Here is a 57209-nt window from a genome sequence, read left to right on the forward strand (position 1 = left end):
AGGCCTGGCGTTAGCATGTCGCGATTCAATCTCGAAAACAGCATTGCCCAGTTGACAAAACTATAGGAACACCCCCCTGCAACGACCGAGTGTTCCAAGCGATCTCCATGAGCTCCGAGACACGCTATCCGTTCATCATTAACCTCGACACCGGCGAATCGCAATGGTCGGTTAATGCCGTGCGCGATTTTGACCTACCCTCCCAGCATCCCTACAACTCGCTCGATATATGGCTTGCCCGTGTTCACCCCGAAGACCGCGACAACGTACGTGCCGAGCTCGATATGGTGGTAAACGGCACGTGGCACTTCCACTGCATGCAGTATCGCGTCATGAATACCGCCGGAAAATACGCGCTTTGCGACTGCACGGGTTACCGCCTGGACGGCACCGATACCGAGCCCAACATGTATGTGGGCATTGTCACCAACCGAAGCTTGGCAGATACGACCGATTCCGTGACCGGTCTGGGCGATATCCACGCCCTGGTCAACGCCATTGGCGAGATGCGTCGCGTGGCACGAAACGCGGGCTTGATCGCCATTAAAATCGACGAAATCGCACAGGTCAATGCCCGCTTTGGCTTTGATGCAGGCGACCGCGTTTTGGCAGAAAGCGCCGCCTGCCTCATGGATTGCTCGCGCGGCAAGGGTCGTCTGTTCCGCTCGACCGGACCGATGTTCGTGGCGCTCTTTGACGAACTTGATCCCGAAGAGACCGACGCGGTTGCAGACGAAATCGAACGGTTCTTGGGATCGCCCGTGCTCCTTGGCTCATTTGAATATCAGCCGCCCCTTCGCGTGGCGACGCTTCATCTGGACGCCGTCGACCGACAGCCCGTTTCCATTTTGAACGAACTCAATGCGCTGATTAAAGAGGCGCCGCAGGTACCGGGCACCAAGCTGGACTAGCGTTATGGGGCGCATGATGGTTAATTTCCGATCTCAACCGACCACATTGGGCAAATAGGTCGTACCCGCAGTTAGCCGAACGTCCCCGCAGTCCCTCCCGGGGCCCGGGGGCACCGTTTCGATACTCTTGGTTTACTTTGCCTGATGCAAATAAGTGCTCAACAAGATAGAACCTATCCCCCGCCACGGATATGCCCTCGAGTAAATCTGTTAAGCCAAGCCTACCAAATTCTATTGACAATTGGCTGCATTGGTCCATTTTGTCGTCCAGCCACTTCCGCTGGCTATCGCCTCATAAACACAAACCTAACGAGCCGCACGAACGACAAAGAGGCCAAGCTGAACAGAAGTAGAACCAAAACTTCAAAAACGCTGGTATTCCAATCGCGTACCCAGCCCTCTACCGCCCACAAGAAAAACAGCAGCCCCATCCATAACGTCACAGAAGAAATCAGCTTTGCGTAAGGGCGTATATCTATCTCGCTCTCCCTTTTTGTGACATCATATCCAGCAATTGAGCAGAGCCATCTTCCTCTTCGGTATTGGATTGAAAGGACAATCAAGGCAATCGAAGTCATCAAGCAAACAGCATCCTCTGTTTCCATAGAGTTTCCTTTGCTTTCCATCCTAGTTACGCATTCACAATCGAATCAAACCAAGTATGAATTACTCGATAGCAACCGCCTTAGTATAAACCATAGCCGCCGCAGCAGCAGCCCGCCTTCCAAGACCTCAAAGCTCGCCATCGAGGGCGACCCGCCCAGACCCCTTACAATCTGCTCGCACGAGGCCCCGCACTCCAACATCCTCTGGACCGTATCCCGCTCGTACCTGGTGAGCGAGCCTGCCGTGGGCCCTCGGGGCCGGCATCGCGCCCCACGCTATCTGCCCGCTCGTGAGATAATCCTCTGCAGAAGTCACCAACAGCAGAGGGAGTTTGTGATGAAGGTTCTTTTGGTCAACGGCAGTCCCAAGGCAAACGGCAATACCGCCCGCGCACTCGCCGAGGTCGCCGAGCAACTTAACGCCGAGGGCATCGATACCAAGGTGTTCCAGCTGGGCGCCAAGCCCATTCGCGACTGCATTGGCTGTGGTCAGTGCGGCAAGCTCGATTGCCGCTGCACCTTTGACGACGACGTGGTGAACGAGCTGATCGCCGCCGCCGAGCAGGCAGATGGCTTTGTCTTTGGCTCCCCCGTCTACTATGCGCATCCCAGTGGACGCATCCTCTCGGCCCTCGACCGCGCATTCTATGCTGGCAGCAAGGCCTTTGCGCACAAGCCGGGCGCCGCGGTCGCCGTCGCCCGCCGTGGCGGCACGTCGACCACCTTCGATGTACTCAACAAGTACTTCACTATCAACCAGATGCCCGTGGTGGCCTCCACGTACTGGAACAACGTCTTTGGTGCCATGCCGGGCGAGGCCGCCCAGGACGCCGAGGGCCTGGCCACCATGCGAAACATCGGCAAAAACATGGCCTGGCTCCTGCGCTGCATCGAGGCAGGCAAGGCTGCCGGCATCGAAGCCCCCGAGGCCGATCGCGAGCGCACCAACTTTATTCGATAAGTCCGGCGGCGGTCACCTCGATGTACCGTCAATGTCAGCGAAAAGCCAGCTGATGAGACAAGGTGCCTTGAAAGAGGAGGGCGCTGGGCTTTTGCCCGCGCCCGACGATTGAAAGGCAGATTGCCCATCAGATGGCTTTGCAGCGTCGAGGTGACCGCCGTTCGTTAGAACGGCGGAACATTATATGAACGTGCAAATTTTTGGCACCAAGAAGTCCTTCGATACCAAGAAGGCCCAGCGTTATTTTAAGGAGCGCCGCATTAAGGTGCAGTTTATTGACCTGAAGGAAAAGGAGATGAGCAAGGGCGAGCTCACGAGCGTGATACAGGCGGTTGGCGGCATCGACAAGCTGCTCAACCCCAAAGCCAAGGACGAGGAGACGCTCGCACTCATCCAGCACCTCACCCCCAGCCAGCGTTTCGATAAGCTGCTCGAGAACCAGCAGGTTCTGGCCGAGCCCATCGTGCGCAACGGCAAAAAGGCCACCGTCGGCTATTGTCCCGACGTGTGGGGAGCCTGGGAGTAGCCTGTGTTATTTGTCGGCACGTGGGTATAAGAGCAGACGTTTGACATAAGATTCAACTGTAAGCCATGTCTAACAAAGGAGGGCACATGCCCAACAAACCCGTGAAGATCATCATGCTTACCGGATACCTCGGTGCCGGCAAGACCACGCTGCTCAACCACATCCTCGCTAACGACGGCGGCATCCGCGCCGCCGTGATCGTCAACGATATCGGCGAGATCAACGTCGACGCCAGCCTCATCGCCGACGGCGGCCTTTCCGAGACCGACGACCTCATCCCGCTCACCAACGGCTGCATCTGCTGCACGCTTTCGGACGACCTGGCCAACCAGCTGCAAGGCATCGCCGATTCGGGCAAGTTCGACTACATCATCATCGAGGCCTCGGGTATTTGCGAGCCTATCCCCATCGCCTACACCATCTCGAGCTTCTGCGACGAGGCCAAGGTGGGCGGCGAGCCCAAGCTCGCGCTCGACAACATCGTGGCCGTGGTCGACTGCGCCCGCATGTACGACGAGTTCAACGGCGGTCGCGACCTGCTGGCCGAGGATATCGACGAGGACGACATCGAAAGCCTGCTCATCCAGCAGATCGAGTTTTGCTCCACGCTGATCCTCAACAAGACCGATACCGTGAGCCCTGAGCAGATCGCCGAGCTCAAGGCCATCGTGCGCAGCCTGCAGAAGGACGCCGTAATTGTCGAGGCCCAAAACGGCGAGGTCCCCATGGAGGAGCTGCTCGACACCGACCGCTTCGACTTTATGCGCGCCTACAACTCCGCTGCCTGGATCGAGGCCATGGAGCATCCCGAGGAGCACGACGACCCCGAGGTGCTCGAGTACGACATCGAGACCTTTGTGTACTCGCGCCGCAAGCCGTTCGACCTGCAGAAGTTCACCGATTTTGTTGAGCAGGAGTGGCCCGACGAGGTTATTCGCGTCAAAGGCCCGCTGTGGCAGAACGGTAATCCGGACATGTGCTACATGTTTGAGCAGGCCGGCCACCAGATGCGCCTGATGGAGAACGGTCTGTTTGTCGATTCTGCGCCCGAGGGCGAGAAGCAGAAGATTATCGACGAGAACCCCGAGATCATGCAGATTTGGGACGACGAGACGGGCGACCGCATGACGAGCCTGTGCATCATCGGCCGTCACATGGACAAGGACGCGCTCATCGCCGCCCTCGATGCCTGCCTGACCGACTGGCACCGCGCCTAGGTTTATCCAAGCGGGCATTTTTCCGCCTACGTAACCGCCAAACCACCACGAAGGTACCCTTCGTGGTGGTTTTTCGTTCTGAGCCAAGGAGATTCATGTTCAACATTGTGCTGTATGCGCCCGAGATTCCGGCCAATACGGGCAATATCGGCCGCACCTGCGTGGTTACCGGCGCCCGTCTGCATCTGGTGGAGCCGCTGGGGTTTTCGCTCGACGACAAGACGGTGCGTCGCGCCGGTCTGGGCTACTGGCAAAACTTGGACGTGACGACCTATGCCGGCTGGGAGGATTTCCTTGCGCGCAACGGCCTCTCCCCCGCCGACGAACGCCTGCACCTGCTGACCAAAAAGGCGCGCCGTACCTATGCGCAAAGTACCTACCGCGACGGCGACTTTTTGGTCTTTGGCAGCGAGGGCTCGGGGATTCCCGAGCCACTGCTTGCCGCGGCGTCCGAACGCTGCGAGCGCATCCCCATGCTACGCGATTGCGACTCACTCGATAACGCCGATGCCTGGGAGGCTCATGAGGAGTCGCTCGGGCATACCGAGGACAGCCACGAAGCCATCCTGCAGCAGGACATCTGCGGCAACTTCGTCAACCCGGATGACTACCGCATCAGCGCACTCAACCTCTCCAACAGCGCCGCCATCGTCCTCTACGAGGCCCTGCGCCAGGCAGGCTTTCCGGAAATGTGATAAAGGAACTGCCCCTTTGTCACATTCAAGCGCCACGTCGATGACACACATGCCTGATTGATGCTCTAAATAACGAACCATCACTTTTAATCAGAATTAACTAAAATAAAATGAAGTTAAACGGCGACGCGAAAGGATGGCATTGTGGAATACCTCGAAAACCCGTTTACCCCTAGCTTTGGCGAGGTTCCTGCCCATCTCGCTGGCAGACAACAGATTATTCGGGATTTGGACCGCGCCTTCTTGAGCCAGCGCAGGCGCCCGGAATTGACCTCGATCTTCTCAGGCGCGCGTGGAACCGGTAAAACCGCTCTCATGTCGTCGCTTGCGACAAGGGCGGAATCCCACGGCTGGATTGCCGTAAAGACGACCGCGCTCTCGGGAATGCTTGAGGAAATCGAGTTCGGGGCGAAACGTGCTGCAGGCCATCTTATCGACTCGTCCAGCCGCTTCGAAGTCACCGGTCTCGAAATTGCACCGCTCGGCAGCATCGAGGTCAATCGCGTCCACGATGCCTCAACCTGGCGTTATCGCATGAGTGACATCATCGACCAGCTCAACGAGGCGGGCGCCGGTTTGCTCATTACGGTTGACGAGGTGGACCCGACGCTCGACGAGATGATTCAGCTCGCAGCGACGTATCAGCACTTTGTGACCGATGGGAAACGCGTCGCGCTGCTCATGGCGGGACTTCCCAACAACGTCTCGACGTTGCTGAACCACAAGACGGTCTCGTTCCTTAGCCGCGCCCAACAATATCATCTGGGTCGCATCGCAGACCATGACGTACGCGAGGCCTTGATTCGCACAATCCAGGAAAACGATCGCCTGGCAGATGCTGGGGGAATCGATAGAGCCGTTCGCTCGATCTCTGGTTTTCCCTTCCTATTGCAACTCGTAGGCTACCGTGCCTGGGATCTCACAAGCGATTCGAAGGAAATCTCGTCACGCGACTTTGACCTGGGAATCAAAATCGCGCGCGACGAGATGGATGACCGAATCCTCGCGGCAACCTATCGGGAACTCACTGCAGAGGACAAGCGATTCCTCATCGCCATGCTCGATGACGAGGAAGAGTCCACCACCGCCGACCTTATCGAGCGCCTTAAGCGTTCGCCGCAACAGGTCTCCCGCTATCGACGTCGCATGATAGATGCCGGCATCATTGGAGAACGCGGGCGCGGAATCGTCGCTTTTGAATTGCCATTCTTCCGCGACTATCTCGCCGCTCAATGCGTGAAATAGAAGTCAATGTGACAAAGGGACTGCCCCTTTGTCACATTGACTATAGGTAGCGGCCGGTAATGCTCTTAGGGCAGGCCGCGATGTCGTCTGGCGTGCCGACGCAGACGATTTGCCCGCCCGCATCACCGCCGCCCGGGCCCATGTCGATCACGTAATCGGCGTTACGGATGAGGTCGAGATCGTGTTCGATCACGATAACCGTGGCGCCCTTGGCAACGAGTCCGTCAAACACGCTCAGCAGTACCTGAACATCGAGCGGATGCAGGCCGATGGTGGGCTCGTCGAACACGAATACGGCATCGTCCTGCACGCGGCCCATCTCGCTCGCAAGCTTAAGGCGCTGCGCCTCGCCGCCCGAGAGCGCCGGCGTGGGCTCGCCGAGAGTCAGATAGCCCAGCCCCAGGTCGTGAAGTGTCCGCAGGCGCGCCTGGACTTTCTTGAGTCCCACCGTGGCGTCGAGGGCCTCGTCCACACTCATGTCCATGAGCTGCGGCAACGTGAGCAGGCTCCCGTCCTTGCCCTCGCGATGAATATGCGAGGCCGCGTCTGCATAACGCGAGCCACGACATGCAGGACAGACAATCTCGACATCGGGCAAAAACTGCACGTCGAGCGATATCGAACCCGTGCCATCGCACGTAGGGCAACGCAAGGTGCCGGTGTTGTAGCTAAAGGCACCCGCCTTATACCCTGCCGCCTTGGCCTCGGGCGTACGGGCGAAGGCGCGGCGCAGCTCATCATGGATGTCGGCATAGGTCGCCACCGTCGAGCGCACGTTGGCGCCGATAGGCGTAGCGTCAATCAGATTTGCACGGGCAATGCCCTCGGCATCGACCCAACGCACGTGCCCCGGCAGGCGCTCGCCGGCTGCCTGCGCCTTGAGTGCCGGGATGAGCGTCTCGAGCACCAATGTCGTCTTGCCCGAACCCGAAACGCCCGTCACCGCGACAAAGCGGCCGCGCGGGATATCGACTTCGAGCGGTTTGACGGTATGGATGGTACCGGTCGCCATGCAGATATGGCCTTGGTCGAACATTTCGTCGTCAGCCACCTGCGGGCGCAAGCGCTTGGGGTCCGAGCGCAAGAACGGCGCGATGCGGCTACCCTGCGATTGTTCGACCTCGTCCACCGTACCGGCAGCGATTACATGACCGCCGCCTGCTCCGGCAACGGGACCCATCTCGACCAGATAGTCGGCTTCTGCCAGCACGCGCGTGTCATGGTCGACCACAACCACCGTGTTGCCGTCTGCAACCAGATCGCGCATCACGCCCACCAGGCCGTCGACATTGGCAGGATGCAAGCCGATCGAAGGCTCGTCCAGCACATACAGCACGCCCGTCGATCGGTTGCGCACCACGCGGGCGAGCTGCACACGCTGGCGCTCACCCGTGGAGAGCGTAGCACCGGCGCGGTCGAGCGAGAGGTAATCGAGCCCCAGGTCGACCAGGCGACGAGCCGTGCTCAAAAACGAATCGCAGATATCCACTGCCATGGGCTGCATCTCGGCCGGCAAGGATGCGGGCACCCCGCGCACCCACTCAATCGCCTCACCCAACGTCATGGCCGCGGCCTGCGCCAGATTGATACCGCGCACCTGGGGCTGGCGCGCAACCTCGGAGAGACGCGTGCCGCCGCAGTCACGGCACGGGCCCTCGCGCAAAAAGCGAGCCACGCGCTTTAGTCCCTTATCGTCCTTAACCTTGGCGAGCGCATTCTCGACCGTATAGACGGCGTTGTAATAGGTAAAGTCGAGCGGCGTGGCGCCCTCGCCGTTTTTGGGAACGTAGAGAATATGCTTCTTAACCGCCGGACCATGGAACACGATGTCGCGCTCTTGAGGTGTGAGCTGGTTAAACGGCACATCGGTACGCACACCCATCTCGCCGGCTACCTGCTTCATCAAGTCCCACATGAGCGTGCCCCAGGGAAGCACCGCGCCTTCGTTGATGGTCTTGGACTCGTCGGGCACCAGGCTCGCTTCGTCCACCTCGCGCATGACACCGGTACCGCCACAGGTGGGGCATGCACCGCCGCTATTGAAAGCCAAATCCTCGGCACTCGGCGCGTAGAACTCGCGGCCGCATGTCGAACACGTGAGCGACAGGCCTGCGGCCACGTTAAGGCTCGGCTCCACACGCGCCCCGCAATGTGGGCACACGTGATGGGCACAGCGGCTAAAGAGCAAACGCAGACTGTTGTTGAGCTCGGTCATGGTGCCAAAGGTCGAGCGTACGCCTGGCACACTAGGGCGCTGATGCAACGCGAGCGCCGCCGGCACGTGCAGCACTTCATCCACCTGAGCGTGCTCGGCCTGCGTCAGACGACGACGGGTATAGGTGCTGAGCGCCTCCAGGTAACGGCGCGAGCCCTCGGCATAAAGAACCCCCAGCGCCAGCGAACTCTTGCCCGACCCCGACACGCCGGCAATGCCCACGAGCCTTCCCAGCGGGATATCGATATCGATGTCCTTAAGGTTATGGACGCGCGCACCGCGCACCTCGATAGCTTGCGGGCTCATCTTCTGTTCCGTCACCTTTATCACCCTACTCATGCCATAAAACGCGGTCGCGGATATACTCGCCCAGCATGGGCACGGTAAACCGCACAAGGCCGTATCCGGCGGCCTCGATGACGCGCTCGCGAATCAGGCTTGCGCGATATTTACTCGCCCAGCTCTGAGTGCGATCGCAGCGCTCAATGATATCCGCCATGCGCGTCGGCTTACCCTCGTCAGTAGCCATGGCCTCGATAAAGAGGCGCTGTGGGGTACGCAGCCCGTAATACAGAGGCGCGTCGACCGCTTCGTAGAACTCGGAGACGGCATCCGCATGGCCATCCTCGACATCACAGCTTTCGATGATCTGCGAGCCACGCCGGACAGCAGAGCGCCACATGTAATATCCCACCAGCTGGACCATGTAGGGATGCCCCATACTCTTGCGCGCCGCAAGGTCCGCCGTCTCCGCATCAACGTAAAGACCGGCGTCCTTGACCGTCTGGACATATGAATCGCGCACCTTGGGCAAAGAAATCGCCCCCAGCGTACGCTGCTGAGCACGGCGCAAAAACGTCACGCTCGGCTCTTCGAGCAGGTCGTCAACCATACTGGGCAAGCCGGCAAATACCAGCGCAAGACCGCGCTGGTCGCTATCGGGCAGGCCCGTAGCATCCTGATCTCCGAGCACCTGCTGATAGAGAACGGCAAGGGCCGCCAGTTCCTCGATTGACGCAGATTGCGCCTCGTCAATCGCAAACAGGATGCCCTTGCCTGGACCGAGCTTCTTGAGGCGCTCGTTGACCAGCCCCCGTAGCGTCTCGCCCTTTGCCCGAGCCGCCTCGACCGACATCCGACCAAACGACGGCCCAAACTCCATTGACGTCACAACGGGTTTATTCGAGCGAAGCGCGTCGGCCAGGCGATCGCACAAGCCAAGCGAAGCAGAATCGGAGATAACCGCCCATCCGCGCTCGCTGGCTAGACGTTGCAGCTCTCGCAGGAGAACCGTTTTGCCGCAGCCGCGGTTTCCCGTAATGAGCATGAGCCTGCCCGGCGCCCCGGCGCCGTTATCAAGCCCTTCCTCAAAATCTTCGATGACCGACTCGCGACCGATGAGTATCGGAGGTCGTTTACCAGCCGTTGGCTTAAAGGGATTTGGGTTCATGTCGGCCTCCTCGGATTAGCAAACGCTGGTAATAGTTATACCAACTTATACCGAGTTATACCAACTCAATGTGACAAAGGGACTGTCCCTTTGTCACATGTGGCCGAAAAATTCCGCGTCGGCGGAGCGATAGGGGCGGAAAGTGGCGGGATCGACCTTTACGTGCGCCGCGGCGGGTACGTCGTACCATTTGACCGTGTAGCCGGCGCCGTGGGCGCAAAAGACCGAGTCGGGCGTGTTGGGCAGATCGGCCTCGGGCTCATAGGCGGCCGTCTCGATTACGCGCTCGGCATCATGGCAAGCCGCATAGCCGGCGAACTCCAGGTACAGATGACCGCGACCGCTCGTGTAGGCAGCCACCTCCAGCGCATAATCCTGCACCTCGGATGCCGGCGCGCGACCCACAAGCTTCGCCCGGTCTCCCGCCATCGTCGGCGGCTTGTACTCGGCGCCCATGCGCGTGGCATCCGAGAGCGCCCGGCCCACGCACTCCCCCGGCACCTCGAGCTCAAAGTGATACCACGGCTCCAGCAGCACGGCTGCGCCGACCTCACGCGCCTGCATCAAACCCTGGCGAATCGCGCGGTACGTGGCCTGGCGAAAATCGCCGCCCTCGGTGTGTTTGGCATGCGCGCGGCCGCCCGTAAGCGTAATGCGCACATCGGTGATGGGCGAGCCGGTCAGTGCGCCCAGGTGATCGCGCTCCATGGCGTTGGTGAGTGCCAAACGCTGCCAGTTAAGATCGAGCTTGTCGGTCGAGGTCACGGTGCCAAACTGCACGCCCGAACCCGCTGGCAACGGCTCCAGGCGCAAATGCACCTCGGCATAGTGGCGCAGCGGCTCAAAGTGGCCCACGCCCTCGACCGGCTGCGAAATAGTCTCCTTATAGAGAATGCCGCCAGACTCAAACTCAACCGAAAGGCCAAAGCGATCGACCAACACCCGCTGTACGACCTCGAGTTGCACGGCGCCCATCAACTGCAAATGAATCTGCTCAAGATGCGTATTCCAGCTTACGCCGAGCATAGGATCTTCATCCGCCAACTCAGTCAATGCTTTGAACACCGTGTGGACGTCGTGTTCGCCCGGAAGCACCGTATAGGTGAGAACTGGCGCAATGACGGGCGCATCGCACGCGGGTTCCGCGCCCAAGGCGTCCCCTGGGCGAACGTGCGCAAGACCCGTCACGGCACAAATACCGCCAGCGGCAACTTCTTGGGCAAGCTCATACTTCTCGCCGTTATAGATGCGCACCTGATCGACCTTTTGCTCCCATGCCTCGGCACCGGAGCGCCCCTCGATCATCTGCTTTGCATGCAGCGTGCCGCCGGTCACTTTTACCCAAGCCAAGCGCTCGCCGCGATCGCCGCGGCTGACGCGATAGACGCGCGCGGCGAACTCCGGCGGCCACGCCCTCTCACGCATCAGCGCGCACATGCCATCCAGCAGCTCGCCCACGCCCTGGTCCTTAAGCGCCGAGCCGGCAAAGCAAGGAAAGAGCCTGCGCTCGGCAACCATGCGCGAAAGCGTTGCGACGGAAAGCTCGCCTGTCTCAAGAAACTCCTCGAGGGCTGCCTCGTCCAACGCGGCAGCGTCCTCCCAAGCGGCACCGCCCGTCAGCAGTTCGTTGGCATCCAGACAGCCCTCGGAAAGACGCTGCCCAAGTTGCGTCAGTAAAACATCGCGGCCGGGATTCTCCAAATCGATTTTGTTGATATAGATGAACGTCGGGATGTCATAGCGTGCAAGCAGGCGCCACAGGGTTTCGGTGTGTCCCTGCACGCCGTCGTTGGCACCTACCACCAAAATCGCGTAGTCGAGCGCGCGTAACGTGCGCTCTGCCTCGGCTGAAAAATCCACGTGACCGGGGGCGTCCACGAGCATAACGTGGGTTTCGTCGTGATCGAGCACAGCCTGCGACGAGAAAATCGTGATGCCGCGCTCGCGTTCGATAGCGTTGGTATCCAGGTGCGAGTCGCCGTCGTCCACACGGCCGCGCTTGCGAATGCGACCTGCGCAGAACAGCATGGCCTCGGCCAGCGTAGTCTTGCCGGCATCGACATGCGCCAAGATTCCAACGACAGCTTGCTTCGACATGACTCTCCTCTTATTGCAAGCCCACCGCACGCGGCAACGGGCATTCTCGTTCCACACTGGATGATACAATTTACGGGCCGGCGGGCGAAGCGGGCCCTATCCCCCGACCGAGCTCATCGCCCTGCGTTGCCGCGCGGCGATTTTCGTAGGTTCGCGCCTTGCGAAAGCCGGCACCTCCCCTTTTTGTCCGCCCGGACTCATCTGGGCGGTAACAACGCGAGCCCCACAACGACGCGTTTTACCAAAAATGGCCCCACTCGAGGCCATTTTTTATTTGAGCTGGGTGACGATACGTGCCTTGGCTCCTACGCCTCGCGCAGCCAATCAAACGCGACACGCGGCGTACCGTCCGACACATATACGATACCGGCGCGCTTAAACCCGGCCTTGGCGATGGCACCCTGCATGGGCAAGTTGTCCTTGTGCGTGTCGATACGCAGATGGTCGGCGCGTTCCTTGGCAAAGGCAAACATCGCAACCGCGATACCGTGCACGGTATCGTCGGATGCCACGCGATGCAGCACATGGTATGGAGCGTCGCTGCGCCAGGCGCCGTCCTCAATGACGTCATAGCACTCGTCCGGCCCCGGCAAAAGGGCAAACGTCGCCACCACGCGACCGTCGACTTCGCACACGTAACTGCCATCAGCGGCAATATCGGCAGCCAGCTGCTCGGCCGAAGGCGTGCCCTCGGGCCACTGCGTGGCGTTGCCATGTGCGCGCATAAAGGCGCGGGCCGCGTCATAGATAGCCATGACGACGGGAATGTCGGTATCGAGGGTTTTTCTGATCATCACGCGGCGACCTCACGTTTATTGGTATCACTTTGATTGAGCAATGATACCAACGTTTGGAGAGGGTGCGAAGCAGATGGGGAGCAAGAAGCGAGCCGCCTGGTCAAAGGCCAAAAGCGAGTTTTTGGGCGCTGCCACCGGCGGCGATATGAGCGACCTGTTTGCGCGCGAGGGCGAGCGCCGCGACGCCCTGGGCGCCGAGCGCGATGAGGCCTGGCGCTACAAGTCGTGCGAGCGCAAAAACCGTTACGACACACGCGCCGAGGCCGAAGCAGTTATGGCCGACTGCGAAAACCGCGGGCGGCGTGGTTTGGCCTGCTACAAATGCGAATACTGCGGCGGATGGCATTTGACGTCGCATCCCTGGAAATAGGGCCTGCGTCGGCGCGGCGCTGACGCAGCGGCACGGCACCGGCGCAGCGCCGGCCATCGCACACAAGCTACGGGCGCGGCGGCACCAAAACATCGTAACGAACGGCTTTGCCCGCAAGCTGATAGCTCGGCTTAACGCCGGCAAGCAGCGGCCCCTTCACCGGCCGCTTGATAACGACCTTGCGCGGCCGCACCGCAAGCGCAGCTTCGACCAGTGTCTCTTCATCGGCGCACGGCTGCTCCAAATGGTGCAGGAGTTGGAACTTCTTTTTGACCGCCGCGCTCTTGGTGCGCTCGGGAAACATGGGGTCCAGGTACACCACGTCGGGAGCCGTAAGCTCACCCTGCTCGATTAGCTCAGCCGTATGGCGAAGGCCGGCAATGCTGTCCTCGCCCGCATGCAAGTGCATGCGCGCCACGGCATCCGCAAGTGCCGGATCATCTGCCGCTCGATCCAAAGCATCCTGCAGCAGCGCCGCGATCACGCAATCCTGCTCATACAGATCGACGGTAAAGCCCGCGGCCGCTAGCAGCAGCGAGTCCTCGCCAAAGCCTGCCGTAGCGTCAATCGCCCAGGGGCTCTCAATGCCTTTTGTGCGCGCGGCCTTCACCAACAGCTCTTGCTGCAGACGGCCCTGCTTGAGCCGTGGGCGCATGCGGGCAAAATCGGCACGCAGCTCCATCGTGCCGTCGGTGAGCGTGAGCCCCTCGGGCTTCTCGGTCAGCTCTAGCCCTGCGGCCCGAGCAACAGAAAAGGGATCGACGACGCCCATGGGCACTCCTTCACAAGCAAAACGGATACGCAGGCGCCGTGTCCGTCGGCACCCAGCCGTTCGTTATTGTCCCACATGCGACATGGCCCACAGCATCCCAATGCAAAGCACCGCCATCAATCCCGTGCACACGGCAGCGATCACAGAATCGCTCATGCGCCTTCCCAACGACCGCGACTCGCGCACTTGCTCTGTTCCGTACATCATGGCTCCTCCTTAGACCAGCTCCTTGTTACGATTCCATCATCGCAGCGCTGCGCATGAGCTGCCATCGATTTGGCTTACGCCCGGCTTTCCTTTTTGAAAGGTTGAGGTGCGCAGGCCCCAAGCGCTTTCAGGCCGTGCTTACCCTTCCCGCTCTCGGCGGCAGCGTCGTTAACATCGGTGCCTTTGCCATCGTGGTGTACGACCTGCTCTTTGTTCAGCAGGCTCACGCCGTTACGGCCGAGAACAAGGATCGCCTGTAGGTACCCGTCTGCCACAGCCCCCTGCAATCAAGCAGCCAACATGGGCCGATCGCACCACAATGCGATCAGCCCTTTACGTTTGCCCAGATAAAACCTGCCAAAACAAACCTGTCCCTTTTTGGCAGGTTGTTAGCTGTGGCGGTACTCGGCGATGATGAAGTCGGTATCGGTCTGAAGGGCGTCCAGGACCTAACGCCCATCGCAGAATGCGAGCATCTATTTAGCGGTAAAGCACCAAATCCCGTCAGGTATTGTCCTCCACCTCAACCCTCCGTTTACCCGCCGCTTCGCGACTATTCCATACTTGCCCGTCCATATCATTAAAGGACTGAACATTCGTCGTGAGGAATGCAAATGGACCATTCAGTCACACGCCGAAAGGCCTGCCGGTTGGCAATCTCGGCAGCCGGAGCCACACTGGCAGCCGTGGTACTGTCAGCCTGCTCGAACAGCGCTTCCGGCATGTCCGGCAAGGCCAGGCTGAACGTAGGCGTCCGCTCGGATATCGTCGGGTTTAGCGAACGTAATCCCAACAACGGCAAGTACTACGGATTCGAAATCGACCTCGCCAACGAGTTGGCAAACCGTCTTGGCTATGGAGGCTGTTCGTTTACATCCGTAACGCCCGAGACGCGCGAAGAAATGCTCTCGTCGGGAAAAGTCGATTGCCTGATCGCGTGCTACTCGATAAGCGACGAACGCAAAAAGCTGTTTGACTTCTCTGCCGCCTATTACACCGACTCGGTAATTCTTGTTGTCGAAAATACATCGCTCATTCAATCCTTCTCCCAGCTTAAGGGCGGAACAATTGGCACGGTATCCGGAACAAACGCTGCACCTCAACTTGCCGCGAAGTTTTTGGAGCTGGGGCTTTCGGACGGCATCCCCCGGCAGCAGGATGCCAAGAGCGGCAACATTGACTACGACACATGGCATCTGAGCCAATATGCAAGCTACGCCGAGCTTTCCCACGCATTGGAATCCGGCGACGTCGACGCCATGGCGACCGATGGCGCAATTGCCAAAACCTATCTCGATGGCGAGCGCACCGTCCTGCCCGATTTTGGCATCAACCCACAGCGCTACGCTGTCGCAACGCAGAAGGGCTCCGAGCTTTCACCCAAGATTGCCGCCGAAGTACGCTCAATGCTCAAAGACAAAACAATCGATACGCTCATCCAGAAATGGAACTAAGGAAGTCCACCCATGTCCAAGCGACTAAAACAGAAGTCCGTGGCGCTTGCCATTGCCGTAGCCGTCTGCACGTTAGCGATGGGACTCCTACTCGCCTCGATGCAAACGCGTCTATCGCAAGAGGAATACGCTTTGGAATTCGATCGCGTTGCCGCTGAACTCCCCGATCTCGTTAAAACGGCTCAGTCGGAAACGAAAGACAACACCCAAGCATTTGATGACTTGTATCGTACGCGTGCCGCAAGCATCGCATTTATGGCGGCCAACAATGCCGGTTATGAAGCGACCGATGCCAAAATGGCCGAGTTCAAGGACCTGCTCAAGGTCGATAACGTTCTCATTACCCGACGTGACGGCTCCATCATCGCCAAAGCGGCTGACACCAAAGCCGATTTCAGCCGCGCCCGCTTTAACCAGCTACGTCAGTGCTTCGAGACCGGCAAGCCCTCCGATCCAGTTGAGATCGATCTTCCCGATCAAGACTGGGTCATGCGATACTATGCCGCCAAAATCGATGACGACACCATGGTCATCGTAGAGCAAAATCCCCAAGAGCTGCACGCCCTTGTCAAGGACACCGGCTCGACCGAGAGCATGCTCAAGAACATCTCGCTCGGCAGCCACGGATATGTCCTCGCCGTATCGGCAAAAACGCACCTGATCACCTACCATCCCGATCAGAACATGATAGGTACCGATGCGCTCGACAACGGCATCGACATGGGCAATCTTGAGGACGGCAAGACATTCATCACTTCCGTCAAAAACACAAGCCTGTATTGTCGCGTCAAGTTGGTCGATGACACCTATTACATTCTCGCCATTCCCGAAAGCGATACCGCCTCCGCGCGCAACATCACCGTGGGTGTCATCCTCTTTGCCTTCATCACAATCGTCGCCGCCGTGGCACTCTATGACCTGTTTGTCCTAGCGGATGACGAACATGACGACCACGGGCATCGCGAATACGTCAAGATCGGTCGCGGCCTTCGGTTTAGCCCCTCCGTGGGCAGGCGCGCAACAGCCTTGTCCATTGCAGGACTCGTCTTACTTTTGGCAGTAACCTTCTATATGCAAACGCTCTTTGCCCTTTCGAGCCAGGTGACGGTCAATCGAGAGCGCTTAGAGCAGATCGATCAAACGCTCAAAAATAATGCGCTGCGCGAGGATGAACTTACGAGCCAATATAGCGAGCACTATGCCACTGCCTGCCACATTATCGCCTACATCATTGAGCACAATCCAGAGCTCGCCACGCGAGCCGACCTGCACAGCTTGGCAAAAACGTTCAACATCGAGTCAATTTATCTCTACGACGGCGACGGCAATATGACGATCTCGAGCACGTCGCAGCGATCCTACAGCCTTTCGACCAAGTACGGTGACTCCTCCTACGAGTTCCGCTCGCTTTTGGGCGGCAAGGATGAATATATACAGCCCCTCTCTATCAACAGAACCACCGGCGAGACATATCAGTACATCGGAGTCGCACTCTACGATCAGGATGGCATTGCAGACGGAATCGTGCAGATTGCCGTGCGCCCCATGCGCTTAGAAGAAATGCTCAAGAGCACCAAGATCGACGCGGTGCTCGATGGCATCAAGGCGGGCGCCGGAGGCTTCGCCTTTGCAATCGAGAAAAAAGACGGTACCGTCGCATATCATCCCAACGACCTTCTTTTGGGGAAAAAGGCATCCGAAATAGGACTGACTGACGAGCAGCTTGCAGACGGCTTTAGCGACTTCGTCTACATCGACAACCAAAAACTCTACGCCTCCCGCTTGGAGACTGGTGACTATTACGTTTACGTCGCAGCACCCGAAGACTCTTTTATGCACCAGCGCGTTCCGCTCACCATCGCAACCGGAGTTATCGCCGCCATTTGCTTTGCCCTTATCTACCCGTTGCTGACACTCGACACCATAAAAGTCGAAGAAAAGCGTTCGAAGCGCGAAGACGATTTCGCGACAAGGCGGCACAACATCACCGTCACGACGCCCGACGGCCGTGTCAAACACAGCGAAAGCGCCATTGGCCGATGGCTCAACATCTCCTTTAAATGGGAGGACAAAACCCCCGAGCAAAAACTCGGCACAGTCCTTAGATGGTTTACCGGCATCGCGGTGTTTATCGTCTTTTTGGCCGTCTTGCTTAAAGACGCTCTGTTTGGCCCGAATTCGGTATTTACCTATATCCTAGGTAACGACTGGCAGCACGGTCTCAACATATTCGCGCTCACCGCTTCAATCATGTACGCCTGTGTGGCTCTCACAGTGTGCGCTATCGCGCAGGCGCTTCTTCGCATGTTGTCCAATGTGCTTGGAGCGCGCGGCGAGACGATATGCCGACTTCTCTCGAGCCTGACAAAATACGGGACTCTCATCGCTATGCTCTATTGGTGCCTCGGTGTTTTGGGTGTCGATACCGCAACGCTTTTAGCCTCGGCAGGCATCATCACGCTCGCCGTCTCCTTTGGAGCCAAAGACCTCATCACGGATATCTTATGCGGGCTCTTTATTATCTTTGAAGGCGAGTTCCGCGTTGGAGACGTCATCTCGGTTGGCGGCAATACCGGCACCGTTATGGAGATTGGCGTGCGAACCACAAAGATCAATGACGGCAACGGCAATGTTCTGCTCCTGCGCAACAGCTCGATTTCGAATGTCACCAACATGACCAAACTTAATTCTTACGCCAGTATAGATATCACCATCCCGGTGGGAGAATCTCTACCCTATGTCGAAAAGGTGCTTAAAGACGAGCTCAAAAGCGTGCATGACCGCGTTCCCGCCATTATCGATGGCCCCTTCTACAAGGGCGTGGTCGACCTTAGCAGCGCCGCTATGACCATTCGCGTCGTCGCCACCTGCAAGGAGACCGATCGCGGCGGCGTCATGCGTTCTTTGCGCCGTGAGGTAAAGCTCATGCTTTCCCGCCGCGACATCGCCCCCTATCAACTCGTTTTCGATCATTGCGATGCCGACGAGTCCGCCTCAAGGGAAGCTACCGCTGAAGAACTCGCCGAAGCGGACGAGTTTAGCGAAGAGCAGAAACTCGCCTCGCAAGACCTGGGTAATGAACCTACCAATCAGTAATTCATGGCACCGGGCAACACCCGCACGGCGCCATTAAGGCTCAAGGGAAAGGAACTGAACATGAGCAACAATCGTAAAGTCCTAAAGGTCATGTCCATCATCTATGTAGTGGGAGGTATTTTTAGCATCGCCGCGGGCGCGTTGGCGCTCACTGCAGCTTCGGGCGACGCCAGCGGCGATCTCTCGGTCTACAGCGTTGTCGTCATCGTGATGGGCATCGTCGAAATCATCGCTGCCGCGTTGGGCATCCGCGCCTCAAATAACCCCAGCAAGATTGGTGTCGTTTGGGTCTGGGCTATCATTTGCCTGGTATGCGCCGTTGTGAGCCTGCTGCTTTCCGAGCCCTTCTTGGGCGGAGTCGGCACCAGCGCCACCGATGTTACCGCCGTGGTCGTAAGTGCCGTGTACTTCGTTTTCGCCAACCGCGTTAAAAAGGAAAGCCAGGAGCACCTGAGCTAGGGTATCTGACCTGCCTGCGCAGAGCGCCGTATATGAAAACCGCCCTCCGTTTCTCGAGCAGACAAGAAACGGAGGGCGGTTTGCTGTGGATAGTCTTTGCATTCATTCGGTTGCCACGGCACGGCACAATCGACAGCATAATGCCAGACACGACCGGGCCGACAGCGGCAAGCGCGTCAACAAATGTGCTAGCGAGCAGCAGACCCGTTGGCACAGCCCACCATGCGAATCAAGTAGTTCTCTACGACGTGATAAGCTTGGGACTTTTCATCTTTAAGGGAAACTAAGCACACCGGAACCGTCAGGGCCCCTTCGCCCACAATGGGAACAATCTCAAACCCACTTGCAACCTGACCGGGAACGGGAAGAATGGCATTTAAGAAATAGCCGCGCTCGGCCGTCAAAAACGCCCCAACTTGAGCGGGGCTATCGATAACGCGCGTCTCACCTAGGACATCGTGGCTATTGTACTGCCAAAAAATCGAGTTGTTAAAGCTATCGAACGCAGTCGACTGTCCCACCGGATAGGAGCTCAGATCAGCCACAGTCACAAAGGGCCTCTTGCCGAGCGGATGGTCGGCAGCGACGAAAATACCCGTGGGCAGAGTTCCCAGCTGTTCGCAGTCATCATTGGTATTGTCATATGTACCCACCGTAAGCAAGGCATCAAGGCCGCCCTGCTCGAGCTCCTGCTGGGCAACTCCGGGATGCACAGTGCAAAACTTCACCCGCACGCGCACACCACGCATGATAAGCGCAGATAGCCCCTTATATAGCTTATCCTCGTTATCGAATGCGGGAGCGCACAGGCCAATCGAGAGTTCCGGCATCGCTTGCGGACCAGAGGCCGACGAGACGGTCAGGTCGCATCCAGACGGGTCAAAGTTTTCAACCTCGCGATATGCTTCGACGGCGGGGCGAGCCTTGGCATAAAAGCTGCGGCCGGCCTGAGTCGGCCTGACACCGCTACTTCCACGCTCAAAAAACTGAACGTTAAAAAACTGCTCGAGCTCGCTAATTGACTTGGAAATGGCCTGAACGGTCACGTTGCGCTGTTGCGCCGCAGCAGTAAAACTCTTCGTCTCGAATACGGCGACAAAATAGCCAACCTGCTTGATATTCACCATTCACCTCTAAAAAATGCACAGTTTAATCCAGTTAAACAAAAACCTAGCACAGCGCAAGTGCCATCCCTGTCATGAGCGGAGCATTCAACTATTGGATGAACGTACACAGCACCTGGTTGAATTACAATATGCTTCGCGACATGCGTCATGCGTGCGCATCAAATACGTCATGTCCACTTCGAAAGGACCAGCTATGAGCTACACTCGCAAGACACTCAAAATACTTGCCCTCATTTACTTTGTTTTGGGCATCGCCAGCCTCGTCATCGCCGGCGTCGGCATCGCCAACGGCAGCCTCGATTCCAAGTATGGGTCGAACGCCATGCTCGCCGCGGCCGTACTTGTCATCAAAGGTCTTGTCGATCTTGCAGCAGGCGTCGCCGGCATCAAGGGCGCCAACAAGCCCTCGCAGGTGGATGGCGCGTTTAAGCTCGGCATCGTTGCCGCAATCGCCACGATTGCGCAGGCCGTGCTCACGCTTCCCGCACTCGGCGGCAGCGCCGTCAATATCGGCGCCTTTGTCATCGTGGTCTACGACCTGTTCTTTGTTCAGCAGGCGCACGCCGTCAAGGCCGAGAACAAGGACCGCCTGTAAGCGCTCGCTTCTCTTAGCCTCTGCAGCCAAGCAACTAAAAAGGGCCGATCGCGCAGCAACGCGGTCGGCCCTTTACGTTTGCCCAGATAAAACCTGCCAAAATAAACCTGTCCCTTTTTGGCAGGTTGTTAGCTGTGGCGGTACTCGGCGATGATGAAGTCGATACCGGTCTGAAGGGTGTCCAGGTTTGCCAGGCGCTCTTTGTCGGCAGGGCGCGTGCGGTAGTAGTACGGCGTCATCTGGAACACCGCCTCGATGTCGGCCTGCGTCTGGAGCGTAATGTTCGCAGATACCCGTTGCGTTCCCACCAACTCGAGCTCGGTCGTCTTCGGCAGCTTCTCGTCGTTGAGATATGGCGTGTCGTAGAGCACCTCCTTGAGCCCAAAGAGATGACGGGCACCCGGTATAACGGTATAGAGCGAGCCCTCGGGTGCCAGCACGCGGGCAAACTCACGCTCGTTAAAGGGAGCAAAGAGCTCGGACACCATATCGAAGGTGCCATCGGCCACGGGGATGTCCTTCATGTTGGCCACGAAGTAGGTCGCATCGCCGCGCTTGGCGGCCAGACGTACCATCTCTTTGCCCAGGTCGAACCCATAAGCATCCACGCCCGGCACCGCACCCATGGCGCTGGTGTAGTAGCCCTCGCCACAGCAAATATCGAGCAAGGTCAGCTGCTTGTCCGTAGACACCCCGTGCTCTGCCGCCCGCGCGCGCACCAGCTCGACCATCGCATCGCGCAACGGCGCATAGTAACCGCGGTTCAGAAAGTCACGACGGCTGCGCGCCTGCGACTTGGGATCGCCCATGGAGTCGCCGCTCTTGGACGAGCGCAGCAGATACAGATAGCCCTCGCGCGCACGGTCAAACCGGTGTCCGCCCGCGCACACAGCACCGCGCTCGTCGTCCACCAAAGGCTCATGGCAAACGGGACACAACAACATGGCAACTCCTTAGCGCGAACAACACAACGCCCACCATTGTCGCACGCCTCCCCCGCCTCGTCATTGGGGACGTTCTTGTTCGACTAGTCATTTAAGAACGTCCCCAATGACTAGTCTGAAGGAGTGTCCCCAGCTGCCGGCAGAAAAGGAACGTCCCTAAGTGCCGACTGGATGCATTAGGAGTATCATCGTCTGCGCAAATAAGGAGCGAATCGCATATTAGAGATTGAGAGCGTATGACTGATACCGCGTCCAAGCACATTGACATGACCACCGGCTCGCTGTGGCGCAATATTCCCCTGTTCGCCTTTCCCGTCGCCGCCACGAGCATCCTTGAGCAGCTGTCGAACCTCATCGCCACGGTCATCATCGGTAACTTCTCGGGCGACCAGGGAACCCTCGCCATGGCGGCGGTCGGCTCCAATGTTCCGCTTACCAGTCTTATGATCAACCTGTTTATTGGGCTGTCGCTTGGCTCCAACGTGGTCATCGCCAACGCCATCGGCCGCAACGATCAGAACATGGTCAAGCGCGCCGTCCATACCTCGATTCTGATGGCACTCGTGGGCTTTGTCGTCATCGCACTGGGCGAGATCTTTGCCGAGCCCATGCTCGCCGCGCTCAACGTCCCTGACGAAACCATGCCGCTCGCATCGCTCTACCTGCGCGTCTTTTTGCTCAGCATGCCCTCGATCTTGCTCTACAACTTTGAGGCCGCAATCTTCCGCTCCGTCGGCATCACCCGCATGCCGCTGCAGGCGCTTGCCGTGTCCACCGTCCTCAACATTGGCCTGGACCTCATCTTTGTCCCCGTGCTCCACTGGGGCGTCGCGGGTGTCGCCATCGCCACCGCCATCGCCTATACCGTCAGCGCAGTCACGCTCTTTATCCGTCTGCTCAAGACCGATTCCGTCGTCCGCGTCACCCTGCGCGATCTGGCTATCGACCCCGTCGCCCTCAAGCGCATCGTTAAGATCGGCCTGCCCGCCGGCATCCAAAGCGCCGTCTTTGCCGTCGCTAACATCATCATCCAGTCCGCCATCAACAGCTTGGGCACCGAGGTCATGGCGGCATCCAGCGCTGCCATGAGTCTGGAGTATGTGTGCTACAACCTGCTCAACAGCTTTAGCCAGGCTTGCACCACCTTTGTGGGACAAAACCACGGTGCCCGCCAGATCGACCGCTGCACCAAAACGCTCAAGGTCTGCCTGGTCGAAGGCGGTATCGTCGCACTCACCACCATCGTCATCATCGTCGGTCTGGGGCGCGAGATCCTGGCGCTCTTTAACAGCGATCCCAACATCGTCTCGATCGGCTATATCCGTGTGTGCTCGATCTTCCCGGCATACGCCTTTAGCATGTTCTACGAGAATATGTCCGGCTACCTGCGCGGCTTTGGCATCTCGCTCATGCCCGCCCTCATCACCATGATCTGTGTCTGCGGCATCCGCTTCTACTGGGTATTCTGCGTGTTCCCGCACTTCCGCACCTTTGCGAACATCATGATGGTCTACCCCATCAGCCTGGGCACCACAGCGTTCTTTATGGTCGTGGCGGTATTGCTCTGCCATCCGGCACGCACCTATCGTCTGGCGCAAGCCAAGACTGGGGCGCGCTAGACACATCCAACAAGGTGGCGCATCGGCAACTAGCTCACGATATGTGAGCTCATGTAGTCGATAAAGCGCCTCGTGGCGATCGGCATGGTATCCCAGCTGCGCCAGGCTGCCACGACGTCGCGTGAGGGAGCGTGCACGATGGGACGCACGCAAATATCAGCCTGCATGCCCTCGACCGTACGCCGGTAGAGCATGCTCACGCCGAGGCCCTCCTCCACCATCGCCATAATGGTGTAGTCGTCGGTAACCTCACTTGTCACGTGCGGGGACAGCCCGTGCGCCGCGAATGCATCGAGCACCAGGCTCTGCTCGCCCTCATCCAGCAGCACAAACGGTTCGGACGCCAGGTCGGCAAGCGTCACCTTTTCCTTTGCCGCCAGTGGATGGACGGCTGGCAACAGCGCCACCAGCTCGTCGTGATAGACCACGCGTTTCTCGAGCCCCTCGGTAAATCCACGCGCCGTAAAGCAAAAGTCAACCACGCCATCGTGCACCCACTGGGCGTTGCGCGTGTAATCGCCCTGCTTGAGGGTAAAGCGCACGCCCGGATGCAGGGCCCCAAAGTCGCGGATCACGCGCGGCAACACAGTACGACTCACGTTGGTAAACGTCGCAATGCGAATGTCGGTCGACGAAAGCCCCAGCAACTCCTGGCGCTTGCCCTCGAGCTCGGCCTCGGCCGTTACGATCTGGCGCAGATACGGCAGATACTGTTTGCCGTCGCGCGTAAGCGAGACGCCCTGCTTGCCACGCTCGATAATCGTGGTGCCCAGCTCGCGCTCGAGCGCCTTGACGGCCTGGCTCACCGCGCTTTGCGTATAGCCCAGCGCGTCGGCGGCACGTTTCAGGCTGCCGCAATCGACCACCATACATACAATCTGATACCGCGATGCCATCGTGCCTCCACATCGATGTAGCCGTAAAACGTTTTGCCAGGGCTTTTTCTTCCAACATTAGTATTTCTTAATCATACTGAAGATACATTCGCTTTACTACATCCATATCTGGGAGCAGAATCCTTTTTGCGAAACCGTTCTGTAACAAAAGGAGTCCCATGGATCGCAAAAAAGCAATCGCGCTCTCATTTTCCGTTCCCGTCGCATGGGGCTTTTCGTACCCCCTCATGAAGATCGGCATGGACAGCATGAACGCCACGAGCATCGTCGCGCTGCGCTGCGTCATCGCTTTTGCGGCCTGCCTGCTGCTCTTCCACAAGCACGCGGTGCGCATCAACCGTGACCTGATGGTCCGCGCCGCCATCATCGGCGCCATCATGGCAACCGAGATCACCTGCATGTGCCTGGGCTCCAGCCTCACCTCCGCCTCCACCGCCGGCTTTTTGCAGAGCCTGACGGTCGTAATCGTGCCGTTTGCCAACGCGGCCCTGCTGCGTCGCGCCCCCGAGCGCAAGGTGCTCATCGGCACCGCCGTCGTCACCTGCGGCATGTTGCTGCTCTCGGGCGCCGACTTTACCAGCCTGAATCCCGGCGCGATCATCATGCTGCTCTCGGCCTTTATCTATGCCGGCCACATTATCATCGCCAAGCGCTTTGTCGAAGAAGTCGATTCGCTGGCTCTGGGCGTTTGGCAGCTGGGCTTCGGCGGCTTGTTCTCGGGTATCGCCGCATTTACCTTTGGCGGCTTCACGCTTCCCGGCACGCCGGGCGAGGTCGTAGTCGTCGTTGCCCTCGCACTCATCTGCTCTGCCTACGGCTTTATCACCCAGACGCTCGTGCAGCCCCACGTGCCTGCCGAGACCACCGGCTTCGCCTTCTCGCTCGAGCCGGTCTGCTCCGCCGTCTTCTCGTTCTTCCTGGTCGGCGAGGTCCTGAGCCCCATCGCCTTCTTTGGCGCCGCCCTCATCCTCACCGGTGTCATGGTGGCAACCGTCGAGCTTCCTCGTCTTCGCGCACATGAACACGCTCGCATGGCAGGAGCGCCCGAGCGCGTCTCGTAGACCCCACTCTTCATACAGCCGTGGCATAAAGGCAACCGGTGCGCCTTTACAATAGATGCCAACAGAGCATCTGCCATAAAGGAGCCCCATGGACACCGCAACCCGCGACCGCAACATAGCAACTTGGTTGGGCGATGCGCCGCAGCCGGTACGTGACACGACGAACCAGCTGCTCGAGCGCATCGCCCTTTTACGTGCCGAGCAGACTATCTACCCGGCACAAGACGACATCCTCAATGCCCTCGCCTACACGCCGGCAGACCAAGCCAAAGTTGTCATCTTGGGTCAAGACCCCTATCACGGACCCAACCAGGCCATGGGGCTTTCGTTCTCGGTCCCCGCGACGCAAACCAAACTGCCGCCGAGCCTGCGCAACATCTATAAGGAACTCAGCGCCGATCTGGGCTGCCCCATCCCCGCCACGGGAGACCTGACCCCATGGGCACAACAGGGCGTCCTGCTCCTCAACACTACGCTCACCGTGCGCGAGCATGCCGCCAATTCGCACGCCAAGCTGGGCTGGAGCACGCTCACCGACTATATTATCGAACGCTGCTGCCAGCTGCCCCAACCGGTAGTCTTTTTGGCATGGGGTCGCTTTGCCCAGCAGATGGTCGAGGGCAAGCTCGCCGCGACCGGCGCGAGAAAGGCAACCGGCAAGTTCTGTCTGGCCTCCACGCATCCCTCACCGCTTTCGGCCAACCGTGCCACGGCAGAACTCCCCGCTTTTATGGGGTCGCGCCCCTTCTCCGCTGCCAATCGGCTACTCGAGCAGTACGGCTCGACCCCCGTCAACTGGACTTGCCTCGGCTAAAAATCAATACATCAAAAACGCGCCCGACGGATTTCCATCGGACGCGTTTCCTATTCGGGCCAAATAAATTGTGTGCGGCCGGCCTCGCCGCCATCGATCAGCAGGCTCTGCCCGGTCATAAACCGGTTGGTCACGCCCACAAAGTAGATCCACTCGGCGATCTCTTGGGCGGTGGCCCAGCGTTTAAGCGGCGTGAGCTCCATAATCTGGTTCCACAGGTGCTCGTCTTCCATCACGCAACGATTGAGCGGCGTGATAACGCCGCCCGGGTCCACACTGTTGGCGATGGCCTGCGGCGCCAGGCGGTTTGCAAGGTTCTTGGTGTAGGCGATAACGCCACCCTTGCTGGCAGCATAGGCGGGAAACTCCGATCCCGTATGTCCGCTCGCCGACCCCACATTGACCACGGATTGGATAGCAGGCGCCGGCTTGGCGGCAAGCCCCTCTCCCACAAAGGCGTAGCGCTCGGTCACGTTGATGGTGCCACGCAGGTTGGCGGCAATGTCATCGGCCGAATCCTGCGTACCGGCAACGTTCACGATTACCTGAGGCTCAAGGTCGCCTGGAAACGAGTTAGGCTCGCGTACATCAACGATCAGATGGCGGTAGCGCTCGTGCTCAACCGTCGCCGGCAGCAGGTCAAAGCCCACGACCTCGTGGCCCTCGTCCAAAAAGCGCTGCACGCACGCGGCTCCGATACCGCCCGAAGCGCCCGTGATCAAAACCCGCATACTTGCTCCTTAGGCGGTTGCGTGACGCTCGAGATACTCGGCACCCACGTTCTCGCGCTCCCAGCCGCGCACGACCTTGTAGCCCACGGGGCTCAGGAAGACCTCGCACAGCAGCTCGGCAACAGCGCCGGTCAGCGAGCACATAAGGACCTGCACCCAGGTCCAACCAAAGAACGTATGGCTCACCACAATGGCAAAGACCAGATTGTCGATAAACTGGCCAACACCCGTGGACACATAGGAGCGGAAGGCAAAGCTCGCAAAGTTATTCTTTTTGAGCATACGGCCGAGCGACTGGTTGAGCGTGGAGTTCACCACGGCAGAAACGAGCATTGCCAGCGAAGAGCCCAACACCACGTACCAGGTGCCGCCGATGGTGGCGTTAAGGGCGGTGTTGACCTCGATCATGCCCGTGTCATAGTAGGCGCCCCACATGCCGGGCGTGAGCGAGCACAGCCAAAAGCACAGGCTTACGGCCAGGTTGACCGCCAGCGCGAGGATAGAGATTTTGATGGATGCCTTGGCGCCAAAACGCTTGCAGATCATGTCCTGGCACAAAAACGAGACCCAGCTCACCACAAAGCCGCAGTCGAGCGCCAGATATGGCAGGCTGATAAGCTCTTTGTTGGCCAGCAGGTTCATCATGATGACACTCACGAAAAACAGCGAAACCGTTGCCGCGGGAATGCTCCGCAACAGGACCTTGTAGTCCTCCATGACCTTCTTGATCATTATGTACTCCTTTGGTTTTAGGTTTAACGAGCAGGATATCGGACCCGAACTGCTCGGACGTCACGGGCTTGAGACGACGATGGGTATAATAGCCGCTCACACGGCATCAGGCAAGCAAACGACGCGGCAGCCCCACAGGGCCACCGCGCCGATGCATTAAAAGGCTACGTTGCCAAACTCCGACAGGATAAGATCGGGGTTGTGATCGGTTGCCCAATCCACGTTCCACGGGCTCGTGAACAGCAGCAGCTTACCGCCGCGCATGTCCTCGACGCGCAGGGTATCGCGCGTGAGCGAAAGGCCCGGGATATCAATGGTATCGGGGTCGTTCTGAATCCAGCGGATGTCCGTATAGGGCAGCGGCTGGCGACGGACCTCAACACGATACTCGGCCTTGAGGCGGCGCTCGAGTACCTCAAACTGCAGCACACCGACCACGCCCACGATGACGCTCTCCATGCCGGCACCCAGCTCGCGGAAGATCTGGATGGCACCCTCCTGGGCAAGCTCCTCCATACCCTTGACGAACTGCTTGCGCTTGAGCGTGTCGACCTGCGTAATGCGAGCGAACATCTCGGGGGCAAACGTCGGGATCTGCGGATACTGCACGTGGCGCTTGCCGGAGCACACGGTGTCGCCGATGCTAAAGATACCCGGGTCGAACAGGCCCACGATATCGCCCGCGTACGCCTCGTCCACGATGGCGCGGTCATCGGCCATCATCGACGTGCCCGTGGCAAGCTTGAGCTTGCGGTTGCCCTGCACGTGGAAGGCGTCCATGCCACGCTCGAACTTGCCCGAGCAAATGCGCACAAAGGCGATGCGGTCGCGGTGGTTCTTGTCCATATTGGCCTGGATCTTAAACACGAAGCCGCTAAAGTCGTTCTCGGCGGGCGCGACCGGCTCGCTGGTGAGTGTATCGGTATAGGCGCGCGGCGTCGGGGCCAGACGCAGGAACTCTTTAAGGAAGGGCTCCACGCCAAAGTTGGTAAGCGCCGAGCCAAAGAACGCCGGGCTCAGCTTGCCGCAGGCAACGGCATCCAGGTCGAGCTCGTCGCCGGCGCCATCGAGCAGCTCGATGTCGTCCATCAGGTTCTTATGGTTCTCTTCGCCAATAAGCTCATCCATGGAAGGATCGCCCAGCTCGGCCTCGACCTCGGCGACCTTCTTGGTGGCATTGGCGTGGCCGTCGCCCTCAAAGGCGATAACGCGACGGGTCTGACGGTCGAACACGCCGCGGAAGTTGCGGCCGCTGCCAATCGGCCAGTTCATGGGATACGTATTGATACCCAGGACGTTCTCGATCTCTTCCATGAGCTCAAACGGATCGCGAGCCTCGTGGTCGAGCTTGTTCACAAAGGTAAAGATGGGAATATGGCGCAGGGTACAGACCTTAAAGAGCTTTTTGGTCTGGGCCTCGACGCCCTTGGCGCCGTCGATGACCATGACCGCGGCGTCGGCAGCCATAAGGGTACGGTAGGTGTCCTCCGAGAAGTCCTGGTGGCCGGGGGTATCGAGGATGTTGACGCAGGCGCCGTTGTAGGTGAACTGCAGCACCGAGGAGGTAACGGAGATTCCGCGCTCCTTCTCGATGTCCATCCAGTCCGAGACGGCATGCTTGGCCGAGCTCTTGCCTTTGACCGAGCCGGCGGTCTGAATGCTGCCGGTATAGAGCAGCAGCTTCTCGGTAAGCGTGGTCTTACCGGCGTCCGGGTGGCTGATGATCGCGAATGTGCGACGCGACGAGATTTCATCCGACAGGCTTGCCATGCGGATCCTTTCTTGCATTGAGTGCATTACGTCGATGTAACCGTACTATTGTAGCCGCGAAACCTCGCCATAGGGCACCTATCAGGACAAATTCATTAGCCGAGCTCGCTGTGCACCGGGCAGCCGCCTCAAGGACTGTCTCAATCTGCAACAGATAGACGGGTTTTGAGCCTCTACCTGTTACAGATCGAGACAAACCGGCAGGCCCGCCGGCACAATCTCAACCTGTAACATCTAGCCGTCTAAATCAGGTCTAACTGTTACAAATCGAGATAAACAGGAAGGCAGGCAACCAATGTCTCAATCTGTAACATCTAGCCGCGCAAATCGACTCTTACCGTTACAGATCAAGACAAATAGGCAGGCGGGCAAATAACATCTCAATCTGTAACAGCAAGCGATCCAAAACGGACCTAGGTGTTACAGATTGAGATTGTTTTGGAGCAAGCGCGGCGCCGGCGGGCTATTCCACATTTAGCTCTTGCGTAACTGTGCATAGTGTATATATACTGTGCTTACCGGTTATATACACGTGTAGCCCAACAGCTAAGGAGCCGCTGTGGACATCATCCTATCCAATTCGAGCGACAAGCCCATCTACGAGCAGATATCCTCGCAGGTCAAAGCGCAGATCCTTTCGGGCGCACTCGCTGCGGGAGCCAAACTACCCAGCATCCGTACGCTCGCGAGCGACCTCGGCGTGAGCGTCATCACCACCAAGCGCGCCTACGCCGACCTGGAGCAACTCGGCTTTATCTGCACCGTGCAGGGCAAGGGCTGCTTTGTCGCCGAGGGCAACCAGGAACTCTTGCGCGAAAACCAGCTCTGCCATATCGAAGAGTTGCTTGCGCAGGCCGCTACGCAGGCCGAAACCCTGGGCGTCACGCGCGACAAATTGCACGAGATGCTCGACCTTGTAGCCCCCGAAACCATGCAGTAGCCATCTGCAAGAAAGGCTATACCATGCAAAACCTTTTAGAACTCAAAGGCATCTCACGCCGTGTGAGCGACCGTTTTTCGCTGCGTGATGTCACGCTCGCTGTGGAGCCCGGCCAGATCGTTGGCTTTGTGGGCGCAAACGGCGCCGGCAAGACAACGACCATTCGTGCCGCGCTCGGGCTTATAAAGCTCGATGCCGGCGAGGTGCATCTGTTTGGACAGCACTGCGACGCCAACGCGCCCGGCGAGGCACAGCGTCACCTGCGCTCCCGCGTCGGTCTTGTCCTGGACACGTGTCCTTTCCCCTCCACGCTCAAGGTAGGCCAGATCGAGAGGCTCGTAGGCCCGGCGTACCCCACGTGGAGTAGCGAAACGTTCGCCGGATTCATCAACCGATTTGGCCTCGATCCCAGGACAAAGGTCAAGGACCTCTCCCGCGGCATGGGCATGAAACTGCAGCTTGCCTGTGCGCTCAGCCACAATGCCAAGCTGCTCGTTTTGGACGAAGCCACCGCGGGCCTCGATCCCATGGCACGCGAGGAACTGCTTGATGAGCTGCTTGCCTTTGTCGCCGACGGCCAGCGCAGCGTGCTGCTCTCGAGCCACATTACGTCCGACCTCGATCGCACTGCCGACCGCGTCATCTGTATCGATAACGGCTCGATTGTGTTTGACCTGCCGCGCGAGGACATTACCGACCGCGCCGGCATCGCCCACTGTACCCAAGCACAGGCCGCCGAGCTTACGGCTTGCGTCGAAGGCGCCCGCGCCGCCCACCACGCCTACAGCGTGGACGTGCTCGTGCCCAACCGTCGCGATACGCTCGAGGCCTTTCCCGAAATTCCCTGCGATCGGGCAACCATTGATGACTATCTGCGCCTCATGCTGAAAGGGGCTTCGAAATGAAACGCGCCTTTATGTCCGAGCTCGCCATCGTTCGCACGCTTATCCCGAGTATCGCGGGCGTCGGCCTGTTCATATTCGTCGTGCTGACTCTCGCCAACGCATCGGATGGAGATTCCGGCATGAGTGCCGGCGCCTGCGCGGTCAGCGCCATGTCGCCCATCATGGTCATGAGCTCGCTGGCCGGCTTCGACAATCAAAACGGATGGGAGCGTTATCGGGCGACGCTGCCCTTCTCGCGCAAAGACATTATTTGTGCCCGCTACCTGTGCATCGTTGTCTTCTCGGCCATCATGGCCTGCGCCGCCGTGCTTTTGAACATCATCGTCCTTCCGCTCTTCAACAGTGCGGGCGTGACCTCGACAGGACAAACCGTCTTTGAGATCGCAATCGCCTCAGCAGCCTCGATGCTCATCTCACTCATGATGGTATTTCTGGCGCAGCCGCTGTTCTTTCGCTTTGGACACATGGAGGCGCTGCGCCTTTCCGTCGGCCTGTTTGCCCTGCTCGGATGCCTTGCCATGGCCGCACTGAGCTCCTCCAACCCCATCAGCAACTGGCTTATGTCGATTGCCGGGGCGAACCCCGATCCTGCCGTCCTCGGCTGTCTGTGCGCAGGAATTGCCGCGCTGGCCCTCGTGCTATGTGCACTGAGCTGCGCCGTCAGCACCAAGGTTTATCGAGTACGCGATCTGTAAGCATGCGAGTCTCGATCCACGAAGGGAGTGATCGCCCCCTCCCCGCAAATCCGTGGCAAACGGCATGTCCCCGGCGTGCGCCACCGTGCTACTCGCACAGCGGCTTGGGCAGCGGAATGCCTGCCGCAATGACGGCGGCGATGATCATGCAGACGATACCCTTGAGCGGGAAGCACATAAGCAGCAGGCCCACGACCATGACGGGCTGACGCATAACGGCGCCCATCGTCGAGGCGGTGCAGACGGCGACGCAAAAGACCGGATCGGTGCCGGTAAGGATAGCGAAGCCGTAGCCCAGGCTCACGCCCGAAAAGATGATGGGGAAGAAGTGACCGCCGCGCCAGCCCAGGTTGATGAGGGCGGGCGTCAGCATGGCCTTGACCAGACCGGTTGCAATAAGCACGCCGGCGGGGATGGTCAGATAGGTTTCCATAAGCACGTCGGCCTGCGTCTCGCCGGCAAACATGGTGAAGGGCAGAGCCGTACCGCAGGCGGCAAGTACCAGACCGGACAGTATGGCCTTGGCGACGGGGCGCTCCCCCATCGCGTGCGCCAGAGCCTCGCTCGCGTGCTCCGAGACAAAGTACAGCCAGCCGCAGACCGTGCCGACGAGCGACAGGGGGATAAGCCAGGCAAGCTCAAGGTTACCCACCTGGGCGGCCTCGAACCTCGGCATGCCCATGCCGCCGCCCATAAGCTGGCCGAGCAGCAGGTAGGTACCCAGACCGCCGGCAATCGCAATGCCGTAGACCACGGTCTTTTGCGCCTTGGGAAGCTTGATCGTGATCTCATCGGACGCGGACTCATCGTCATTAGCGCCCTGGCCGTCGGCGCTACCGGCGAGCGGTGCCACAAAGCCAAACACGGGCGCGGTGAAGAGCGCCGTCAGGGCAGCCTGAGTACCCAGCAGCGTGAGCTGCCTAAACTCGGCGCCAAAGCGACGCATGCGGTCGCCGACCCAGCTGCACAGGCCCGCGATAACGCCGGTCAGGCCGGCCTCCGGTCCAATACTTCCACCAAACAGCAGCGGCAGCAATGCCGCGAGCGAAAGCTTGCCAAGGTTGTCGTACGGGTAGCACCCGTCTTGCTTAACCTTAGCCATCACCTGGTTGAGGTCATCGGTCTTGGTGCCCGTAAGCTTTTCGTACAGACCGATCAGCAGGCCGCCCAGGAGGCAGACGAAAAACGGGTACGGCAGAAAGCCAAACGGGCCGCTTACGAGCTCGGGCGAAGCGACGCCCAGCATATGCGGGATCTCGGTCCATAGATAGTCGATACCGTGCTCCATCGCAAAAAAGAACAGCCAGACCGCGGCGCCTGCAAACGCACCGGTCACGGCAACGCTCACTAAAAACAACGCACGATTTTTGGGCTTTGCAAGGTTATCCATCGGGGCCTCCCGTGGTCAAAATCGACAAGGATACGTTTTATTGTAGAGCGAGCGTTACCCGAACGAGCCAACCGTCTGCGCCGCAAACGGCACCATTGGGAGTCATAGTGGGGCAGGCTCAAGACTTATCCGTTGATAATCGAGGCAATCTCGCGCAAATCGTCGGCAAAGTAGATGCCGTGCTGGCGCCTCGGGCTCGAAAGCCCTTTATCAATCATGCGTCCGAGCAGCGCCTTGAGATCGTTGTAGTAACCGTCCAGGTTATACAGGATGCACGGCGCGCTCAGATGCCCCAGCGACACGGCCGACATGACCTCGGCAATCTCCTCGAGCGTACCCGTCCCGCCGGGAAAGGCAATGAAGGCATCACCAAGCTCGATCATCTTGGCCTTGCGCTCGGCCATGTCGCTCGTCACGATGAGGTCGTCGATGCCATCGTGCTGAAACTCGGCCTCGATAAAAAAGCTCGGCTCCACGCCCGTCACGTGTCCACCGGCATCGAGCACGCTATCGGCGAGCGCGCCCATCAAGCCCGACTTGGACCCGCCGTATACCAACGCGTGTCCGTTAGCGCCAATCCAGTTGCCCAGCTCCTGCACCGCGGGCAGAAACGCCGGGTCATTACCGACGCTGGCACCCAGATACACGGTGATATTCATATTCAGTCCCCCTCATCGTGACGCACGGCGCCCGTTCTAGCGCTGGCGTCGACGATACTCGCGCACGCGACGCGAAAGATCGGCGAGCTCGTCACGATCGAGCTCTTCCAAATGCTCAAGATCGTCCATAAAGCGCGCCATGGTGTCCTTTTGGCGCATCTTGATGAGCGTATTGCAGTAGTTCACCGCCACGCCCGTAAGCATGGCGATGTAGAAGATGCTGATGACGCTCAAGACGACGGTAATCGCGCGGGCAACCGGTGTCTCGGCCGGAATGTCACCAAAGCCGATGGTCGAGACCGTCTCAAAGCTAAACCAAAGTCCATCGCCAAAGGTGAGGGTCGTGGGCTCGGACAGCCAGACGGCCGTCGAGCACAGCAGATAGAACACAAGAAACAGGCCCGTGATGCGCGCAAAGCCAGCCTGGCGCAACACGTCGGCAAGCGTCCTCAACTTGTTCATCGCGACCCCTTTTCCCAAGCGCCCAATCATGTTCGTTCGGTATTGTCCCACACTCGACACTCGAGGACGCTCCTTTTGTGCTGGCAGAAAGGGACTGTCCCCAACTGCCGGCACATAAGGAACGTCCCTAAGTGCCAACTCCGGCAAAGAGTGTCCCCGGCGACTAGTCGTTTAAGAACGTCCCCAATGACTACTACAACTGCCGGACAGATTGGGAACGTCCCTAAGTGCCGGATGTTAGGCAAGCTGAGCTGGTATCCTTATGCGGTATTATCTCGACTCGATAGGATTGCCTGTGAAACCTTCCGCCGTCCTTCGCTTAGCTCTATATCGCACCCTAGCTGTCGCGCTTGCTGCGCTCACACTACTGAGCGCCGTCATGCCCACCCCAGCCTTTGCCGCCGACTCCGACCAGCAGGTCAAGACGGTTCGCGTTGGCTGGCTCGTCAACAACAAAGGCTTCCAGGAAGGCACGCCGGGCGAGCGCCTCTCGGGATGGGGCTACGAGTACCTCCAGACCCTCTCGTATTACACAAAGGGCTGGCAATACGAATACGTTAGCGGCACCTTCTCCGAGCTTATGACATGCTCGAGGCAGGCGAAATCGACCTCATGCCCAACATCTCGTATTCGGCAGAACGCGAGCAGAAGCTGCTCTTTTCCTCGAACCCCGAGGGCACCGAGCGCTACTACATCTACGCCAGGCCCGACCGCGACGACCTGGCCAAGGGTGACCCCCAGGCGCTCCAAGGCCTCACCATCGGCTGCAACTCTGGCGTTATGCAAACTATCGTCGGCCAGCAGTGGCTCGCCGACGAAGGCGTTACCTGCACCTATAAAGAAATCGACACCGGCAGTGCCCTCTTTGAGGCGCTTGCAGACGGCGAGGTCGACGCCGTCATCATGAACGACACCATTTCGTCGCCCGATGCGTCACCCATGTTCTACGTAGGCTCGAGCGACTACTATTTTGCCGTTCCCAAAAGCCGCCCTGATCTGATGAACGACATCAACGCCGCCATGACGACCATCGCCCGCGATAACCCGCGCTATAACGAGGAAGTCAAATCGAGTTACTCGACCCAAAACAGTGGCTCGTCATCGCTCACCGGCCCCGAGACCACCTGGCTCAAAGAAAACGGCAATACCATCACGATCGGCTATCTTAAAAACCAACTTCCCTACTGTACGCAAAATGACGACGGCGAGATGGAAGGGTCGCTCGCCTCGCTTGCAACGACGTTGCACGACAAGTTTGGCATTACGGTCAAAACAATCGCACTCTCGAGCAACAAACAAATGATCAAAGCCCTTTCCAACGGGACCATCGATGTCGCCCTGCCGTTGTTTCGCGACTACTGGCTCGCCGAGCAGACAGGGGTCATCCAGTCAAACTCGATGGGAACGGTTTCGCTGACCGCCATTCACAGTGGCAAAAACCTGAACAGCGACCTTAAGAACATCGCTTGTACAAAGAGCACAATCGTTAACCGTTTTGAGCTCGAAAGTCTCTTTCCGAACGCAACGGTAACCGAGTATTCGAATGACGGCGAGGTGCTCAAAGCCCTCGATGAGGGGAAGGCACGTTGCATCATTGTCCCCAGCACGCGCCTGGAAACTCTCCGCGACATCTACGACATCGAGGATTTCGAAACACAGGAACTCACCAACACGGCACAACTATCGTGTTTAATTTCGCGCGGCAAGCCCGAGCTGCTGGGAATCATCAATAAGGGCATCGTCAATGCAGGTGAATCGCTCTCTGCAAACAGCTATTTCCCCACATCGTACTCGGCGCAAGAATCGGATGCGTTCCGACTTCTCTACCGCAACCGCATCGTCATTGCGGCAGTCGTCATTTGCATTTTGCTCACCGGCATCGTCATCCTTGTCTGGTCGCTTTACCGCGCACAGGAGGAACGGCAGAAAGCCGATGCCGCCAACGCCGCCAAAACCGCTTTCCTCACGCGCATGAGCCACGACATCCGCACGCCGCTCAACGGCATCCTAGGCCTTATCGAAATTGAGGAATTGAGAGAAGGCGACATGCAGGTCGCCCGCGAAAGCCGCGCCAAGGCGCGCGTTGCCGCCAATCACCTGCTGTCACTGATTAACGACATCCTCGAGATGGGCAGGATCGAGGAGTGCAAAGTGACGCTCGAGCACGAATCATTCAACCTTAAAGAGCTGTGCGACAATGCGCTCGTACTGTGCAAGCTCCGCGCATCGGACCGCGGCATAACCATGCTCGACACCAGCGAGCCCTACGCTGTCGACCAATATATGATCGGCAGCCCCACCCATATTCGGCAGATCCTTGTCAACCTGCTCGACAACAGCATCAAGTACAACAAGCACGGAGGCACCGTCACGTTCTCATCGACCATCAAACCGGTCGACGACGAGCACGCCGTGTTTTGCTTTAGCGTCTCGGATACCGGCATTGGTATGACGCCCGAGTTTTTGACGCACATTTACGAGCCGTTTGCCCAGGAAGGCGACGATGCGCGTAGCAAGTTCCAAGGAACCGGCATTGGCATGTCTATCGTCAAATCGCTCATCGATATGATGGGCGGCACGATTGAGATTTCGAGTGAGGTTGGCGCGGGAAGCACGTTCAACGTCCAGATACCGCTCGATATCGACAAGAACCCTCAGGCAAAAGAACGTGCGTCCAAGCAGACATACAGTTGCTCGCTTGCCGGCATGAACGTCCTTTTGGCAGAAGACAACGAGCTCAATGCCGAAATTGCCCAGGCTCTACTCGAAAGCGAAGGCATCGTCGTAACGCGCGCCGCCGACGGCAACAAAGCAGTCGACCTATACGTTAGTCGTCCCGCCGGCAGCTTCGATGCGATCCTGATGGACATCATGATGCCGGGCATGGATGGCTACGAGGCAACCCGCGCGATTCGTCTGAGCGAAAAGGCCGATGCAGCCGACATCCCCATCATCGCGCTCACTGCCAACGCCTTCAACGAGGACGCCAAGGCGGCACACGATGCCGGTATGAACGCCCATCTGCCCAAACCGCTCGACTTTAACAAGCTCAAAAACATACTCGCCCGCATCAAGAAAAACGGAACTGTTTCGCTATAGTTTGCGTTTAACCACCATGCACAGCCAGAAAGGAAGCCAACGATGTTTAGGCCCTTACGTCGAAAGAAACGCGCCATCACTGACGAGGAAGCGCGCGAGTTGCTCGCCACCTGTAAGCGCGGCGTCTTTGCCGTCAACGGCGATGATGGCTACCCCTATGCCATTCCCGTCAACTACTTCTTTGACGCCGAGCACGACAAGATTTATTTCCATGGCGCCAAGGCCGGCCACAAGGTCGATTCGCTCAGGCGTGACGATAAAGTCTGCTTTACCGTTTACGGCAACGAGTGGTACAAGGACGGCGACTGGGCTCCTTACGTCATGAGCACTGTGGTCTTTGGCCGTTGCCGCCTGGTAGATGAAGCGCCTGCGTTTATCGACGACAAAGTCCGCCAGCTCGCGCTTAAGTACTACCCTTCTGCCGAAGAAGTCGAGGAAGAAATCGCCAAAGACATCAAGGGCGTCCAACTCTACGAGATTTCAATTGAGCATCTTTGCGGCAAGCAGATTCAGGAAAAGTAGCGAATGCGAAAAACGCGCTCGCTACCCTCTGCGCCCCATGCGCCCACGCATTTTGACGGCGTGGGCGCATGGGGCAGCACTCGAATCGAGCGCCCCCCTATACCCCAAAAACGTAGCGGTCCAGGCGCTCACACGCCTCCTTTACCCGCGAAAGGGGCAGTGCCAGATTCACGCGAATGTGGCAGGGCCCGTGGAACGGGCGGCCGTCCTGATACCCCACGCCCACACGAGCGCCCTCGTCGAGCAGCCACTGAATATCGCGGCCATGCTCGCGGCACCACTCGGTGCAGTCCAGAAACACCATGTAGGTGCCCTGCGGACGCGAATAGGACACGCCCGCAAAATGCTTGTCCACGTAATTGCAGAAGTAGTCGACGTTGCCCTCGATGACCTCATTGAGCTCATCAACCCACTCGTAGCCTTGCAGCTGGTAGGCACCGATAAGCGCATGCATGGAGAGGACGTTCATCTCGTTGTAGTGCGTCTTGTTGGACACGGCGCACACGCGGTCGCGCAGCGTCTCGTTATAGATGATGTGGTAGCTGCCGACCAGGCCCGCCAGGTTAAACGTCTTGCTGGGCGCATAGAGGGCAACCGTGCGCATGCGGGCATCCTCGCTCACCGACTGCGTCGGGATATGCTTGTGACCCGGCAGGATGATATCGGACCAAATCTCATCCGAGATCACCACGCAATCGTGCTGGCGATAGATGTCCATGGCACGTTCGATCTCGTCGCGCCCCCATACGCGGCCGCAGGGATTGTGCGGCGAGCAGAACACCGCGGCATGGATGTGGTTTTGGGCGAGCTTTCGCTCCATGTCCTCAAAGTCCATGCGCCACACGCCCCGATCGTCGAGCTTAAGCGGGCTGTGGACAATGCGATAGCCCGCGGCTTCGATAGACTTGGTAAAGCCGATGTAGGTGGGACTGTGGACCAGTACCGCATCGCCCGGCTGGACATATGCGCGCAGCGTCGACACGACACCGCCCAGCACGCCGTTTTCGTAGCCGATATGCTCCGGCGCCAAGCCCTCAACGCCGTTGCGACGGCTTTGCCATTCGATGATGCGGTCGAAGTACTCGTCACGCGGATTGAAATAGCCAAACATGGGATGCTGGGCGCGCTGAATGATGTGTTCCTGAACCGTGGGCACCGTGGCAAAATTCATATCCGCCACCCACATGGGGATGCGGTCGAAGCCCTCGTCGGGTGCGTTCGGAGCCATGTCGGGAATTTCTCCCCAGGAGTCAACGGCGATGGCGTCCATACCGTGGCGGTCGATAAGCGAGGTAAAGTCGTATTTCATGCTGAGCTCCCGTGCAAAGCGGATTGTTTCGGTAGGCGTTATTGTCCACCAGCGTGGGCGGTTTTGGAGCGGAGTTTGGCGCTTAATTTGACGGGTGCGGACGAATGGCTGGTTAGTCTCGCGCGTCGTTGATGGCGGTTATCGTCAACCTGGTTCCGTCGACCGTAAAGGATATGTCAAGCCCAGCGTAAGCCAGATGGTAGACGCGGTTTGGCTCGTGTTTGCTACCCGCGCGGCGCGGATCCTGGCGAAGGACCTCGACCAACCCGGGGAGCTTTGTGGGCGGGACCATCTCCTGCAGCGCTTGCGGGAACTCGATATCGAGCTCTTGCCACGGCGTATCCTCAATCCAGCCGCCCGTTGCATCCGGGTGGCAGTCCGCAAACGGAATGTAGGGCTTAATGTCGTAGATGGGCGTGCCGTCGCGCAGATCGGCTCCCAGCACATGAATGATGGGACCGTCGTCGGTAAGCTCCACGCGGTCGAGCTTGACGCAGGTGAGACCGATAGGATTAGGGCGAAACGGACTGCGTGTGGCAAACACGCCCACGCGCTCGGCCCCGCCCAGGCGCGGCGGACGCACGGTCTTCGACCACTTGGCGTTGGTGCCGGACCTGTCCTGCGCCTTGGCATCGGCGGCGATGTCTTCCGCCGTGCCGCCGGGCGTTCCGTTTTCAAAGCGCCAGAGCAGCCATAGGTGAGAGAAGGAGTCCAGGCCCTCAACTGCCGCGTTAAAGGCAAATTCCTGCTCAAAGACGATGCGCCCCTCAAGATGAGGCGCCAAAAAGCTGTTGCGCGGAATGCCGAACTTCTGCGGCAGGTCGGTATGTATGCGTGCAATAGGTTCCATGCCGGTCATTGTACGGCACTGGTGCGCGGGCGAGGGGCCGCGATTCCCGCTCATCGCCATCTGCATGCAACCAACGGTTGCTTGGAAGGGTGCCTGCCGCCGCGTATGCTTAAGCCATCAACCAGCAGAAAGGAGCCGTTATGGCCTTCGCAGAAAAGCTCATCGCCGTCCGTCGCGCCAACAATCTCACCCAAGAGCAGCTCGCCGCCAAGCTCTACGTCACGCGCCAAGCCGTCAGCCGTTGGGAACGCGGCGAGGTCACACCGGGCATCGACATGATGAAGCTCATTGCCGCCGTGACCGGCGAGCCTCTGTCTCATCTGCTCGAAATGCCCGAGCACTATTGCCAGAGCTGCGGCACGATACTCACGCCCGACGACTGCGGCACCGATGCCGCGGGCGCCACGACCGACCATTACTGCAAGTGGTGCTACGACCGCGGCAAGTACACCTACGAGACTACGATGGAGGCGATGATCGAGGATTGCGCCCCGCGTCTGGCGCAAAACACCGGTATGTCACTCGACGAGGCCGTCTCGCTCATGGGCGCCGTGCTGCCGCAACTGGAGCGCTGGCGCACCGTGCAGGAAAACGAAGAGCGCTACGGCGCCGAAGCCCGGGCGCGCTATGGCGATGAGGCAATCGATGCGGCAAGCGAGGCGTTGCTGGACATGGATCCCGAGACATGGAACGACATGAAGGAACTTGAACGCGCTATTCTGGGTCAGCTCTCGATTGCCATGGGCGATGGCGACCCAAAGAGCAGCGAAGCCCAGAAACTTGTCGCGATGCATCGTCGTTGGATTGGCCTCAACTGGGGATGCGAGCCCCAAGACGAAGCGTATCTGGGCCTCGCCCGCGGCTATCTTGCCGACCAGCGCTTTGTTGACTATTACGACAAGCCCTGCGGCACCGGGGCAACAGCGTTTCTGGTCCAGGCCATCGAGTCATCGCTTGCTCGCGCATAGACCGCAGCGGCTTTGGGTATCTCAACCGAAACCTCAACCGATTGGAGACACCATGGCTACTGATCACGAACTCGTGCTCTACGTTATGACCGGCTGCCCGTATTGCATAAAGGTCAAGCGCTTTTTGGCCGATAACGGCGTGACCATCCCCGAGCGCAATATCTCGACCGATTCCGATGCCGAGCAGACGCTCATCGCCGTCGGCGGCAAACGCCAGGTTCCCTGCCTGTTCATCGACGGCGCACCACTCTACGAATCAAGCGGCATCATCACCTGGGCACAGAAAAACCTGCTCTAGCACTCATTGGGGACGCACTTAAATGAGTAGTCGTTAAAGAACGTCCCCAAATAACTAGCCCCGCCGAACCCAAACATGTACGCCAGCATCCAAAGTCGACATTTTTCGACATCTTTGGATGCTGGCGTACAGCTTTTTGCGCGGGTCCCTCACAACCACTCATTGGACGTACTTAAATGAGTAGGTAGGTTGATTTCCGATCTCAGCCGAACACATTGAGCAAATAGCCCATTCCCGCAGTTAGCCGAACGCCCCCGCGGCCCCTCCCGGGGTCCGGGGGCGGCATTTTCCCAGTTGAAGGAACGGTGGAGATGTGTTTCGATGGGTCCGGTGGCCATGCTCCGCCCGCCGCCCGGCGCCTCTTCCCAGACTCAGCCGGACGGTCGGTTCCGTCTATTCTCTTTTCCTTTCAGGCTAGGACAGCGGGGCATCGCCCCTCTCTGCGCGCGCCCGCGCGATGAGCCCCGGCGTCAGGTCGAGCTCGTCGATGGGCACGTCCTCGATGCCGTACGCATCCAGCAGCGTCTCCGCGTCGTCGCCGAGCATCGCCCGGAAGGCGCGGGCGGGCGTCGCGAAGCCGAGCGCGCCGCGCGGCTCGGAGTTCACGTGCGACATCGCCAGCGACAGGTCCGCCGGGGCCAGCCGGTCGAACCTGAGGCCGCGGCCCTTGGGCAGCAGCTTCCTGATCTCGACGTGGTTGCGCTCGCAGGCGCCCTTCTGGTCGCTGCGCCGGGGGTCGCAGTAGAACAGCCTCGTCTCGCCCCGCCCCTCGCCGAGCAGCGCCGCGATCGCGTCCTCGTCGGAGAACTCGGGGCCGTTGTCGGTGAGCACGGCGCGGAACACGCGGCGCGTCCCGTCGGCGCCGAGGACCGCCCGGACGCCCTCCAGGGCGCCCGCGACGCACCCGGCGGTCTTCTCCTCCAGCGGCAGCGCGAGCTGGAGCCTGCTGGGGCGGTGCAGCAGCGTGAGCAGGCAGGCGCTGTCCTCCCGGGCCCCCTCGACGGTGTCCATCTCCCAGGCCGCGGCGCACGCGTCCTCCCCGAGGGCGAGGAACGCGGCATGCGACCTGCGGGCGGAGTGGCGGGTCGCCGCCCGGCGCGCGGCGCGCCTCCTCGGCCTGTAGCCGACCTTGCGCCTGAGCTCCATGTTGGTCATGCCGTCGTAGCCCGCCGAGACCCAGCGGTAGATGGTCGACGGCGACAGGTCCACCGGGCCGCCGTTGCGCGCCGCCATCTGCTCGGGCGACAGCCCCCGGCGCAGGCAGTCCCTTATCGCCTCCAGCCTGGCCGCCGCGGCGGGCTCGTCGGCGTCTATCCCGCGCCTGGACGAGACGAGGACCGAGTCGGCGCACAGCTGCGCGGCCCGGGCCTCGTAGAAGACGTGCGGGCGGCGCTTGCGGCCGGCCGCGCGGTACCGCCCGCACCCGTTGCAGCAGCGCGGCCACGCGGCCAGGCGCGGGCATGCCGCAGACAGGTCGGCGGAGGCGTCCACGCGCTCGCCGCGCCTCTCCCTCGGCGCGGTCACGAACCTGTGCGACGCCACCTCCGAGCACACCGTCGAGGGCGACCTGCCCAGCTCCCTCGCGATCTGCCTGCACGACGCCCTGCGCTCCAGCATCCTCTGGACCGTGTCCCGCTCGTGCCTCGTGAGCCTTCCGTAGGCCCTCGGGACCGCCCTTGCGGAGCCCCTTTTCTTCTTTCCGGACATGCCGTCCTCCGATCTCCCGGGGCCGGCCGATCCGGCCCTCGGGGTATCGGGTTCCCACATTCATCCGTACATGTACGGATGAATGTGGGAGGTGTTCGGATAAAGTCGATAATCAAGGAAATGAGTAGGTAGGAATTCAGTTTCTCAAATATATAGAACATACGTTTGCTTATATGCTATACTCGCCTCAAGGCATGAGACTGGTCGAGAGATCCCGCGGAGGTCCCCAATGACACGCTGGAGCGAGCTCGGTAAGTAAGATCGGTGGTTACTGCACTCGTCCATCTCAGACAGGTTGCGCTCCTGTTCGCCGTCGCCATCAAAGAACGGCACTCACAACCAAACGTTTCCGTTATCCGTGAGTCACACAGGAATGCATCGTTATGGCTAAAAAGATTCCAACCCTTTCACCCGACATTATTTCAAACACCTGCTCAGATATCAGCAGGATTGTCGAGGCCAAACACCTCGGCCAGAAAGGTATCAACCATGAGACCTCCTCGGAAGGGGCTCTGCTCATCGGGCGCCGTCTCGAGCAAGAGATTGCCGGATACCCCATCTCCAATCTCAATGGCTTACTCTCGCCCATCGCTTGCCACCTCAAGCAGCACTTTAGCCCAAGTCTGGGCCCGACTTATCTCAAGCGTTGCATAAAGCTCGCACGAATTGTTCCGGAAGACATGGGTTTTCGACCGGAGCTTGATCTGGAACACTATCAGTCGCTCGCTCACATCGCCGACAAAGATCTGCGCTTAGATCTGATGAACGTTGCCGCGGATAACCATTGGAGCGCGTTGCGCATCGATCGTCATGCCCGCTATCGAAGTCCGCAGGACACTTTGGATGCTTGGGAGCGCCGTGTGCTTGAATCAAATCAAGAAGTACGGCGCTTCGCCCGCGCCTACACAGATGCCTGTGGAATCATTTCACTCGATGAACTTATTGAGCTCTACAACTCCTGTGCCCCCAATCCAGTCTCGAGATTTGAGATAAATGAGACTATTTGGCAAATCAGGAACGAATCGGGACAAATCGACAATCCCTGCATTATATCCAGAGATAGAAAACTCTATCTCATAGCGCCAGAGCTCGATGACGCTGTTGATGAAGCCCCTTATTACTATGATGACTACGGATACTCCTATCGAAAATATGAACGGCGCAGCGAATACACCGGTGAGATGCGCGCGCTGCGCGAACGGCGCGTTGGCATCAGAGTAGCAGCCATCTTCGCCGGTCACGAACGTCTTCCAATCAGAAGGCTCAGCTATGACGAAGTCATCTGCGGGCATATAAAGTGCAGTCGATCTGTCGAACGACTCAAGCAGTACGTCCTGAGAGACCCTGAGCTCAGGGCATCTGATTTCCATGCAAGAGAAGATGAGTTCGATTTCATCATGACAAAGCTTTTGCGTTCCGTTGGACTCAACGGTATGCCGACAGCCCAGCAAATTGCCGAAGACGCAGCTTTCTTATTGATTGTCGTACGACCCGAGCTTTATGAACGCAAGAAAACACCCGAGGTCTCCAAGCTCCTCTCGATAATCTATGAAGACGCTCCCCTCTGGGAGTTCAACGGACGCTCACATTCCGAGCTGAGAAGCGAAGAAGTGCTGGAGCCTCCGGTGCCAATTTCACATCGAGAAGTCCAATCAAAACAGGCCGCTTAACCCTATTAACTGCTTGCATTTTTGTCTACAAAACTGTATACAAAAAGAGAGGCCCTTATGGAGCTCATCGCAATCCACCCCCATGCCCTCAAGCACGGGCTGACGGAGACGGATATTACATGCGCCTGGAACTCCGCTTTCGCATGGTTCAGGCGTGATCTTGAAAATGGAGGTATCGATTACGTTCTCGTTGGACTTGATGGAAGAAGCCGTCTCATGGAACTCATCGCTCGATATTGCCCCGATCGAGATGGCTACATCATTTACCACGCCCTTGTCCCTCCTACGCGCAAGGTGCTCAGGGAAATCGGGGTCGATCGATAGGAGACGCTATGGACGCTAAGCAGCTCGAGAAGATGATGGGGTTTGCTCCCGGAGAGCTGGAAAAGGCAGCAGAGGCATACGAAAAAGATGAGTGGCCAAAGGGCCGCACCATCAAGTTAGGGAGGCCGCCGATCTCCGATGAGCCGAGCGTTGTTTTGTCGGCACGCGTGGGTGAATCGGTTCTTGAGGCGTTTGACGCAAAGGCAAAGCGTCATGGGCAGACACGCACAGAGCGGATCAGGGAGCTCATTACGCTCGATGCAATGATTGCCTAGTCCCCCGCCGAACCCAAACGTGTACGCCAGCATCCAAAGTCGACATTTTTCGACATCTTTGGATGCTGACGTACAGCTTTTTTGCGTGGGTCCCCCACAACCGCTCATTGGGGACGCACTTAAATGAGTAGCCGTTAAAGAACACCCAATGACTAACTAGCCGCAAAAGCGAGCGGTTGACGCGAGCGGCTGCTCGCGAAAGACGCGCTCGACGGCGGCGCGGTATTCGTCGACCTTTTTGGTCTTGCGCACGATCTTGTGAACGGTAGCGGGATCGGCGAAGGCGCACTTGGCGTAGAACCACCACTCCTTCATGCGGAAGACCGCGTTGCCGCCAATCTCTTCTGCATACGCCGCAAACAGCGTGTCGTGGAAGCGTTGCAGTTCAGCTGCCGTGGCAGTAGGGCCGCCCTTAACCATGCGAGCCAGCGCGGGGTTCGCAAGCAAGCCGCGTCCCAACATTACGTGACGCGTCCCGGGATAGGCCTCCACCAGCGCATCCATGTCCTCAAGATCAAAGATGTCGCCGTTGTAGGCCACCGGGAACGGCGCCCGCTCCAGCGTCTCGCCGTAAAATTCTTTGCGCGGCGAGCCCGTATAGCGGTCCTTTTGCACGCGCGGATGCACGATCAGCTCTGCCAGCGGCATGCGGCAATAGAGGTCGAGTACGCGCTCGTATTCGTCGTCGCTTTCCAACCCCAGCCTGGTCTTGACCGACACCGGCAATGGCGAGCGCTCGCACACGTCACTCAAGAACACCTTGAGCTCGTCCAGATTGCGCAGAAAGCCCGAACCCTTCCCCTTGGCGACAACCGTGCCCGAGGGGCAGCCAAGGTTGAGATTGACCTCGCGGTAACCCATGTCGGCGAGCACCTGCGCCGCCCACACAAACTCGTCCGCGTTTTTGGACATCAGCTGAGGCACCACGTTAAGCCCCTGGTTATTGGCGGGATCGACCTCTTTAAACGCCTTGCCGCCAAAGCGGTTGCCCACCCGTGGCGGCGGCAAAAACGGCGTGTAATAACAATCGAGCGCACCGAAACACTCCGCATGCACGCAACGGAACACATGCCCGGTAATCCCCTCCATAGGGGCCAGCGATAAATACATCGACATCCATTCTCACATCAATGTGACAAAGGGACTGTCCCTTTGTCACATTTGCAAATCATCATTCGGCTGTTTATTTTGGCACACATACGTATCGGGCGGCATCATCGCGTGGGCACAGGAGCAGCCGCTCTAAACCAGGGCTGTCGTGGCACTTTTGCCGTATGACCTGCGCTCACCGATGGCGGGATTCTCTATACTGAGTCACATATGACGGCATCGCGCCACAACGACCGCCACGACACCAAGGACCAGCCATGGCAGCACTCTCCGAACAAGAACGTAAGCGCATCCAGCGATACTGCATCTGCCCCAAGGTTGCCGGAGCGGCGCTTGCCATGGCATTCGTGCTGCCCTTATCGATCATTCCCTTCGAAATGATCGACGACATCGTCTTCCATCACGAAGGCTTTCAAGAGACGGGCATGATGACCGCCTTGGTGCTCACCGCCATCGAGCTCGTCATATTCTGCTATTGCGCTCTCGCCCCGCGCTTTGGCATGCGTGGCAAGCAATGGAAGGAAATGCAGTACCGGCTCGCCGTCGAGCAGAACGAGAAAGACCGCTCGGCACAAATCGCAGGCGTTGTTGGCACGCAGGCCGCCGCACGCCTGCTCAAGAACAGCGACAACGAGGCTGCACGCAACCTGGGCGGCGCGGCAGAAGTCGCCGCTGCCGTAGGCGCCGTCGCCACCGCGGCAGACGTGCTTGCCGAAAGCTTTGCCAACGCGAAGGCCATGGCAGAGGCCTGTGGCGTACCTATCCCCCATGCAAAAAAGTGGATTGTCGCGCTTGTGGCGCTGCCCCTCGCAATCGTGTGCGGCGCCTATATCCCACAGCTGGCGCAGGGAAACATCGAGATGCAAGAAAACGCCGCGGCCGCGGCCGAGCAGATCGCCATCGCTCGCAAGGCGCTCGAGCCCTCATGCGAGTACGTGTCCGCCGATGACCCCTACGAGCGATATCAAGATTACGGCTATCACGTTCGCGGCTACCTGCACGACGGTGACTCCGATGCTCAGAAGACCTATACGTACCTGGATTTTGACAACAAGGGGACGCTCACGGAAGTGAGCTACGCGGCAGAGATCGACCCCGATGCGAGCCTCGAGGACAACCTCGCCCGCATCGAACTCGACCTTGACGAACTTTCCTCTGTCGTCCAGACCATAGACGTCAAGACCGCAAGCCCCGAGCTCCTGGCACCGCAGAAGCTCCCCGAAGAGTTTAGGCAGGCTTTTTGAACGGCTCGCTCTGCGAGAGAATCTCTATCAGGACGAGTGACGACCCTATCAAAGCGTATTACTCGTTTGACACGGATCCCGAGGACGAGTTTGACGAGTACACCCATCCAACCATCCGCATCACGCTGATGGGCAAAACGAACTAGGCGCAGGAGAGAAATGTGGCAAAGGGACTGTCCCTTTGCCACATTATTCGGAGCGTAGGGCTTCTACGGGGTCTTTCTTGGATGCGCTACGGGCCGGCAGCAGGCCGGCGACAACCGTCAACAGCACCGAAATCGCGATGAGCACCAGCGCATCCTGCACGGGCAAGCTCATCAGGTTGGGGACCTGCTTGGCCGCAAGCGCCCAGGCATTAACCGGGAAGCTCACGAGCACCACGACGACAATGGCGAAGACGCCGGCAATGAGACCTTCGATGAAAGTCTCGGCATTGAATACGTTGGCCACGTTACGCTTCGACGCGCCGATCGCGCGCAGGATGCCAATCTCCTTTTTGCGTTCCAGCACGCTGATGTAGGTGATGATGCCGATCATGATGGAGCTCACGACCAGGCTGATGCTCACGAATGCGATGAGCACCAAGCTGATGGTGTTCACGATGTCGGTCACCGAACCCATGATGATGCCCATGTAGTCGGTGTACGAAATTGCCTGTTCATCGTGGCCGGCAGCTTTGACCTGCTTGTTGTACGCATCGATGTGATCGAGCACGCGCTCCTTGGCCTCAAAGTCGCGCGGGAAAATCTTAACCGAGATGGGGTCTGCCTCATCCGCATAGCCCAACGTGGTCAGATTGTTATCGTAGGTGAGCTTTGACGCCTTGGCGTAGCTCATCATGAGCGAACTCAGGTCCTCGGCGTCCATGTTGAAATGGATGGCACGCGCAAAGGCGCTCGCATCCACACGCATAGCGCTCGCTAGGTTGGCAAAACTCGAAGACATCTGCGTCACCATCTGGCCCATGAGCCCTGCCGCGCCTGCCTTGAGCTGAGCTGACACCGTCGCCGCAATCTGATCGCTGATTGTCTTGGTCACCTGATCCATAGACTGCTGCAGATACGGAGCCAGCTGCTTTTGCACATAGTCGGTCATCGCCTGCTGCAGGCGCTCGGCCAGGGCATCGCCACCGAGTGCCTTGAGCTGAGCCAGGATTTGCTGGGCCGCGTCATCATTCTCAAGATACGCCGAGAATGCGGCAGCGAGCTTTGACGCGTCCTTAAGATCTTCGGGCGACAGCACCCTAAACTGATCAGACTGCAAAAAGCCCTCAAACAGCTGGTTGGCTAGTGTTCCCACCTGCTGCATTTGCTCGGGCGTAAGTTCCAGACCGTCAAAGATACCCGAGAAATCTGGGGTTGGCGCTTTGGCCATAATGTCACCAAAGTCGATATCCTTCCCAACGCCCGAAAGGTCAAGGTCCAGCCCGGACAAGTCGATACCAGAAAGGTCCACACCGCCGGCAGCGCCCGAAAGCGCAGATGCATCGAACGAGAACGCGCTCTTGAGCTCCGCCTCGTCCACGCTGAACATGCTGCCCAGATCAACGCCTTGTTTGGCCTCGCCTTGCAGTTCATCGAAAGACTTGCCCGTAAAGACATCCGTCTCGGGGTGGACAAGCTGCTCCTGCACAATCTGCGAATTGGCGGCGCGTTCCATAAGCTGGCGAGTCAGCGCATGCGTATAGGCAATGCCCGGAGTCAATGCGCTCGCGTTGGCCGTCTCGTTGGGTCGCACCACGCCCACAATGCGCACGTCAATACCGTCAGCAACCTTGGCCGCCATAAAGTCGGCATCGCCAGACATGTCAGTCCACATGCCGGTCTCTTCGTTTTTGCGATAGGCATCGGACGGCGACAGCACCTTAAACGTCGTGGACAGCGCATCGTCGTAGGTAAAGTCGGTGCCGGCCTTGGGCGTCTCGACCTTGCCGTCGGCCGTCATGGCACTGTTAACCAGGTCGTTGAGCTCATCGATATCCAGCGCACCGATGCTGTAGAGCGTGTAGTCACCCACCGTGCCGCGGCTCGAAAGCACCATCACGGCCTCGTTGGCAGACGTAGGCCAATGGCCGGCAACGACATCGTACTGGCTGTCGAGCAGGCTCTGGTCGTCAATCATCTCGTTAAAGACCGAGGTTCCCATGGAATCCATGCTCACCGTTGCCGCCGAACTTGCGCCGCCGCTCATGGCCTCGGTCATAGCGTTGGGCACCAGCCGGACAGGCTTCTCATCGCCCTTGCCCGCACGATAGACAACCGGCGTCACGCCATAGCCGTACTGGATAGCATTGACCTCTTTATTGATACCGTCGCCACCGGCATCGAGCCATGCCTTAAAGCTCGTCATATCGTTAGATTTAACGCTCGCAAACATGTCCTTTACGGCTGTGACCACAGGGATCTTGTCGGTTCCCTTAGCTTTGCCACCGGTAGCGTCATCGGACGAGCCCTCGCCCTTGGACGCTTCCTCATCCGTAGCCCCATGCCCGCCCATCATGGACGACAGGTCGTAATCTTGTTTGGAAATCGTGAGCGGGTAGCTCGAGAGCGTGTCCTCCTCGACCTTTTTGATGTAGCCGTTTACGCCATTGGAGAGCGCCAGAATCGCCGCGATGCCGATAATGCCAATCGAACCTGCGAAGGCAGTCATGGCCGTACGGCCCTTCTTGGTCATGAGGTTTCGGGCAGAAAGCCCCAGCGCCGTCACAAAGCTCATCGAGGTTTTGCGCGTAGGTTTAGCCTCGCGACGCGCGACCTCGGCAGCATCAAAGGGATCTGAATCGTCGGTGATCTTGCCGTCCGCCAGGGTGACGATGCGCGTGGCGTACTTGTACGCCAGCTCGGGATTGTGCGTGACCATGATAACCAGACGGTCGCGCGCAACGTCCTTGAGCAAATCCATGACCTGCACGGACGTCGTTGAGTCCAAGGCGCCGGTCGGCTCGTCAGCCAGCACGATCTCGGGGTCGTTGATCAGGGCGCGGGCAATGGCCACGCGTTGCATCTGCCCGCCCGAAAGCTGGCTCGGGCGCTTGTTAACATGCTCGCCCAGACCAACTTCCTCGAGCGCCTTGCGCGCACGCTGGCGGCGCTCCGCATGCCCCACGCCCGTGAGCGTAAGCGCCAATTCCACGTTTTCCAAAATGGTCTGATGCGGAATGAGGTTATAGCTCTGGAACACAAAGCCGATGCGGTTGTTGCGATAGGCATCCCAATCGCGATCGTGAAAGTCCTTGGTCGAAATACCGTCGATCAGCAGATCGCCCGAGTCAAAGTGGTCGAGTCCGCCGATAACGTTGAGCATCGTAGTTTTACCCGAGCCCGAGGGGCCCAAAATGGCCACGAACTCGTTATCGCGAAAAGACAGGTTTACGTTGTCGAGCGCCACTTGCGTAAACGACTGCGTAACGTACCTTTTGCAAATATCTTTGAGATCCAGCATGGACGGCAACCTCTCCCCCGCGGGTGCACTCACCCGCTCTCCCCCGCCGTTCACATTCGACGCGTTAGCCCTACTCTATCCCCATTTTTGGCCGATACCAGTGAGGAATGTAACGAACCGCGCCAAAAAACGAACGGGACAGCACGCCGCATGGCGCACCATCCCGCATATAACATCCCCGATGCGACAAAGAGGCTGTCACTTTGTCACATTCCAATGCGCGCTACTTTTCGAGCCCGCACGGCATAACGTTAGCGCTGCCGCGGCGAGCCTCAGTCACGGCTGCAAAGAAGCGATAGCCGCCCGAGAAGTTAAAGCACTCAAAGCCATGCTGCGCCAAAATGCGGCAAGCAATGTAGCTGCGAATGCCGCTCTGGCAAATCACGTAGACCGGCTTGGCCCGGTCGAGCTCGCTCAGGCGATTGCGCAGATCATCGACGGGAATGTTTACGAAACCATCGATATGCCCGCGCTCATACTCCCCTTCCGTACGAACATCGAGCAGCTGCACGCTGCCATCGCGTGGCAAGTTGGGCTCATCCTCCCAATGCCACTGCGCCAGTATGCCGCGATTGAGGTTCTCGATCATAAAGCCCGCCATATTGACGGGATCCTTCGCCGATGAATACGGCGGCGCGTATGCTAGGTCCAAATCCTTAAGCCTATCGCCGCGCATGCCTGCCTGGATGGCAGTCGCCAGAACGTCGATACGCTTGTCCACACCATCGATGCCCACGATTTGCGCACCCAGCAGGCGCAATCCCTGCTTCTCGAAGACAACCTTCATGGTCATGGGCGTTGCACCCGGATAATAACCCGCATGCGAACCGGGCGACAGGACCACGCTGTCGCAGTCAATTCCCGCCGCGTGTGCCGCCTTTTCGGATAGTCCCGTGCTTGCCGCCGTCAAGTCGAATACCTTGATAACCGATGAGCCCAACGATCCGAGGTAGCAGCTGTCCATGCCGGCTATGACATCGGCGACGACACGCCCCTGCTTGTTGGCGGGGCCGGCGAGCGAAATGACCGCGTCCTCGCCGGTCACCTGATGCGTGACCTGCACGGCATCGCCCACGGCATACACGTCGGCAGCAGAGGTCTCCATGCGGTCGTTGACCACAATAGCCCCCTTGATGCCCAGTTCGAGCCCCGCCTCTTGCGCCAGATGGCTCTCAGGTGCCACGCCAATGGCAAGCAGCACCATATCGGCTCCGATAGGGTCATCGCCCGCAACATGGGTGACAACGCGGCCATCAACTTCCTCAAAACCTGTCACATCGGCCTTGAGGCGCAGATCGATACCGTGCTCACGCACCTCGGTATGCAAAAGGGTCGCCATGTCGTAATCCAGGTTGTTCATAAGCTGGACGGGACGCTGCAGAAGGGTCACCTGGAGCCCCAGCTCGCACAGATTCTCCGCCGTCTCGACGCCAATGAAGCCGCCGCCGATCACGACGGCACTGCTCGGTCGCCGCTCTCGAACATAGCTGTGAATACGCAGCGTGTCCTCAACGGTGCGTAGGCTAAAGATTTTATCCGAGTCGATGCCCGGCAACGCAGGGCGGATCGGCTTTGCACCCGGCGACAGGATGAGCTTGTCATACGTCTCGACAAATTCCTCGCCCGTCAGCATATTGCGAACCTCGACCGTATGCGAATCGGGATGGATGGCAAACACCTCGTGACTCGTCTTGACCGCAATGCGAAAGCGATCCCAAAAGCCCTTGGGAGACTGCAGCGTCAATGCGCTCTCTTCTTCTATCACGCCGCCAATGTAGTACGGAAGCCCACAATTGGCATACGATACAAAACCCGTGCGCTCAAAGATGACAATTTGGGCCTGCTCGTCGAGTCTGCGCAAACGTGCCGCCGCCGATGCGCCGCCCGCGACGCCTCCAACGATAACCACCTTCATAGCTAACGCACCACCTTTCCCGTGTAGCCGCTTATGCCGCCGATATTCTTGACACTGCCATACCCAGAACGCTTAAGAAAACTCACAGCTTGGTTGCTTCGCGCACCGCTCGGGCAATGCACGAAAAGCTGCGTGCCCTTTCGACGTATACCCATGATGCTACCCCGAAGCAGAAAAAAGAGTCGCTGTTTCCAGCGACTCCCCTTCAGTTGTCTGTCCCACGGACTTACTGTTCGCTCTTCGCAAGTGCCTGATCGATCAGTTTGTTGAGCGCCTCGCGCTGCTCAGCGGAGTTGATACCGCCCATGATTGGCTCTCCCACGATGTTGCCGTTCTGGTCGATCACGTAAGTGGTCGGGAACGAGTACAGATTGGAGGTGAACTTGCCGGCCTCGCTGTCCGACTTAAACCAGATGTTCTTATACGTCACGCCCTTCTTGGAAAGCACGTCCTTGGCATCGGCCACCTCGTCTTTGTTGCCATCGAGCGTAAAGGAATTAACGCCCACGACCTGGCCGCCCTTCTCGGCAAGCTCCTTGTTGAGCTTCTCCAGATCGCCCAGCTCTCCCACGCACGGCTTGCAGGTGGTAAACCAGAAGTTCATGACGGTGACCTTGTTCTTGGAGAACAGCTCGTCGCTGTTTACATCGTTGCCGTCCAAGTCCTTGCCCTTAAAGCTGGGGAACTTCGTCTCCCCGCTCTCGCCGTTGGTCATGCCCGCGGTCGAGGCATCGACGCTCTCTCCCTCGCCGGGCGTGCTGCCACATCCGGGGAACTCCTTCTCCAGCGCCATGAGCTTGTCCTCGATCTCCTTGACCTGCTGCGCGCCGGCCTTAAGCGTCTTAAGCTCGTCAGCCGCAAACTGATCCTTGGCGCCCTCGATGGTATCGAGCAAGAAGTCACCGTAGTTCTTGCCGTCCTCAATCATGGGAGTGTCTTTGTTGGCCGCAAGGAACACCTTTTCCCATAGGGCGTTATCGCTCGCAAAGATCTCGTTTTCCTTTTGCAGCAGCTGCTGGTACAGCTCGGCCGCCTCCTCGGCACTCGACGGCTTTTGCGCTATGAGCTCGGCAATCTGCGCATCGCCGCTCGTGGCATCCTTCGCGTCGCCCTTGGGGGCAGAGCACGCCGCGAGAGTCAGCGCCAGCACGGGCAGCATCAACAGAGCCGCAATTTTTGACAGTTTCATGGTTCCTCCGTTTATATCGAAACTTATATAGGTACCTATTTGTTTTCGCGGGCTTGCGTGGACTGCGCGGGTTTGTCGCCCGTCACACCCAGCCCGTAGCGAAAGCTAATAGCATCGACGGGGCACGCGACCACGCATTTGCCGCAACGAATGCACTCGGCATGGTCGGGCGTACGCGTAACGTCCACGTCCATCTGGCACACCTTGGCGCACTTGCCGCACGAGACGCATTTACAATGATCGACCTGAATCCCCAGCAACGACACCTTGTTCATGAGTGCATAAAATGCGCCGAGGGGGCAAATCCATTTACAGAAGGGGCGGTAGAACAGCACGCTCAGCACCGCAACCGCAATGAGGATCGCGAGCTTCCAGGTAAAGAGCTTTCCCAGCGCAGAGCGGATTCCCATGTTCATGATGGACAGCGGAATCGCGCCCTCGAGCACGCCCTGCGGGCAGATGTACTTGCAAAAGAACGGGTCGCCCATACCCACATCGTTGACCACCAAGACGGGCAGCAGCACCACGGCAAACAGCAGCACGGCATACTTGATGTACGTGAGCGGCTTGAGCTTTTTCGTGGAGAGCTTCTTGCTGGGAATCTTATGCAAAAGCTCTTGCAGCCATCCAAACGGGCACAAAAAGCCGCATACAAAACGTCCCAGCAGCACGCCGATTAGAATGAGCGTTCCGGTGACGTAATACGAAAAGCTAAACTTAGACGAGCCCACCACCGACTGAAACGACCCGATGGGACACGCACCCGAGGCCGCCGGACACGAGTAGCAGTTGAGCCCCGGCACGCAGACGGCTTTGCCCGCCCCCTGGTAGATGCCCCCCTTGGCAAAGTTAGGCAGGTGAATATTGGTCGCAAGCGTCGCCGCCGCCTGAATCAATCCGCGGAATCTCGCCAAAAGATGCGATGCAGTGTTTTTTCTTTTATCCAATTCCGATACACTCCAAGCACAGCCTGATTGCCTTGGCCAGCACGGCATCCGCTTCGCCGCGCATAATTCCAAAGCCAACCATGGCTACCCCAACGATCAGCAAAGCCACCTGCGCCACAGGCTTAATCGCTTTGAACAATCTGACCACTCCTTTCGTTTCGCGACCCATTGGACCATACCGACTATAAAATCCGTGTTAAGCGTGAATGACTATGCAAGGAGAACGTTATGCGCATCTTGGTCATCGAGGACGAGCGGGCACTGTGCGATGCGATCGCACGCAGCCCGCGCAACTTGGCCTATAGCGTCGACTGCTGCTACGACGGGCAGCAGGCCCTCGATCTGCTCGATGTCGAGACCTTTGATCTTGTCGTGCTCGACCTCAATCTCCCCCATGTCGACGGCATGACCGTGCTCAGGCAACTCAGGACAACTGATTGTGAGACCAAGGTGCTTGTGCTCTCGGCACGTGGCGAGGTCTCCGACAAGGTAGCGGGGCTCGATGCGGGCGCCAACGACTACCTCACCAAGCCGTTCCATCTTGACGAGCTGGCGGCACGTATACGCAGCCTCACGCTCAGGCGCTTTACGCAAAGCGACGTTGTCCTGACCTGTGGATCGCTGAGCTTTGACACCAAAGCGCGCCTCGCCTCCGTGGGCGGCGAGACCCTATCCCTCACGCGCAAGGAGACCGGCATCTTGGAATACCTGATGCTTAACCAGGGGCGGCCGGTGAGCCAGGAAGAGCTTATCGAGCATGTATGGGACAGCAGCGTCAACAGCTTTAGCAACGCGACCCGCGTGCACATCTCGTCGCTGCGCAAAAAGCTGCGCGGCGCGTTGGGGCACGACCCCATCCGCAACCGAATCGGCGAAGGCTACGTTATGGAGGACGGCAAATGAAGCGGCTGTCTCTGCAGTGGCGCATCACGCTGATGACGGCACTGCTGATATGTTCAACCTGCGTACTTATGAATTGCCTGGTTGGCTACTCCGGCATGCGCTACATGGACTCGATCGGCAATGAACTATCGGCGCACAGCAAGGTGGAGGCGGCCTCGCCCAGCTCATTTGACCCGACAAACAAAGAGCTCGACGATGCGCTGACCATCGTCGTGAACGACGCCCAAGAATCGTTTGGCGCGACGAGCTGGTATATAACTGCGGCGGTGACGCTGCTCGGAGGCGTCCTGGCCTACTTTGTGAGCGGGCATGCGTTGCAGCCGTTGCGCTCCTTTGCGGCACAAGTCGAGAGCGTGCGGCCCGACAACCTCGCCGACACAAAAATCAGCGAGGACGTGCCCTCTGAACTCAGGCGCTGCAGCGCGTCGTTTAACGACATGATTGCCCGCCTTGACGAGGGATTTTCCGCACAAAGACAGTTTACGGGCAATGCGGCGCACGAGCTGCGCACGCCACTTGCGCTCATGCAGGCCCAGGTTGAGCTGTTTTGCGCCGAGCACCCCGACGTCGACGCCGATACAGCGAGCCTGCTCGGGCTGCTGCAGGAGCAGACCGAGCGGATGACGCACATGACAAAGACCCTGCTCGAGATGAGCGAGCTGCGCAGTGTCCCTTGCAACGATGCGATTGACCTGGCGCCGATGATCGAAGAAGTACTCACGGACCTGGCGCCCCTTGCCGAGCAAAAAGACATCACGCTTACAAGTGAGGGCGACGCGCAAACGATCGGCAGCGATACGCTAATCTATCGGCTGCTGTTCAACTTGGCCGAAAACGCCATACGTTACAGCGCGCCCAACTCGACCGTGCAAATCAACGCCTGCGCCGAAGGCGACCGCGTGCTGCTACGCGTGCGCGACCAGGGGCCGGGCATTCCCGAGCAATACCAGACGAGCATCTTCCAGCCCTTCTTTCGCGTCGACAAATCGCGCAGCAGGGCATATGGCGGCGTGGGGCT

The 57209-nt window shown here is 58.9% G+C and carries 52 protein-coding genes (1 of these 52 running past the window's edge); 28 read left to right on the forward strand and 24 right to left on the reverse strand.

Features of this window, described 5'->3' with window-relative positions:
• The first annotated feature begins 107 nt into the window (after positions 1 to 107).
• Positions 108 to 911, forward strand: a complete 804-nt coding sequence (locus PMX72_RS04495; RefSeq protein WP_117655635.1) for a diguanylate cyclase domain-containing protein — start codon at positions 108 to 110, stop codon at positions 909 to 911.
• Positions 912 to 1195: 284 nt separating this feature from the next.
• Here the strand turns inward: PMX72_RS04495 and PMX72_RS04500 are convergent, their stop codons facing one another.
• Positions 1196 to 1516, reverse strand: coding sequence for a DUF3784 domain-containing protein (locus PMX72_RS04500; protein WP_117635527.1), 321 nt, complete (start codon positions 1514 to 1516; stop codon positions 1196 to 1198).
• A 337-nt stretch (positions 1517 to 1853) separates the two neighbouring features.
• Here PMX72_RS04500 and PMX72_RS04505 point away from each other — a divergent pair, with 337 nt between their 5' ends.
• From PMX72_RS04505 to PMX72_RS04525, 5 genes are all read left to right on the forward strand, one after another.
• Positions 1854 to 2477: a flavodoxin family protein gene (locus PMX72_RS04505; RefSeq protein WP_271729582.1), complete on the forward strand. Its 624-nt coding sequence runs from the start codon at positions 1854 to 1856 to the stop codon at positions 2475 to 2477.
• Positions 2478 to 2661: 184 nt separating this feature from the next.
• The gene (locus tag PMX72_RS04510; protein WP_271729581.1) at positions 2662 to 3003 is read left to right on the forward strand and encodes an arsenate reductase family protein; all 342 of its coding nucleotides are present in this window, start codon (positions 2662 to 2664) and stop codon (positions 3001 to 3003) included.
• Between the two features lie 86 nt (positions 3004 to 3089).
• Positions 3090 to 4220, forward strand: coding sequence for a GTP-binding protein (locus tag PMX72_RS04515; RefSeq protein WP_271729580.1), 1131 nt, complete (start codon positions 3090 to 3092; stop codon positions 4218 to 4220).
• A 95-nt stretch (positions 4221 to 4315) separates the two neighbouring features.
• Positions 4316 to 4915: a tRNA (cytidine(34)-2'-O)-methyltransferase gene (locus PMX72_RS04520; protein ID WP_271729579.1), complete on the forward strand. Its 600-nt coding sequence runs from the start codon at positions 4316 to 4318 to the stop codon at positions 4913 to 4915.
• A 144-nt stretch (positions 4916 to 5059) separates the two neighbouring features.
• Positions 5060 to 6160 (forward strand): AAA family ATPase, encoded by a 1101-nt coding sequence (locus tag PMX72_RS04525; protein ID WP_271729578.1) that lies wholly within the window; start codon positions 5060 to 5062, stop codon positions 6158 to 6160.
• A 40-nt stretch (positions 6161 to 6200) separates the two neighbouring features.
• On the opposite strand, the gene PMX72_RS04530 is transcribed toward PMX72_RS04525, so the two are convergent.
• From PMX72_RS04530 to PMX72_RS04545, 4 genes are all read right to left on the reverse strand, one after another.
• The gene (locus PMX72_RS04530) at positions 6201 to 8696 is read right to left on the reverse strand and encodes an excinuclease ABC subunit UvrA (RefSeq protein ID WP_271729577.1); all 2496 of its coding nucleotides are present in this window, start codon (positions 8694 to 8696) and stop codon (positions 6201 to 6203) included.
• Positions 8697 to 8706: 10 nt separating this feature from the next.
• Positions 8707 to 9825: an AAA family ATPase gene (locus tag PMX72_RS04535; RefSeq protein WP_271729576.1), complete on the reverse strand. Its 1119-nt coding sequence runs from the start codon at positions 9823 to 9825 to the stop codon at positions 8707 to 8709.
• A gap of 93 nt (positions 9826 to 9918) precedes the next feature.
• Positions 9919 to 11922 (reverse strand): GTP-binding protein, encoded by a 2004-nt coding sequence (locus PMX72_RS04540; RefSeq protein WP_271729575.1) that lies wholly within the window; start codon positions 11920 to 11922, stop codon positions 9919 to 9921.
• Between the two features lie 305 nt (positions 11923 to 12227).
• A complete protein-coding gene (locus PMX72_RS04545) occupies positions 12228 to 12716 on the reverse strand; it encodes a GNAT family N-acetyltransferase (protein WP_271729574.1) in 489 nt (162 codons plus the stop codon).
• A 76-nt stretch (positions 12717 to 12792) separates the two neighbouring features.
• Here PMX72_RS04545 and PMX72_RS04550 point away from each other — a divergent pair, with 76 nt between their 5' ends.
• Positions 12793 to 13089: a hypothetical protein gene (locus PMX72_RS04550; protein WP_271729573.1), complete on the forward strand. Its 297-nt coding sequence runs from the start codon at positions 12793 to 12795 to the stop codon at positions 13087 to 13089.
• Positions 13090 to 13156: 67 nt separating this feature from the next.
• Here PMX72_RS04550 and PMX72_RS04555 read toward each other — a convergent pair whose 3' ends face one another.
• Complete coding sequence (locus PMX72_RS04555; RefSeq protein WP_271729572.1) at positions 13157 to 13861, reverse strand: class I SAM-dependent methyltransferase; 705 nt, start codon at positions 13859 to 13861, stop codon at positions 13157 to 13159.
• A gap of 341 nt (positions 13862 to 14202) precedes the next feature.
• Here PMX72_RS04555 and PMX72_RS04560 point away from each other — a divergent pair, with 341 nt between their 5' ends.
• The 4 genes from PMX72_RS04560 (at position 14203) to PMX72_RS04575 (ending at position 19077) form a co-directional block, all read left to right on the forward strand.
• The gene (locus PMX72_RS04560) at positions 14203 to 14328 is read left to right on the forward strand and encodes a hypothetical protein (RefSeq protein WP_271729571.1); all 126 of its coding nucleotides are present in this window, start codon (positions 14203 to 14205) and stop codon (positions 14326 to 14328) included.
• Between the two features lie 354 nt (positions 14329 to 14682).
• Positions 14683 to 15522 (forward strand): transporter substrate-binding domain-containing protein, encoded by an 840-nt coding sequence (locus PMX72_RS04565; protein WP_271729570.1) that lies wholly within the window; start codon positions 14683 to 14685, stop codon positions 15520 to 15522.
• A gap of 12 nt (positions 15523 to 15534) precedes the next feature.
• A complete protein-coding gene (locus PMX72_RS04570) occupies positions 15535 to 18618 on the forward strand; it encodes a mechanosensitive ion channel domain-containing protein (RefSeq protein WP_271729569.1) in 3084 nt (1027 codons plus the stop codon).
• A gap of 60 nt (positions 18619 to 18678) precedes the next feature.
• Positions 18679 to 19077 (forward strand): hypothetical protein, encoded by a 399-nt coding sequence (locus PMX72_RS04575; protein ID WP_271729568.1) that lies wholly within the window; start codon positions 18679 to 18681, stop codon positions 19075 to 19077.
• A 188-nt stretch (positions 19078 to 19265) separates the two neighbouring features.
• Here PMX72_RS04575 and PMX72_RS04580 read toward each other — a convergent pair whose 3' ends face one another.
• Entirely contained in the window at positions 19266 to 20201 is a 936-nt protein-coding gene (locus tag PMX72_RS04580) for a LysR family transcriptional regulator (protein WP_271729567.1), read from the reverse strand.
• A 196-nt stretch (positions 20202 to 20397) separates the two neighbouring features.
• Here PMX72_RS04580 and PMX72_RS04585 point away from each other — a divergent pair, with 196 nt between their 5' ends.
• Entirely contained in the window at positions 20398 to 20799 is a 402-nt protein-coding gene (locus tag PMX72_RS04585; RefSeq protein WP_271729566.1) for a hypothetical protein, read from the forward strand.
• A 128-nt stretch (positions 20800 to 20927) separates the two neighbouring features.
• Here PMX72_RS04585 and PMX72_RS04590 read toward each other — a convergent pair whose 3' ends face one another.
• Entirely contained in the window at positions 20928 to 21743 is an 816-nt protein-coding gene (locus PMX72_RS04590) for a putative RNA methyltransferase (RefSeq protein ID WP_271729565.1), read from the reverse strand.
• 236 nt (positions 21744 to 21979) lie between these two features.
• On the opposite strand from PMX72_RS04590, the gene PMX72_RS04595 reads away from it, so the two are divergent.
• Entirely contained in the window at positions 21980 to 23362 is a 1383-nt protein-coding gene (locus PMX72_RS04595; RefSeq protein ID WP_271729564.1) for an MATE family efflux transporter, read from the forward strand.
• Between the two features lie 29 nt (positions 23363 to 23391).
• Here the strand turns inward: PMX72_RS04595 and PMX72_RS04600 are convergent, their stop codons facing one another.
• A complete protein-coding gene (locus PMX72_RS04600; protein ID WP_271729563.1) occupies positions 23392 to 24258 on the reverse strand; it encodes a LysR family transcriptional regulator in 867 nt (288 codons plus the stop codon).
• A 158-nt stretch (positions 24259 to 24416) separates the two neighbouring features.
• On the opposite strand from PMX72_RS04600, the gene PMX72_RS04605 reads away from it, so the two are divergent.
• Positions 24417 to 25319: a DMT family transporter gene (locus PMX72_RS04605; protein WP_271729562.1), complete on the forward strand. Its 903-nt coding sequence runs from the start codon at positions 24417 to 24419 to the stop codon at positions 25317 to 25319.
• 88 nt (positions 25320 to 25407) lie between these two features.
• Positions 25408 to 26133, forward strand: a complete 726-nt coding sequence (locus PMX72_RS04610) for a uracil-DNA glycosylase (RefSeq protein ID WP_271729561.1) — start codon at positions 25408 to 25410, stop codon at positions 26131 to 26133.
• A 50-nt stretch (positions 26134 to 26183) separates the two neighbouring features.
• Here PMX72_RS04610 and PMX72_RS04615 read toward each other — a convergent pair whose 3' ends face one another.
• From PMX72_RS04615 to PMX72_RS04625, 3 genes are all read right to left on the reverse strand, one after another.
• Positions 26184 to 26864, reverse strand: a complete 681-nt coding sequence (locus tag PMX72_RS04615; RefSeq protein WP_117842964.1) for an SDR family NAD(P)-dependent oxidoreductase — start codon at positions 26862 to 26864, stop codon at positions 26184 to 26186.
• Positions 26865 to 26873: 9 nt separating this feature from the next.
• Complete coding sequence (locus PMX72_RS04620; protein WP_233541151.1) at positions 26874 to 27596, reverse strand: VUT family protein; 723 nt, start codon at positions 27594 to 27596, stop codon at positions 26874 to 26876.
• A gap of 156 nt (positions 27597 to 27752) precedes the next feature.
• Complete coding sequence (locus PMX72_RS04625; protein ID WP_271729560.1) at positions 27753 to 29366, reverse strand: peptide chain release factor 3; 1614 nt, start codon at positions 29364 to 29366, stop codon at positions 27753 to 27755.
• 559 nt (positions 29367 to 29925) lie between these two features.
• Here PMX72_RS04625 and PMX72_RS04630 point away from each other — a divergent pair.
• The 3 genes from PMX72_RS04630 to PMX72_RS04640 are packed head-to-tail and all read left to right on the forward strand — an operon-like array spanning position 29926 to position 31906.
• Positions 29926 to 30306, forward strand: coding sequence for a GntR family transcriptional regulator (locus PMX72_RS04630; protein ID WP_117757273.1), 381 nt, complete (start codon positions 29926 to 29928; stop codon positions 30304 to 30306).
• 23 nt (positions 30307 to 30329) lie between these two features.
• On the forward strand, positions 30330 to 31211 hold the full coding sequence (locus tag PMX72_RS04635) for an ABC transporter ATP-binding protein (protein ID WP_271729559.1): 882 nt from the start codon (positions 30330 to 30332) through the stop codon (positions 31209 to 31211).
• The gene (locus PMX72_RS04640) at positions 31208 to 31906 is read left to right on the forward strand and encodes an ABC-2 transporter permease (RefSeq protein WP_271729558.1); all 699 of its coding nucleotides are present in this window, start codon (positions 31208 to 31210) and stop codon (positions 31904 to 31906) included. Before PMX72_RS04635 ends, PMX72_RS04640 begins: the two co-directional genes overlap by 4 nt.
• A gap of 88 nt (positions 31907 to 31994) precedes the next feature.
• Here the strand turns inward: PMX72_RS04640 and PMX72_RS04645 are convergent, their stop codons facing one another.
• The 3 genes from PMX72_RS04645 to PMX72_RS04655 all read right to left on the reverse strand — a co-directional run bounded on the left by PMX72_RS04645 (position 31995) and on the right by PMX72_RS04655 (position 34417).
• On the reverse strand, positions 31995 to 33296 hold the full coding sequence (locus tag PMX72_RS04645) for a chloride channel protein (RefSeq protein WP_271729557.1): 1302 nt from the start codon (positions 33294 to 33296) through the stop codon (positions 31995 to 31997).
• Positions 33297 to 33421: 125 nt separating this feature from the next.
• Positions 33422 to 33955 carry an LOG family protein gene (locus tag PMX72_RS04650; protein ID WP_117582834.1) on the reverse strand — a complete coding sequence of 178 codons (534 nt, stop codon included), beginning with the start codon at positions 33953 to 33955 and terminating at the stop codon, positions 33422 to 33424.
• 36 nt (positions 33956 to 33991) lie between these two features.
• Positions 33992 to 34417: a potassium channel family protein gene (locus PMX72_RS04655; RefSeq protein ID WP_055252221.1), complete on the reverse strand. Its 426-nt coding sequence runs from the start codon at positions 34415 to 34417 to the stop codon at positions 33992 to 33994.
• Between the two features lie 585 nt (positions 34418 to 35002).
• Between PMX72_RS04655 and PMX72_RS04660 the strand changes: the two genes are divergently transcribed.
• Together PMX72_RS04660 and PMX72_RS04665 are read left to right on the forward strand one after the other, a co-directional pair.
• On the forward strand, positions 35003 to 37516 hold the full coding sequence (locus tag PMX72_RS04660; RefSeq protein ID WP_271746174.1) for an ATP-binding protein: 2514 nt from the start codon (positions 35003 to 35005) through the stop codon (positions 37514 to 37516).
• Between the two features lie 42 nt (positions 37517 to 37558).
• A complete protein-coding gene (locus tag PMX72_RS04665) occupies positions 37559 to 38038 on the forward strand; it encodes a pyridoxamine 5'-phosphate oxidase family protein (protein WP_271729555.1) in 480 nt (159 codons plus the stop codon).
• A gap of 97 nt (positions 38039 to 38135) precedes the next feature.
• On the opposite strand, the gene PMX72_RS04670 is transcribed toward PMX72_RS04665, so the two are convergent.
• On the reverse strand, positions 38136 to 39347 hold the full coding sequence (locus PMX72_RS04670) for a MalY/PatB family protein (RefSeq protein WP_271729554.1): 1212 nt from the start codon (positions 39345 to 39347) through the stop codon (positions 38136 to 38138).
• 112 nt (positions 39348 to 39459) lie between these two features.
• A complete protein-coding gene (locus tag PMX72_RS04675; RefSeq protein ID WP_271729553.1) occupies positions 39460 to 40197 on the reverse strand; it encodes an SAM-dependent methyltransferase in 738 nt (245 codons plus the stop codon).
• A gap of 140 nt (positions 40198 to 40337) precedes the next feature.
• Here PMX72_RS04675 and PMX72_RS04680 point away from each other — a divergent pair, with 140 nt between their 5' ends.
• Both PMX72_RS04680 and PMX72_RS04685 read left to right on the forward strand, forming a co-directional pair.
• Positions 40338 to 41165 carry a TipAS antibiotic-recognition domain-containing protein gene (locus tag PMX72_RS04680; RefSeq protein WP_271729552.1) on the forward strand — a complete coding sequence of 276 codons (828 nt, stop codon included), beginning with the start codon at positions 40338 to 40340 and terminating at the stop codon, positions 41163 to 41165.
• Between the two features lie 52 nt (positions 41166 to 41217).
• Positions 41218 to 41463, forward strand: coding sequence for a glutaredoxin family protein (locus tag PMX72_RS04685; protein ID WP_271729551.1), 246 nt, complete (start codon positions 41218 to 41220; stop codon positions 41461 to 41463).
• Between the two features lie 414 nt (positions 41464 to 41877).
• Here the strand turns inward: PMX72_RS04685 and PMX72_RS04690 are convergent, their stop codons facing one another.
• Complete coding sequence (locus PMX72_RS04690; protein ID WP_271746175.1) at positions 41878 to 43170, reverse strand: IS30 family transposase; 1293 nt, start codon at positions 43168 to 43170, stop codon at positions 41878 to 41880.
• Positions 43171 to 43553: 383 nt separating this feature from the next.
• On the opposite strand from PMX72_RS04690, the gene PMX72_RS04695 reads away from it, so the two are divergent.
• Genes PMX72_RS04695 through PMX72_RS04705 form a run of 3 tightly spaced genes read left to right on the forward strand, consistent with a single transcriptional unit; the run spans position 43554 to position 45439 of the window.
• Positions 43554 to 44840: a hypothetical protein gene (locus PMX72_RS04695; RefSeq protein ID WP_271729768.1), complete on the forward strand. Its 1287-nt coding sequence runs from the start codon at positions 43554 to 43556 to the stop codon at positions 44838 to 44840.
• Between the two features lie 57 nt (positions 44841 to 44897).
• Positions 44898 to 45164 (forward strand): hypothetical protein, encoded by a 267-nt coding sequence (locus tag PMX72_RS04700; protein ID WP_195404319.1) that lies wholly within the window; start codon positions 44898 to 44900, stop codon positions 45162 to 45164.
• Positions 45165 to 45172: 8 nt separating this feature from the next.
• On the forward strand, positions 45173 to 45439 hold the full coding sequence (locus PMX72_RS04705; RefSeq protein WP_195404320.1) for a ribbon-helix-helix protein, CopG family: 267 nt from the start codon (positions 45173 to 45175) through the stop codon (positions 45437 to 45439).
• A 156-nt stretch (positions 45440 to 45595) separates the two neighbouring features.
• Here the strand turns inward: PMX72_RS04705 and PMX72_RS04710 are convergent, their stop codons facing one another.
• Entirely contained in the window at positions 45596 to 46549 is a 954-nt protein-coding gene (locus PMX72_RS04710; RefSeq protein WP_271746176.1) for a tRNA dihydrouridine synthase, read from the reverse strand.
• Positions 46550 to 46806: 257 nt separating this feature from the next.
• Between PMX72_RS04710 and PMX72_RS04715 the strand changes: the two genes are divergently transcribed.
• On the forward strand, positions 46807 to 47793 hold the full coding sequence (locus PMX72_RS04715; RefSeq protein ID WP_271729770.1) for a hypothetical protein: 987 nt from the start codon (positions 46807 to 46809) through the stop codon (positions 47791 to 47793).
• Positions 47794 to 47982: 189 nt separating this feature from the next.
• Here the strand turns inward: PMX72_RS04715 and PMX72_RS04720 are convergent, their stop codons facing one another.
• From PMX72_RS04720 to PMX72_RS04740, 5 genes are all read right to left on the reverse strand, one after another.
• Positions 47983 to 51237: an ABC transporter ATP-binding protein/permease gene (locus PMX72_RS04720; RefSeq protein WP_271729771.1), complete on the reverse strand. Its 3255-nt coding sequence runs from the start codon at positions 51235 to 51237 to the stop codon at positions 47983 to 47985.
• Positions 51238 to 51460: 223 nt separating this feature from the next.
• Positions 51461 to 53152: an FAD-dependent oxidoreductase gene (locus PMX72_RS04725; protein ID WP_117583290.1), complete on the reverse strand. Its 1692-nt coding sequence runs from the start codon at positions 53150 to 53152 to the stop codon at positions 51461 to 51463.
• A gap of 226 nt (positions 53153 to 53378) precedes the next feature.
• Positions 53379 to 54341 (reverse strand): redoxin domain-containing protein, encoded by a 963-nt coding sequence (locus PMX72_RS04730; protein WP_117736508.1) that lies wholly within the window; start codon positions 54339 to 54341, stop codon positions 53379 to 53381.
• A 35-nt stretch (positions 54342 to 54376) separates the two neighbouring features.
• The gene (locus tag PMX72_RS04735; protein ID WP_271746177.1) at positions 54377 to 55288 is read right to left on the reverse strand and encodes a 4Fe-4S binding protein; all 912 of its coding nucleotides are present in this window, start codon (positions 55286 to 55288) and stop codon (positions 54377 to 54379) included.
• The gene (locus PMX72_RS04740) at positions 55281 to 55427 is read right to left on the reverse strand and encodes a CD1871A family CXXC motif-containing protein (RefSeq protein WP_197032826.1); all 147 of its coding nucleotides are present in this window, start codon (positions 55425 to 55427) and stop codon (positions 55281 to 55283) included. Before PMX72_RS04740 ends, PMX72_RS04735 begins: the two co-directional genes overlap by 8 nt.
• Before the next feature lie 89 nt (positions 55428 to 55516).
• On the opposite strand from PMX72_RS04740, the gene PMX72_RS04745 reads away from it, so the two are divergent.
• Positions 55517 to 56191 (forward strand): response regulator transcription factor, encoded by a 675-nt coding sequence (locus PMX72_RS04745; RefSeq protein WP_271729773.1) that lies wholly within the window; start codon positions 55517 to 55519, stop codon positions 56189 to 56191.
• Positions 56188 to 57209, forward strand: the 5' portion of a protein-coding gene (locus PMX72_RS04750) for a sensor histidine kinase (RefSeq protein ID WP_271729774.1). The gene runs 154 nt beyond the window's last position; the window shows 1022 of its 1176 coding nt (coding positions 1–1022); the start codon lies at positions 56188 to 56190; its stop codon lies off the right edge, out of view. The genes PMX72_RS04745 and PMX72_RS04750 overlap by 4 nt, the downstream gene beginning before the upstream one ends.

Source organism: Collinsella aerofaciens, assembly GCF_028207065.1.
Classification (GTDB): Bacteria; Actinomycetota; Coriobacteriia; order Coriobacteriales; family Coriobacteriaceae; genus Collinsella; species Collinsella aerofaciens_AR.

Bases quoted from the DNA above. Each gene is read 5' to 3' on its own strand.
- PMX72_RS04625 (WP_271729560.1), bottom strand. From the start codon at position 29,366: ATGGCAAGCCTGTCGGATGAAATCTCGTCGCGTCGCACATTCGCGATC.
- PMX72_RS04610 (WP_271729561.1), top strand. From the start codon at position 25,408: ATGGACACCGCAACCCGCGACCGCAACATAGCAACTTGGTTGGGCGAT.
- PMX72_RS04705 (WP_195404320.1), top strand. From the start codon at position 45,173: ATGGACGCTAAGCAGCTCGAGAAGATGATGGGGTTTGCTCCCGGAGAG.
- PMX72_RS04655 (WP_055252221.1), bottom strand. From the start codon at position 34,417: ATGAACAAGTTGAGGACGCTTGCCGACGTGTTGCGCCAGGCTGGCTTT.
- PMX72_RS04575 (WP_271729568.1), top strand. From the start codon at position 18,679: ATGAGCAACAATCGTAAAGTCCTAAAGGTCATGTCCATCATCTATGTA.
- PMX72_RS04500 (WP_117635527.1), bottom strand. From the start codon at position 1,516: ATGGAAACAGAGGATGCTGTTTGCTTGATGACTTCGATTGCCTTGATT.
- PMX72_RS04520 (WP_271729579.1), top strand. From the start codon at position 4,316: ATGTTCAACATTGTGCTGTATGCGCCCGAGATTCCGGCCAATACGGGC.
- PMX72_RS04645 (WP_271729557.1), bottom strand. From the start codon at position 33,296: ATGGATAACCTTGCAAAGCCCAAAAATCGTGCGTTGTTTTTAGTGAGC.
- PMX72_RS04660 (WP_271746174.1), top strand. From the start codon at position 35,003: ATGCTCGAGGCAGGCGAAATCGACCTCATGCCCAACATCTCGTATTCG.
- PMX72_RS04635 (WP_271729559.1), top strand. From the start codon at position 30,330: ATGCAAAACCTTTTAGAACTCAAAGGCATCTCACGCCGTGTGAGCGAC.
- PMX72_RS04675 (WP_271729553.1), bottom strand. From the start codon at position 40,197: ATGGAACCTATTGCACGCATACATACCGACCTGCCGCAGAAGTTCGGC.
- PMX72_RS04670 (WP_271729554.1), bottom strand. From the start codon at position 39,347: ATGAAATACGACTTTACCTCGCTTATCGACCGCCACGGTATGGACGCC.
- PMX72_RS04690 (WP_271746175.1), bottom strand. From the start codon at position 43,170: ATGTCCGGAAAGAAGAAAAGGGGCTCCGCAAGGGCGGTCCCGAGGGCC.
- PMX72_RS04495 (WP_117655635.1), top strand. From the start codon at position 108: ATGAGCTCCGAGACACGCTATCCGTTCATCATTAACCTCGACACCGGC.
- PMX72_RS04510 (WP_271729581.1), top strand. From the start codon at position 2,662: ATGAACGTGCAAATTTTTGGCACCAAGAAGTCCTTCGATACCAAGAAG.
- PMX72_RS04685 (WP_271729551.1), top strand. From the start codon at position 41,218: ATGGCTACTGATCACGAACTCGTGCTCTACGTTATGACCGGCTGCCCG.
- PMX72_RS04730 (WP_117736508.1), bottom strand. From the start codon at position 54,341: ATGAAACTGTCAAAAATTGCGGCTCTGTTGATGCTGCCCGTGCTGGCG.
- PMX72_RS04745 (WP_271729773.1), top strand. From the start codon at position 55,517: ATGCGCATCTTGGTCATCGAGGACGAGCGGGCACTGTGCGATGCGATC.
- PMX72_RS04600 (WP_271729563.1), bottom strand. From the start codon at position 24,258: ATGGCATCGCGGTATCAGATTGTATGTATGGTGGTCGATTGCGGCAGC.
- PMX72_RS04590 (WP_271729565.1), bottom strand. From the start codon at position 21,743: ATGTTGTTGTGTCCCGTTTGCCATGAGCCTTTGGTGGACGACGAGCGC.
- PMX72_RS04710 (WP_271746176.1), bottom strand. From the start codon at position 46,549: ATGTATTTATCGCTGGCCCCTATGGAGGGGATTACCGGGCATGTGTTC.
- PMX72_RS04595 (WP_271729564.1), top strand. From the start codon at position 21,980: ATGACTGATACCGCGTCCAAGCACATTGACATGACCACCGGCTCGCTG.
- PMX72_RS04720 (WP_271729771.1), bottom strand. From the start codon at position 51,237: ATGCTGGATCTCAAAGATATTTGCAAAAGGTACGTTACGCAGTCGTTT.
- PMX72_RS04540 (WP_271729575.1), bottom strand. From the start codon at position 11,922: ATGTCGAAGCAAGCTGTCGTTGGAATCTTGGCGCATGTCGATGCCGGC.
- PMX72_RS04570 (WP_271729569.1), top strand. From the start codon at position 15,535: ATGTCCAAGCGACTAAAACAGAAGTCCGTGGCGCTTGCCATTGCCGTA.
- PMX72_RS04715 (WP_271729770.1), top strand. From the start codon at position 46,807: ATGGCAGCACTCTCCGAACAAGAACGTAAGCGCATCCAGCGATACTGC.
- PMX72_RS04680 (WP_271729552.1), top strand. From the start codon at position 40,338: ATGGCCTTCGCAGAAAAGCTCATCGCCGTCCGTCGCGCCAACAATCTC.
- PMX72_RS04700 (WP_195404319.1), top strand. From the start codon at position 44,898: ATGGAGCTCATCGCAATCCACCCCCATGCCCTCAAGCACGGGCTGACG.
- PMX72_RS04505 (WP_271729582.1), top strand. From the start codon at position 1,854: ATGAAGGTTCTTTTGGTCAACGGCAGTCCCAAGGCAAACGGCAATACC.
- PMX72_RS04585 (WP_271729566.1), top strand. From the start codon at position 20,398: ATGAGCTACACTCGCAAGACACTCAAAATACTTGCCCTCATTTACTTT.
- PMX72_RS04545 (WP_271729574.1), bottom strand. From the start codon at position 12,716: ATGATCAGAAAAACCCTCGATACCGACATTCCCGTCGTCATGGCTATC.
- PMX72_RS04565 (WP_271729570.1), top strand. From the start codon at position 14,683: ATGGACCATTCAGTCACACGCCGAAAGGCCTGCCGGTTGGCAATCTCG.
- PMX72_RS04555 (WP_271729572.1), bottom strand. From the start codon at position 13,861: ATGGGCGTCGTCGATCCCTTTTCTGTTGCTCGGGCCGCAGGGCTAGAG.
- PMX72_RS04725 (WP_117583290.1), bottom strand. From the start codon at position 53,152: ATGAAGGTGGTTATCGTTGGAGGCGTCGCGGGCGGCGCATCGGCGGCG.
- PMX72_RS04550 (WP_271729573.1), top strand. From the start codon at position 12,793: ATGGGGAGCAAGAAGCGAGCCGCCTGGTCAAAGGCCAAAAGCGAGTTT.
- PMX72_RS04695 (WP_271729768.1), top strand. From the start codon at position 43,554: ATGGCTAAAAAGATTCCAACCCTTTCACCCGACATTATTTCAAACACC.
- PMX72_RS04650 (WP_117582834.1), bottom strand. From the start codon at position 33,955: ATGAATATCACCGTGTATCTGGGTGCCAGCGTCGGTAATGACCCGGCG.
- PMX72_RS04665 (WP_271729555.1), top strand. From the start codon at position 37,559: ATGTTTAGGCCCTTACGTCGAAAGAAACGCGCCATCACTGACGAGGAA.
- PMX72_RS04515 (WP_271729580.1), top strand. From the start codon at position 3,090: ATGCCCAACAAACCCGTGAAGATCATCATGCTTACCGGATACCTCGGT.
- PMX72_RS04535 (WP_271729576.1), bottom strand. From the start codon at position 9,825: ATGAACCCAAATCCCTTTAAGCCAACGGCTGGTAAACGACCTCCGATA.
- PMX72_RS04620 (WP_233541151.1), bottom strand. From the start codon at position 27,596: ATGATCAAGAAGGTCATGGAGGACTACAAGGTCCTGTTGCGGAGCATT.
- PMX72_RS04615 (WP_117842964.1), bottom strand. From the start codon at position 26,864: ATGCGGGTTTTGATCACGGGCGCTTCGGGCGGTATCGGAGCCGCGTGC.
- PMX72_RS04640 (WP_271729558.1), top strand. From the start codon at position 31,208: ATGAAACGCGCCTTTATGTCCGAGCTCGCCATCGTTCGCACGCTTATC.
- PMX72_RS04605 (WP_271729562.1), top strand. From the start codon at position 24,417: ATGGATCGCAAAAAAGCAATCGCGCTCTCATTTTCCGTTCCCGTCGCA.